The 48993-nt window shown below is 68.8% G+C and carries 51 protein-coding genes and 1 pseudogene (1 of these 52 running past the window's edge); 27 read left to right on the plus strand and 25 right to left on the minus strand.

Annotation, left to right across the window (positions count from 1 at the left end; all coding sequences use genetic code 11):
- From ST3T6A_RS0106690 to ST3T6A_RS19520, 10 genes are all read left to right on the plus strand, one after another.
- Nucleotides 1-2170, plus strand: partial view of a TonB-dependent receptor gene (locus ST3T6A_RS0106690; RefSeq protein WP_157602519.1) — the 3' portion only. 812 nt of this gene lie to the left of the window's left edge; 2170 of the gene's 2982 nt are visible here — the last part of the coding sequence; the start codon falls outside the window, past its left edge; its stop codon occupies nucleotides 2168-2170.
- A gap of 54 nt (nucleotides 2171-2224) precedes the next feature.
- Nucleotides 2225-3556, plus strand: a complete 1332-nt coding sequence (locus ST3T6A_RS0106695) for an MATE family efflux transporter (RefSeq protein ID WP_019832138.1) — start codon at nucleotides 2225-2227, stop codon at nucleotides 3554-3556.
- 86 nt (nucleotides 3557-3642) lie between these two features.
- Nucleotides 3643-5817, plus strand: coding sequence for a TonB-dependent siderophore receptor (locus ST3T6A_RS0106700; RefSeq protein WP_019832139.1), 2175 nt, complete (start codon nucleotides 3643-3645; stop codon nucleotides 5815-5817).
- Nucleotides 5814-6110, plus strand: a complete 297-nt coding sequence (locus tag ST3T6A_RS0106705; RefSeq protein WP_019832140.1) for a DUF3649 domain-containing protein — start codon at nucleotides 5814-5816, stop codon at nucleotides 6108-6110. Before ST3T6A_RS0106700 ends, ST3T6A_RS0106705 begins: the two co-directional genes overlap by 4 nt.
- A 20-nt stretch (nucleotides 6111-6130) precedes the next feature.
- Nucleotides 6131-7600: a PepSY-associated TM helix domain-containing protein gene (locus ST3T6A_RS0106710; protein ID WP_051103404.1), complete on the plus strand. Its 1470-nt coding sequence runs from the start codon at nucleotides 6131-6133 to the stop codon at nucleotides 7598-7600.
- Nucleotides 7597-7857 (plus strand): hypothetical protein, encoded by a 261-nt coding sequence (locus ST3T6A_RS0106715; protein WP_019832142.1) that lies wholly within the window; start codon nucleotides 7597-7599, stop codon nucleotides 7855-7857. Before ST3T6A_RS0106710 ends, ST3T6A_RS0106715 begins: the two co-directional genes overlap by 4 nt.
- Before the next feature lie 62 nt (nucleotides 7858-7919).
- Nucleotides 7920-8846: a LysR family transcriptional regulator gene (locus ST3T6A_RS0106720; protein ID WP_019832143.1), complete on the plus strand. Its 927-nt coding sequence runs from the start codon at nucleotides 7920-7922 to the stop codon at nucleotides 8844-8846.
- Nucleotides 8847-8957: 111 nt separating this feature from the next.
- A complete protein-coding gene (locus ST3T6A_RS0106725; protein WP_019832144.1) occupies nucleotides 8958-9566 on the plus strand; it encodes a flavodoxin family protein in 609 nt (202 codons plus the stop codon).
- Between the two features lie 61 nt (nucleotides 9567-9627).
- Entirely contained in the window at nucleotides 9628-10494 is an 867-nt protein-coding gene (locus tag ST3T6A_RS0106730; RefSeq protein ID WP_019832145.1) for an aldolase/citrate lyase family protein, read from the plus strand.
- 155 nt (nucleotides 10495-10649) lie between these two features.
- On the plus strand, nucleotides 10650-10928 hold the full coding sequence (locus tag ST3T6A_RS19520; RefSeq protein ID WP_019832146.1) for a PspC domain-containing protein: 279 nt from the start codon (nucleotides 10650-10652) through the stop codon (nucleotides 10926-10928).
- 3 nt (nucleotides 10929-10931) lie between these two features.
- Here the strand turns inward: ST3T6A_RS19520 and ST3T6A_RS21845 are convergent, their stop codons facing one another.
- The 10 genes and pseudogenes from ST3T6A_RS21845 to ST3T6A_RS0106780 form a co-directional block, all read right to left on the minus strand.
- The gene (locus ST3T6A_RS21845) at nucleotides 10932-11411 is read right to left on the minus strand and encodes a glutathione peroxidase (RefSeq protein WP_026359494.1); all 480 of its coding nucleotides are present in this window, start codon (nucleotides 11409-11411) and stop codon (nucleotides 10932-10934) included.
- A 93-nt stretch (nucleotides 11412-11504) separates the two neighbouring features.
- Nucleotides 11505-11837: pseudogene (locus ST3T6A_RS21850) on the minus strand (DUF427 domain-containing protein); the annotation flags it as partial.
- Nucleotides 11838-11901: 64 nt separating this feature from the next.
- Nucleotides 11902-12330 (minus strand): CHRD domain-containing protein, encoded by a 429-nt coding sequence (locus ST3T6A_RS0106745; RefSeq protein WP_019832148.1) that lies wholly within the window; start codon nucleotides 12328-12330, stop codon nucleotides 11902-11904.
- 80 nt (nucleotides 12331-12410) lie between these two features.
- Nucleotides 12411-12761, minus strand: coding sequence for a hypothetical protein (locus ST3T6A_RS0106750; RefSeq protein ID WP_157602526.1), 351 nt, complete (start codon nucleotides 12759-12761; stop codon nucleotides 12411-12413).
- Nucleotides 12758-15412, minus strand: a complete 2655-nt coding sequence (locus ST3T6A_RS0106755; RefSeq protein WP_019832150.1) for a TcfC E-set like domain-containing protein — start codon at nucleotides 15410-15412, stop codon at nucleotides 12758-12760. The genes ST3T6A_RS0106750 and ST3T6A_RS0106755 overlap by 4 nt, the downstream gene beginning before the upstream one ends.
- Nucleotides 15413-15426: 14 nt before the next feature.
- A complete protein-coding gene (locus ST3T6A_RS0106760; RefSeq protein WP_019832151.1) occupies nucleotides 15427-15900 on the minus strand; it encodes a hypothetical protein in 474 nt (157 codons plus the stop codon).
- A 90-nt stretch (nucleotides 15901-15990) separates the two neighbouring features.
- Nucleotides 15991-16560 (minus strand): hypothetical protein, encoded by a 570-nt coding sequence (locus tag ST3T6A_RS0106765; protein WP_019832152.1) that lies wholly within the window; start codon nucleotides 16558-16560, stop codon nucleotides 15991-15993.
- 178 nt (nucleotides 16561-16738) lie between these two features.
- Nucleotides 16739-17497 carry a hypothetical protein gene (locus ST3T6A_RS0106770; RefSeq protein WP_157602529.1) on the minus strand — a complete coding sequence of 253 codons (759 nt, stop codon included), beginning with the start codon at nucleotides 17495-17497 and terminating at the stop codon, nucleotides 16739-16741.
- Between the two features lie 316 nt (nucleotides 17498-17813).
- Nucleotides 17814-18242, minus strand: a complete 429-nt coding sequence (locus tag ST3T6A_RS0106775) for a hypothetical protein (RefSeq protein WP_019832154.1) — start codon at nucleotides 18240-18242, stop codon at nucleotides 17814-17816.
- Nucleotides 18243-18353: 111 nt separating this feature from the next.
- Entirely contained in the window at nucleotides 18354-18854 is a 501-nt protein-coding gene (locus ST3T6A_RS0106780) for a cupin domain-containing protein (RefSeq protein ID WP_235785747.1), read from the minus strand.
- Between ST3T6A_RS0106780 and ST3T6A_RS21430 the strand changes: the two genes are divergently transcribed.
- Nucleotides 18853-18996 carry a hypothetical protein gene (locus ST3T6A_RS21430; RefSeq protein ID WP_019832156.1) on the plus strand — a complete coding sequence of 48 codons (144 nt, stop codon included), beginning with the start codon at nucleotides 18853-18855 and terminating at the stop codon, nucleotides 18994-18996. The genes ST3T6A_RS0106780 and ST3T6A_RS21430 overlap by 2 nt on opposite strands.
- On the opposite strand, the gene ST3T6A_RS0106790 is transcribed toward ST3T6A_RS21430, so the two are convergent.
- Together ST3T6A_RS0106790 and ygfZ are read right to left on the minus strand one after the other, a co-directional pair.
- On the minus strand, nucleotides 18993-19286 hold the full coding sequence (locus ST3T6A_RS0106790) for a hypothetical protein (RefSeq protein ID WP_019832157.1): 294 nt from the start codon (nucleotides 19284-19286) through the stop codon (nucleotides 18993-18995). The two genes, ST3T6A_RS21430 and ST3T6A_RS0106790, sit on opposite strands and share 4 nt — an antisense overlap.
- On the minus strand, nucleotides 19283-20050 hold the full coding sequence (gene ygfZ, locus ST3T6A_RS0106795; RefSeq protein ID WP_019832158.1) for a CAF17-like 4Fe-4S cluster assembly/insertion protein YgfZ: 768 nt from the start codon (nucleotides 20048-20050) through the stop codon (nucleotides 19283-19285). The genes ST3T6A_RS0106790 and ygfZ overlap by 4 nt, the downstream gene beginning before the upstream one ends.
- Nucleotides 20051-20133: 83 nt before the next feature.
- Between ygfZ and ST3T6A_RS0106800 the strand changes: the two genes are divergently transcribed.
- Nucleotides 20134-21465: a dihydroorotase gene (locus ST3T6A_RS0106800; protein WP_019832159.1), complete on the plus strand. Its 1332-nt coding sequence runs from the start codon at nucleotides 20134-20136 to the stop codon at nucleotides 21463-21465.
- Between the two features lie 44 nt (nucleotides 21466-21509).
- Entirely contained in the window at nucleotides 21510-22082 is a 573-nt protein-coding gene (locus ST3T6A_RS0106805; protein WP_019832160.1) for a suppressor of fused domain protein, read from the plus strand.
- Nucleotides 22083-22086: 4 nt separating this feature from the next.
- Here ST3T6A_RS0106805 and ST3T6A_RS0106810 read toward each other — a convergent pair whose 3' ends face one another.
- The gene (locus ST3T6A_RS0106810) at nucleotides 22087-23868 is read right to left on the minus strand and encodes an ABC transporter transmembrane domain-containing protein (RefSeq protein WP_019832161.1); all 1782 of its coding nucleotides are present in this window, start codon (nucleotides 23866-23868) and stop codon (nucleotides 22087-22089) included.
- 194 nt (nucleotides 23869-24062) lie between these two features.
- On the opposite strand from ST3T6A_RS0106810, the gene ST3T6A_RS0106815 reads away from it, so the two are divergent.
- The 3 genes from ST3T6A_RS0106815 to dgcA are packed head-to-tail and all read left to right on the plus strand — an operon-like array spanning nucleotide 24063 to nucleotide 27857.
- Nucleotides 24063-25283 (plus strand): polyhydroxyalkanoate depolymerase, encoded by a 1221-nt coding sequence (locus ST3T6A_RS0106815; protein WP_019832162.1) that lies wholly within the window; start codon nucleotides 24063-24065, stop codon nucleotides 25281-25283.
- Nucleotides 25273-26847: a hypothetical protein gene (locus ST3T6A_RS19525; RefSeq protein ID WP_019832163.1), complete on the plus strand. Its 1575-nt coding sequence runs from the start codon at nucleotides 25273-25275 to the stop codon at nucleotides 26845-26847. Before ST3T6A_RS0106815 ends, ST3T6A_RS19525 begins: the two co-directional genes overlap by 11 nt.
- Before the next feature lie 14 nt (nucleotides 26848-26861).
- On the plus strand, nucleotides 26862-27857 hold the full coding sequence (dgcA, locus tag ST3T6A_RS0106825) for an N-acetyl-D-Glu racemase DgcA (protein WP_019832164.1): 996 nt from the start codon (nucleotides 26862-26864) through the stop codon (nucleotides 27855-27857).
- Nucleotides 27858-28154: 297 nt separating this feature from the next.
- Here dgcA and ST3T6A_RS20785 read toward each other — a convergent pair whose 3' ends face one another.
- The 7 genes from ST3T6A_RS20785 to ST3T6A_RS21780 form a co-directional block, all read right to left on the minus strand.
- On the minus strand, nucleotides 28155-28736 hold the full coding sequence (locus ST3T6A_RS20785) for a hypothetical protein (RefSeq protein WP_157602532.1): 582 nt from the start codon (nucleotides 28734-28736) through the stop codon (nucleotides 28155-28157).
- Between the two features lie 77 nt (nucleotides 28737-28813).
- Entirely contained in the window at nucleotides 28814-29221 is a 408-nt protein-coding gene (locus ST3T6A_RS0106840; RefSeq protein WP_019832167.1) for a hypothetical protein, read from the minus strand.
- 102 nt (nucleotides 29222-29323) lie between these two features.
- A complete protein-coding gene (locus ST3T6A_RS0106845; RefSeq protein ID WP_019832168.1) occupies nucleotides 29324-29608 on the minus strand; it encodes an HNH endonuclease in 285 nt (94 codons plus the stop codon).
- Nucleotides 29605-30798, minus strand: a complete 1194-nt coding sequence (locus ST3T6A_RS19535; protein ID WP_019832169.1) for a mechanosensitive ion channel family protein — start codon at nucleotides 30796-30798, stop codon at nucleotides 29605-29607. Before ST3T6A_RS19535 ends, ST3T6A_RS0106845 begins: the two co-directional genes overlap by 4 nt.
- Before the next feature lie 81 nt (nucleotides 30799-30879).
- Nucleotides 30880-31971, minus strand: a complete 1092-nt coding sequence (locus ST3T6A_RS0106855; protein ID WP_019832170.1) for an acyltransferase family protein — start codon at nucleotides 31969-31971, stop codon at nucleotides 30880-30882.
- The gene (locus ST3T6A_RS0106860; RefSeq protein WP_019832171.1) at nucleotides 31968-33314 is read right to left on the minus strand and encodes a putative O-glycosylation ligase, exosortase A system-associated; all 1347 of its coding nucleotides are present in this window, start codon (nucleotides 33312-33314) and stop codon (nucleotides 31968-31970) included. The genes ST3T6A_RS0106855 and ST3T6A_RS0106860 overlap by 4 nt, the downstream gene beginning before the upstream one ends.
- The gene (locus tag ST3T6A_RS21780; RefSeq protein WP_019832172.1) at nucleotides 33307-33447 is read right to left on the minus strand and encodes a hypothetical protein; all 141 of its coding nucleotides are present in this window, start codon (nucleotides 33445-33447) and stop codon (nucleotides 33307-33309) included. The genes ST3T6A_RS0106860 and ST3T6A_RS21780 overlap by 8 nt, the downstream gene beginning before the upstream one ends.
- A gap of 205 nt (nucleotides 33448-33652) precedes the next feature.
- On the opposite strand from ST3T6A_RS21780, the gene ST3T6A_RS0106870 reads away from it, so the two are divergent.
- Nucleotides 33653-34897: a TIGR04063 family PEP-CTERM/XrtA system glycosyltransferase gene (locus tag ST3T6A_RS0106870; RefSeq protein WP_037537966.1), complete on the plus strand. Its 1245-nt coding sequence runs from the start codon at nucleotides 33653-33655 to the stop codon at nucleotides 34895-34897.
- 16 nt (nucleotides 34898-34913) lie between these two features.
- Nucleotides 34914-35741, plus strand: coding sequence for a hypothetical protein (locus ST3T6A_RS0106875; RefSeq protein WP_019832174.1), 828 nt, complete (start codon nucleotides 34914-34916; stop codon nucleotides 35739-35741).
- On the opposite strand, the gene ST3T6A_RS19540 is transcribed toward ST3T6A_RS0106875, so the two are convergent.
- On the minus strand, nucleotides 35716-36057 hold the full coding sequence (locus ST3T6A_RS19540) for a hypothetical protein (protein WP_235785748.1): 342 nt from the start codon (nucleotides 36055-36057) through the stop codon (nucleotides 35716-35718). The two genes, ST3T6A_RS0106875 and ST3T6A_RS19540, sit on opposite strands and share 26 nt — an antisense overlap.
- Nucleotides 36054-36239 (minus strand): hypothetical protein, encoded by a 186-nt coding sequence (locus tag ST3T6A_RS0106885; RefSeq protein WP_019832176.1) that lies wholly within the window; start codon nucleotides 36237-36239, stop codon nucleotides 36054-36056. Before ST3T6A_RS0106885 ends, ST3T6A_RS19540 begins: the two co-directional genes overlap by 4 nt.
- Before the next feature lie 101 nt (nucleotides 36240-36340).
- Here ST3T6A_RS0106885 and ST3T6A_RS0106890 point away from each other — a divergent pair, with 101 nt between their 5' ends.
- Nucleotides 36341-36979, plus strand: coding sequence for a S24 family peptidase (locus tag ST3T6A_RS0106890; RefSeq protein WP_019832177.1), 639 nt, complete (start codon nucleotides 36341-36343; stop codon nucleotides 36977-36979).
- Here the strand turns inward: ST3T6A_RS0106890 and ST3T6A_RS21785 are convergent.
- Complete coding sequence (locus ST3T6A_RS21785; RefSeq protein WP_019832178.1) at nucleotides 36976-37149, minus strand: hypothetical protein; 174 nt, start codon at nucleotides 37147-37149, stop codon at nucleotides 36976-36978. The two genes, ST3T6A_RS0106890 and ST3T6A_RS21785, sit on opposite strands and share 4 nt — an antisense overlap.
- Nucleotides 37150-37281: 132 nt before the next feature.
- On the opposite strand from ST3T6A_RS21785, the gene ST3T6A_RS0106900 reads away from it, so the two are divergent.
- From ST3T6A_RS0106900 to ST3T6A_RS21790, 4 genes are all read left to right on the plus strand, one after another.
- Entirely contained in the window at nucleotides 37282-37512 is a 231-nt protein-coding gene (locus ST3T6A_RS0106900; RefSeq protein ID WP_019832179.1) for a hypothetical protein, read from the plus strand.
- Nucleotides 37513-37626: 114 nt separating this feature from the next.
- Entirely contained in the window at nucleotides 37627-39711 is a 2085-nt protein-coding gene (locus tag ST3T6A_RS0106905) for an autotransporter assembly complex protein TamA (RefSeq protein WP_019832180.1), read from the plus strand.
- The gene (locus ST3T6A_RS0106910) at nucleotides 39711-43910 is read left to right on the plus strand and encodes a translocation/assembly module TamB domain-containing protein (RefSeq protein WP_019832181.1); all 4200 of its coding nucleotides are present in this window, start codon (nucleotides 39711-39713) and stop codon (nucleotides 43908-43910) included. Before ST3T6A_RS0106905 ends, ST3T6A_RS0106910 begins: the two co-directional genes overlap by 1 nt.
- Before the next feature lie 120 nt (nucleotides 43911-44030).
- Entirely contained in the window at nucleotides 44031-44195 is a 165-nt protein-coding gene (locus ST3T6A_RS21790; RefSeq protein ID WP_019832182.1) for a hypothetical protein, read from the plus strand.
- 126 nt (nucleotides 44196-44321) lie between these two features.
- On the opposite strand, the gene glnA is transcribed toward ST3T6A_RS21790, so the two are convergent.
- Both glnA and ST3T6A_RS0106925 read right to left on the minus strand, forming a co-directional pair.
- On the minus strand, nucleotides 44322-45734 hold the full coding sequence (gene glnA / locus ST3T6A_RS0106920) for a type I glutamate--ammonia ligase (protein WP_019832183.1): 1413 nt from the start codon (nucleotides 45732-45734) through the stop codon (nucleotides 44322-44324).
- A 56-nt stretch (nucleotides 45735-45790) separates the two neighbouring features.
- Nucleotides 45791-46129, minus strand: a complete 339-nt coding sequence (locus tag ST3T6A_RS0106925; protein WP_019832184.1) for a P-II family nitrogen regulator — start codon at nucleotides 46127-46129, stop codon at nucleotides 45791-45793.
- 199 nt (nucleotides 46130-46328) lie between these two features.
- On the opposite strand from ST3T6A_RS0106925, the gene ST3T6A_RS19545 reads away from it, so the two are divergent.
- From ST3T6A_RS19545 to ST3T6A_RS19555, 4 genes are read left to right on the plus strand one after another with little or no spacing between them, the layout of a single operon-like run.
- Entirely contained in the window at nucleotides 46329-47117 is a 789-nt protein-coding gene (locus ST3T6A_RS19545) for a phosphocholine cytidylyltransferase family protein (protein ID WP_019832185.1), read from the plus strand.
- A complete protein-coding gene (locus tag ST3T6A_RS0106935) occupies nucleotides 47114-47350 on the plus strand; it encodes a hypothetical protein (protein WP_019832186.1) in 237 nt (78 codons plus the stop codon). Before ST3T6A_RS19545 ends, ST3T6A_RS0106935 begins: the two co-directional genes overlap by 4 nt.
- Nucleotides 47272-48246, plus strand: a complete 975-nt coding sequence (locus ST3T6A_RS19550; RefSeq protein WP_157602535.1) for a hypothetical protein — start codon at nucleotides 47272-47274, stop codon at nucleotides 48244-48246. Before ST3T6A_RS0106935 ends, ST3T6A_RS19550 begins: the two co-directional genes overlap by 79 nt.
- The gene (locus ST3T6A_RS19555) at nucleotides 48243-48962 is read left to right on the plus strand and encodes an endonuclease V (RefSeq protein ID WP_019832188.1); all 720 of its coding nucleotides are present in this window, start codon (nucleotides 48243-48245) and stop codon (nucleotides 48960-48962) included. The genes ST3T6A_RS19550 and ST3T6A_RS19555 overlap by 4 nt, the downstream gene beginning before the upstream one ends.
- The last annotated feature ends 31 nt before the right edge of the window (nucleotides 48963-48993 follow it).

Here is a 48993-nt window from a genome sequence, read left to right on the forward strand (position 1 = left end):
GCTCACCACCGCCAAGCCCTTCGACTATGCGGGCGCCAAGTTCGTCGTCTCCGCCAAGGGCCAGACCAACACCAACACCAGCGGCGTGACCCCGCGCGTGGTGGCGCTCGCGTCCGATCGCTGGGGCGATTTCGGCGCGCTCGTCTCGGTCGCCTATTCGGAGATCAAGAGCAACGAATATGGCTATCGCAACTGGGGCTGGGGCCAGGTGAAGTACAACCCGGCCAACATCGGACCGGGCATCGACGCCGACACCGCCTCCAAGCTGGAATCGGGCACCATCTTCGCCCCGCAGGCGGAATCGCCCTCGACCTGGTGGACCGACCGCAAGCGCCTGGGCGTCACCAGCGCGCTGCAATATCATGGCGACAGCCTGAAGGTGGACCTCGACCTGCTCTACGGGCGGATGCAGGACCATCGCGACGACTGGGCGATCGCCGCCGCTGGCACCAACGCGCTGACCGGCAGCCCGGTTGGCGGGACGCAGGTGATCCAGTCCGCCACGATCGTCGGCAACACGCTGGAGCAGGCGAGCTACACCGGCATCGACCAGCGCTCCGAGCACCATATCGTCAAGAACCACACCGATTTCTATCAGGGCGCGCTGACCAGCAGCTGGCAGGCGACCGACCGGCTGAAGTTCAGCGCGCTGGGCGGCTATGAGCAGTCCGACTTCCGCCAGCCGGTGTTCGACAAGGTGTTCCTGGAATCGCAGAACCACGCGTTCAGCTTCGACAACCAGCCGACCATTCCGACCAACACCTACGGCTTCGACGTCGCCGATCCGTCGCAGTGGCAGCTCATGCGTCTCGACACGCAGGAGAACGCCATCACCAACAAATATGCCAACGGCAAGCTGGCCGCGAACTACAAGGTGAGCGATACCTCGAACTTCGAGGTCGGCGGCGAGTACAAGCACTTCACCAACAGCGGCTATCAGTACAACAACAAGGTCTTCCACAACGTCCCGACCGATACGACCATCCCGGATTCGCTGAAGCAGGTGATCGATAAGGACTCGCTGCTTCCCTATATCGGTGGCGACATCGACGGCATCTATTCGCTGATCGGCGATCCGCGGGATCTCAACGCCACCTATCTTCAGGCGGGTTCGGACTATCGCGTCGACGAGAAGACCTGGAGCGGCTACGCCCAATATGATCTCGACACCTGGCTGTTCGGCATGGAAGTCCGCGCCAATGCCGGCGTGCGCTATTTCGATACCGCGCTGGTGTCGTCGGGCCATCTGACCGCGCCGGTGAACGGCGTCACCACGCTGGTGCCGGTGTCGATCACCACGCACAGCCATGGCTGGCTGCCCGCCGCCAACGTGGCGGTGAACATCCAGAAGAACCTGATCGGCCGCCTCAGCGTCAGCCGCAACGTGAACCGTCCGGCGCTGGGCGATCTCGCGGCGGCGGGCTCGATCACCACGCGCCCGAACGGCGGCTCGGTGAGCTTCGGCAACCCCTTCCTCAAGCCCTATAAGGCGACCTCGGTGGAAGGCTCGCTCGAATATTACATGGGCACCAAGGGCTTCGCGTCGCTGGGCTTCTTCTACAAGCACATGGACAGCTTCACGACGCCGACGACGACGCAGCTTCCCTACAGCGAGACCGGCCTGCCGCTGTCGCTGCTCATTCCGGGCGAGGATGCCAACACGATCTTCGACGTCAGCCGCCCGATCAACGGGCCGGGCGCGGACATCAAGGGTGTCGAGGCTTCGTTCCAGCATGACTTCGACTTCCTGCCGGGTGCGCTCAAGCATCTCGGCATCAACGTGAACGGCACCTATTTCGACGGTCACCAGTCCGCGATCATCAGCGGCGCCACGGTGCGCATCCCGCTGTTCAACCTGTCCAAGTGGGCGGCCAACGCCACCCTCTATTACGACACGGACCGCTGGGGCGCCCGCATCTCGACGGCCTATCGCAGCCATTACCTGACCAGCGGCGGCGGCGGCGGCAATGTCGGCGACGGCATCCGCGCGACCAACAACGTCGACGCGCAGGCGCACTTCAACATCAACCCGCGCTTGAAGCTGGTGGTCGAGGGCATCAACCTCACCAATCAGGCGATCGAGCAGTTCACCGACCTGAAGGCCGACCGCACCGAGGTCTACACGACCAGCGGCCGCACCTTCACCTTCGGCGTCACCGCCGAATTCTGACCGGCCGGACGGGCCGCCTTCCGGCAGGGCGGTCCGTCAGGCTATGGCGCGGCGATGGAACCGCTCTCCCGCCGCGCCATCTTCGCCCAGGCATGGCCGATCATCCTCGGCCAGGCGCTGGTGCCCCTCGTCGGCATCGTCGACGCGACCGTGATCGGCCGCACCGGCGATGCCGGCGCACTGGCGGGCGTGGCGCTGGGCGTCACCGTCATCAACCTCGTCTTCTGGACCTTCGGCTTCCTGCGCATGGGCGTTACGGGGCTGACCGCGCAGGCCAGGGGCGCCGGCGACAGGCGCGAGGTGCCCGCCACGCTGCTGCGCGGGCTGGTGCTGGGCGTGGCGATCGGGGCGCTGCTGCTGGCCTGCTCCGGGCTGATCGTGCCTTTCGCGCTCGACGTGATGAGCGTGCCGCCGCAGGCCGAGGGCGCGGCCCATGCCTTCACAACCGCGCGCTTCTTCGGGGCGCCGGGTGCGCTCGGCTTCTATGTCATCAACGGATGGCTGCTCGGCATGGGGCGGACGCGGCTGGCGCTCGGCTGCCAGCTCCTGATGAACGGGCTCAACATCGCGCTGGACCTGTTGTTCGTGAGTGGCTTCCATATGGGCGCGCTGGGTGTCGGCATCGGCACCGCTCTCGCGGAGTGGAGTGCGCTCGGTGTCGGGCTGGTCGCGGTGCATCGCGTGCTGGGCGCGGGCTGGTGGCGGATGCTGAGCGGGGAGGGGCTGTTCGCCTTCGCGTCGATGCGGCGGCTGATCGCAGTCAATCTCGACATCATGATCCGCACGCTGGCGCTGCTGATCCTCTTCACATGGTTCGCGCGGGCAGGGGCGCGGCTGGGCGCTGTGCCGCTCGCCGCCAACCATGTGCTGATGCAGTTCGTCAGCGTCAGCGCCTTCGTGCTCGACGGCTTCGCCTTTACCGCTGAGGCGCGGGTCGGCGCGGCGGTGGGGGCGGGCTCGCGGGCAGCGTTCCTGCGCGCGGTGCGGCTGACGGGGGAGTTTTCGCTGGCGGGCGGACTCCTCTTCACGCTGCTGATCGCATTCGGTGGGAACGTGCTGATCGACCTCGTCACCCGCGATCCGGCGGTGCGCGTGCAGGCAATGGCCATGCTGCCCTGGTGCGCGCTGATCCCGCTGCTCGGCGCGCCGAGCTGGCTGCTCGACGGCATCTTCATCGGCGCGACGCGTGGCCGGGTGCTGCGCAACGCGGCGGTGGCGGTGACCGCCGCTTATCTCGCCACCGATGCGGCGCTGAGGGGCTTCGGCGATGTGGGCGTCTGGGCCGCCCTGCTCGCCAGCTATGTCTATCGCGCATTGTCGCTCGGACTATGCCTGCCGGGCCTCTTCCGGCGGGTGGAGCGGGCGGAGCCATCTTTTGTCCTATGATTGCCGATCACGCTATTGCGAATAACTATCATTAATGTATAGCGCGCCCCGACGATCACACACAGGTGTCTAGGGGTACTCGATTCATGTTCATGTCCGTCCGCCGGTCCGGCCTGCTTGCCGGCATCGCCGCCTCCGCCTTGCTGGCCGGGGCCGCGCACGCTGCCGAGGGTGGATCGAATGCCGAGGAGATCGTGGTCACCGGCGATCGCCCGCTGACGGAAGCCCTGTCGGGCACCAAGAGCAACACGCCCCTCATCGAAACCCCGCAGTCGATCAGCGTGATCGACGCCTCCGAGATCGCCGGTCTCGGCCTCCAGAACCTCAACCAGGCGCTGCGCTTCGTTTCGGGCGTGACCCCGGAGACGCGCGGTTCCTCGGCGGAGGTCTACGATCAGTTCAAGCTGCGCGGCTTCGACGCGCCGGTCTATCTCGACGGCCTCAAGCAGTTCGGCAGCCCGAGCGGCTATGTCGCCCCGCAGGTCGATGTGTCGCGGCTGGAGCGGATCGAAGTGGTGAAGGGCCCGGCCTCCGCGCTTTACGGCGCGTCGAGCCCCGGCGGCTTCGTCGCGGAGGAGAGCAAGCTGCCGATCGCGCGCGATTTCTACGGCGCGGCGTCCGCCACCTACGGCAATGACGATCTCTACCGCATCGACGCCGATGTTGGCGGCCGGCTCGGCCAGAAGGTGCTGTGGCGCCTCTATGGCAGCGCCAACGGCGCGCACGACCAGCAGACCTACGGCAAGCGCCGCCGCCAGACGGTGTCGGGCGCGGTCACGGTGGGCGATGGCACGCCGACCACGCTGACGGTGCTGGCGGCCTATTCGCACGATCCGTCCAACGGCGATTACGGCGTGTTCCCGGCGCTGGGCACGCTGGTCGACAATCCGAACGGGCGCATCTCCACCCGCTTCTACGGCGGCGAGCCGGGCGACTATTTCAGCCGCAAGCAGGCGGGCATCACCTATATCCTGCGCCATGATTTCAGCGGCGGCTGGACGTTCCGCTCCTCGGGCCGCTACCAATATGTGAAGAGCGACCTCGGCATCGTCTACACCAGCGGCGCGCCCGTCGATGTGACCGATCCGGCGCCGACGCTCTATTCCCGCGCCTCCTATGCGACGCACGAGCAGCTCAACAACTGGACCTATGACAACCAGCTCAGCGGCCGGTTCGACACCGGCCCACTCCACCACTCGCTGCTGATCGGCGTGGACCGGCAGGTGGCGCATTCGGCCGAGCTGTACGCCTTCGGCACCGCGACGCCGATCGACGTGTTCAATCCGGTCTATGGCACGATGCCGACGCCGGCCAATCCCTATGAGGTGCCGGGCTATGGCCCGCCCTTCGACACGGGCCTGGCGGAAGCGCAATTCACCGATGTCCACCAGCGCCAGCAGGGCGTCTATGCGCAGGATCAGATCGCGGTGGGCGACCTGCGCGTGACGCTGAGCGGCCGGCAGGACTGGACGCGCCAGACCGACGGCACCCAGGTGCAGCACAACAAGAAGTTCACCTGGCGCGCGGCCGCCCTCTATAAGATGCGGTGGGGCATCGCGCCCTATGTCAGCTACTCGACCTCGTTCGAGCCGCAGGCGAGCGTGCTGTCCGACGGGACGCTGGCCAAGCCCTCGCTCGGCAAGCAGATCGAGGCCGGCGCCAAATATCAGGTGCCGGGCACCGACATCCTGCTCACCGGCGCGTGGTTCGACATCCACCAGACCAACGTGGCCGTGCCGGACAACAGCTTCAGCTACCATCAGGCCGGGCGCGTGCGCTCGCGCGGCGTGGAGCTGGAGGCGAGCGGGTCGCTGCCCTACGGCTTCAACGCGAAGATCGCCTTCAGCCGACAGAGCGTGAAGGTGCTGGACGATGTCGTGCCCGAGCATATCGGCCAGCCGCTCGACTCGACCGGGCGCGGCGGCATCTCCGCCAATCTGGAATGGGCGCCCAAGTCCGGCCCGGCCGAGGGCTTCGCGGTCGGCGGTGCGGTGCGCCATGTCGACAGCGTCTATGCGGACTATTACACCTTCACGGATGGCACCACGCGCCCGCTCCGCACCCCGTCCTACACGGTGTTCGACGCGCTGATGCGGCTTGATCTGTCCAAGGTCAGCCCGCGCCTGAAGGGCCTGGAACTGGGCCTGAACGCCACCAACATCTTCGACAAGAAGTATCTCACGAGCTGCCTCGCCCAATATTCGTGGTGCTGGTACGGCCAGCGCCGCACGGTGCAGGGCACGATCGGCTACCGCTGGTGACGAAGGCGCGCGCCCTGCCGGTGCGCACCCGCCTCGGCGTCGCGGCGCGGGTCGCGGCGGCGCTGGCGGGGGGGTATGCGGTGGCGGCACTCGTCGCCATCGCGCTCGGCGTGGCGCTGCCGGTCGCGCGCGAGGAGGCGGGGACGGCCGGAGCGCTGGCGGGGATGCTGGCGCTGCCGGTGGCGGCCATGGGCTGCTTCTGGGCACGCAGTGCTCTTCGGGCGTGGGCGGGCATCCTGATCGCGGCGGCGCTCTTCGGCGGGATCGCGCTGCTGGCGGGGTGGCGGCCGTGAAGCCGGGCTTCCGCCCTTCGATGACGTGGCTGCACGACTGGTCCGGCCTCGTGATCGGCTGGCTGCTGCTCGCCATCGCGCTGGCCGGGACGCTCGCCGTCTTCCGCCCCGAGATCGGGAGCTGGACGCGGCCTGAGGTGGCGCGCGTCGCCGTCGATCCGGTCGAGTCCACGCAGGCGGCGATCGGCTGGCTTTCCGTCCATGCCGCGAAGTCGCCGGCCTGGTATCTCCAGCCCGCCAACGATCGCGCCTCCACCACACAGGCGCTCTGGCTGGACGGCGGCGACTATGTGACGCGCGCGCTCGATCCGCGCACCGGCAGCCCGGCGGGCATCCGCGACACGCTGGGCGGCGAGTTCTTCTACCGCTTCCATTTCGAGTTGCAGCTTCCCTATCCGTGGGGGCGCATCCTGTCGGCCTCGGCGGCGATGCTGATGGTGCTGGCGATCATCACGGGGATCGTGGCCCACCGGCGCTTCTTCGCGGATTTCTTCACCTTCCGGCCGGGCAAGGGGCAGCGGAGCTGGCTCGACGCGCACAACCTGCTCGGTGTCGCGGCCTTGCCCTTCCATCTGCTGATCTCGTTCACTGGCGCGCTGACGCTGGCCAACCTGCTGATGCCGTGGGGCGCGATCGCGGGCTATCGGGGCGACGAAGCGGCGCTGCGACACGATCTCTATCCGGCCGAGGTGACGCGCGCGATGACGGGCCGGCCCACGCCGCTGGTGCCGATCGGGCCGCTGCTGCGGCAGGCGGAACGGCGCATCGGCGGGCCCATCGGCCTCATCTCGGTGCTCAATCCGGGCGACGCGTCGGCGGTGATCAGCCTCACCAGCGCCGATGACGACCGCCTCCAGATCGCCCACCATGTCATCAGCTTCGACGGGACGACCGGCCGCATCCTCGCCGAGCATGTCGAGCGGCGGCCGGTGCTGAGCGTGTTCAACGCCTTCTACGGCCTGCACACCGCGCGCTTCGCGGGCGCCTTGTCGCGCTGGCTCTATTTCATCTCGGGCTGGATGCTGACCGGGCTGATCGCCACCGGCCTGATCCTGTGGACTGCCAAGCGGCGCGAGCGGCGGCGAGGCTGGGGCTTCGTGCTGGTCGAGCGGCTCAATGTTGGCTTCGTGGGCGGCACCCCGGCGGCATTCGCGGCCTTCTTCCTCGCCAACCGGCTCCTGCCGGTCGCGATGGTGGGGCGGCAGATGGCGGAGGTCCATGCCGTGTTCTGGACATGGGGGGCGGTGCTGCTGTTCGGCGCGATCCGCCGGCCGGAGCGGGCGTGGAGCGAACTGCTGGGCCTTTCGGCCGCGGCCTGCGCGGCGATCCCGCTGGTCGACATCCTGTGCGGGACGGCGCGGGCCGACGGGCCGGGCCTCGGCGTCGGGCTGACCGCGCTGCTGCTGGCGGCGGGGCTGGGGATGGCCGCGCGTCGGGGTTGGCGCCCGAAGGTCCGCGCCGCGCGGCGTGAGCGGGCGACGGTGGCATGACCGGCGGGCTGCTGCTCATGCTGGCGGCGATCCTGCTGCTGGCGGTGGCGAGCCGCCGCGTGGCCGAGCGCTTCCGCCTCTCCGCGCGGCGGCGGCGGCGGGCGAAAGCGGCGGGTGCGGCGCTGCTGGCGCTCTCCTTCGCGGCGGTGATGATGGCGGGGGGCGGGTTGCTCGCCTTCATCGGCTGGGTGCTGGCCTTCGGGCTGCTGTCGCCCCTCGTCACGCTCGCTTTCACGGCGCACGCCACGCGGCGCTGATTGCCGTCCAGCGAGGCAATTCCTATGAAGCGGGGGTCATTCCTCCGCTCAACGGAACGCTGATGGATCGCATCGACGCGATGAAGGTCTTTGTCGCCACCCTCGACGAGGGGAGCCTCGCGGGCGCTGGACGCAGGCTTGGCAAGTCTCCGGCGGCGGTGAGCCGGGCGATCGCCTTCCTCGAAAACCATGTCGGCGCCGAGTTGCTCCACCGCACCACCCGCTCGCTCAAGCTCAGCGAGGCGGGGCAGCGCTACGCCGTCGCCTGCCGCCGGGTGCTGACCGATCTGGAGGAGGCGGATATCATCGCGGCGGGCGAGCGCTCCGCCCCGCGCGGGCTGCTCACCATCACCGCGCCGGTGGCGGCGGGCGAGACGGTGCTGCGCCCGATCGTCGACGCCTTCATGGACGAATATCCGGCGGTGAACGTCCGCCTCTATTTCCTCGATCGCCCCGCGAACCTGATCGACGAGGGCATCGATCTCGCGTTGCGCATCCAGAATCTGGTGGATTCCACGCTGGTGGCGATCCGAGTGGGGGAGGTGCGCCGCGTGGTGGCGGCGGCGCCGCGCTATCTGGAGCAGCATCCGCTGATCGAGGAGCCCGCCGACCTCGCCAAGCACCAGATCGTCGCCATGACGCATTTCGGGCTGGAGAGCTGGAGCTTCCCGCCGCTGCCGGGCTCGTCGGTGCCGCGCACGGTGCAGTTTGCGCCGCGCATCATCATCAACAGCATCCGGGGCGCGGTGGCGAGCGCGGTGGAGGGGCGCGGCGTGACGCGCATGTTCTCCTATCACATCGCCGATGAGCTGAGGGAGGGGAAGCTCCGCATCCTGCTCGCCGATGCCGAGGCGCCGGCGCTGCCCGTCCACCTGATCGCGCCGCACGGGCGGCTTCAGGTGCCCAAGGTCCGCGCCTTCGCCGATTTCGCGGTGCCCCGGCTCAAGGCGCATTTCGCGCGGCTGACAGCGGATGCGGCGGCGCGCTAGTCTGTCGGCTTTTATGATCGTTCGATAAAGTAGAACATATTGATCCATATCTTATCGTCGACGTAGGACGGTCGTGGGGTTAGAGGAGCGCCAAATGAGCAGGAGCTTCCCATGACCGTGCAAATCAACGTCGCCGTCGTATTCCACTCGGGCTATGGCCACACCGCGCGTCAGGCCGAGGCCGTGCATCGCGGCGCGGCGGGCGTCGAGGGTGTCACCGCGCATCTGATCCCCGTCGAGAGCGGCGATGCGCCGTGGGATCTGCTGGAAGAGGCGGACGCCATCATCTTCGGCACGCCGACCTACATGGGCGCCCAGTCCGCCCAGTTCAAAGCCTTCCAGGACGCCACCTCGAACGCGGTGTTCGCCAAGGGCGGCAAGTGGCGCGACAAGATCGCGGCCGGCTTCACCAACTCGGCTTCCCGCTCGGGCGACAAGAGCGCGGTTCTGAACAGCCTCGCCATCTTCGCCGCGCAGCACGGGATGCACTGGGTCAGCCTCGGCCTGCCGCCGGGCAACAATTCGTCGGCCGGCTCGGAAGAGGATCTGAACCGCCTCGGCTTCTTCATGGGCGCCGCCTCGCAGTCCAACGCCGATCAGGGGGCGGACGTGACCCCGCCCAACTCCGACCTGCGCACCGCCGAGCATCTCGGCCGCCGCGTCGCTACCGTCGCGCTCCAGTTCGCGCGGGGCCGTGTCCGCGAACTGGTCGACGCCTGATCGACCTTGCCGCGGCCGCCCGATAGAAGGGGCGGCCGCGAAGCATGAGGAAGACAGGAGATTGAGCGTGACCATCCGCCCCCGGCGCAGCGCGCTCTATCTGCCGGCCTCCAACCTGCGCGCGCTGGAGAAGGCGCGGACGCTGCCCTGCGATGTGGTGATCCTCGATCTGGAGGACGCCGTCGCCCCCGACACCAAGGAGCTGGCGCGCGCGCAGGCGGTCGAGGCGGTGCGGGCGGGTGGTTTCGGCCGGCGCGAGCTGGTGGTGCGTGTCAACGGGCTGGAGACGCCGTGGGGCGCCGATGATCTGCGCGCGCTGGCCGGCGTCGCGCCCGACGCGGTGCTGGTGCCCAAGGTTTCCGATGGCGGGGACATTGCGGGCTATCAGGCCCTCCTCGCCGACACGCCCGGTTCCGTGCGGCTGTGGGCGATGATCGAGACGACGCGCAGCCTCTTCCGCCTCGACGAGATCGCGCGGATGTCCGCCGACACGCGCCTGTCCGCCTTCGTGCTCGGCACCAACGATCTCGCCAAGGAGATGGGCGCGACGCTGACGACCGCGCGGCTGCCCTTCGTCGGCGCGCTCGGCCTCGCGGTGGCGGCGGCGCGGGCCTATGGGCTCGCCATCCTCGACGGCGTGTTCAACGAGCTGGAGGACGAGGCCGGCCTCGTCGAGCAATGCCGTCAGGGCGTCGAGTTCGGCTTCGACGGCAAGACGCTGATCCACCCCCGTCAGATCGAGCCGTGCAACGCCGCCTTCTCGCCGTCTGGCGAGGCGGTCCGCTGGGCGGAGACGATTCTCGCCGCGTTCGATCTGCCGGAGAATGCCGGCAAGGGCGCGATCCGCGTCGAGGGCCGGATGGTCGAGCGGCTGCATCTGGTCGCCGCCCGCCGGACGCTGGCGATCCGCGACGCCATCGCGGAATAGGGGTTTCCGCCACCTGTTGGCGCATTTCGCCGATGCACCGGGGCGTCGATCATCGCGAACGCCCCGGAATCCGGGCTTCGGGCGGTTTGGCACGGCCCCTGCAATGTTCTGTGCAAAGGGGAGCAGCCCGCTCCTCCACCGCATGGAGCCGACCGATGACCCACGACGAGACCGTCGCCGCCCGCAAGCAGGCCAGCCTGATCGGCGTTTGCAAGGCCGTCGGCGAGGGGCTGGGCTTCAACCCGGATTTCCTGCGCGTCGGGCTGGCGATCTCGCTGATCGTGAAGCCGGAATATACGCTGATCGTCTACGGCATCCTCGCCGTCACCGTACTGGCGAGCCGCCTGCTGGTCCGCGAGCCGCGCCGCGCCAAGGTCGTCCGCCAGCCGGAGCAGGCCGAGGTCGCCGCCGAACCGATGCGCGCCGCCGCCTGAGGCCTAGAGCAGCGCCTCGATCGCGGGGCGCAGCGTCTCCGGCCTGGCGTTGGGGGCGAAGCGGCGGATGACCTTGCCGCTGCGGTCGACGAGGAACTTGGTGAAGTTCCACTTGATCCGCTCGGTGCCGAACAGGCCACGCGCCTCGTGTTTCAGATAGCGATAGAGCGGGTGGGCGCCGTCGCCATTGACCTCGATCTTGGCGAACATCGGGAAGTCGACGTCGTAGGTGAGCTTGCAGAAGTTCGCGATCTCGGCGGCGTCGCCCGGCTCCTGCGCGCCGAACTGGTTGCAGGGAAAGCCCAGCACCGCGAGGCCCTTGGCGGCATAATCCTTATGCAGCGCCTCCAGCCCCTCATATTGCGGGGTGAAGCCGCATTTGCTGGCGGTGTTCACGATCAGCATCACCTGCCCGCGATAGTCGCCGAGCGAGCGGGGCTCGCCGGTGATGCCGTTCGCCGTGAAATCATAGATGCTGGTCATCGCCGCCCCCGAAACTGAAGGCTTCATCCATGTCGGGAGCGGCGGTGGCGGTAAACGCTCCTCGATCGAGTCCACCCGGCTGGGATAGAAGGCGAGATGGTCCTTGATGACCGCGACGGCGTCGTGCGGCGCCTCATAGGTCCAGATCGCGTCGACCGAACGATCCCCGCCGGCAGGGATGCTGAAATAGGAGGCCTCGCCCTTGTAGGGGCAATAGCTCGTCGTTGCCGAGCGTCCGAGCGCCGCCATGTCGACATCCGCGCGCGGAATATAATGCACCGGCGGATAGCTCGCCTCGCGCAAAGTGAGGGCATGGGTGCTGTCGGCGATGGTCCTGCCGGCGAGCGTCACGACGATGCGCGCGGCGGCGGGCTCGACGGTGATGGGGTGATCGGGGCCGGGTATCCTGACGGGCTTGCTGGACATGGGGCATCTCCGGTGAGGTTCGGGACCGAGATAGGGTGCGATCCCGAACCTGCCAGAGGAGGCCTCAGGGCTTGGCGAGCTGGCCGCGGATCTCGCCGCCGGGGTTCGCCTTGGTGTGGACGTTGAAATACCATTTGCCGGCCTGGAGATCGGCCATCTGCTCGGGCGTCAGCACCTCCTTGCCCTTGATCGGGCTGGCGAGGCTCTTGATCGCGATCACCGGGGGCGCGTTGACGCCCGCCGCGGCCGGGCCATGGAAATGGGCGGCGGATGCGGGGCCGGTCAGGCCCGAATAGGTGATGGTGTAGGTGAAGGCCCGCGTCGCGGTGTTCAGCTCGGCCTTGACGACGCCCTTGCCGCCGGTGGTGTTGGCCGGCACTTCCGACTTGCCGTCGAGCTGGGCGCTGTAGTGCACCGTCTCGGCCAACGCGGGCGCCGCGCCCGTCAGGCAGATCGCGCTGACGGCGGCGAGGGTCGCAAATCCAACTTTCATGTCGAATCCCCTGTTGCGCGCCGAAACGGCGCCGTGAGCAGAACGCGCCGGAATCGGGGCGGTTGCAAGGGGGGAAAGGTTCAGCGCGGTTCGTCCGGTAGGGTGGGGAGGCGGGCGATCTCCGCCAGCCGGTGCCAGTCCACCGGCGCACCGGCGAGGAACAGCCGCATCACATGATCGAGCCCGCCGCCGCCCGAACGCGCCAGCGCCTGCAGCGCCCGCACGGTGTTGGCGGCATGGCCGTCATAGCTGAACTCGTTGCCGCCCATGCGGCATTCGCTGAGATGGATCTCCGTCGTCCCGCTATAGCGGAGCAGGCAGCCGATAATCGTGCAGCGGACGAACTCATTGCCGTCCAGCAGGAGCGTCTGGCCGCGAAACTCCTGCCCCTCAAAGCGCATGGCGCGCTGGCCGGGGGCAGGCCCGGTCACTGGTTGCAGGCGACCGCGCCGACGCGATAGATCAGGCCGTACTGCTCCTTGCCGATCACATCGTCGATCCGCTTGTTGAGGCAGGCGCCGCCGGACGGCGTCTTCACCGTCATGGCCTCGCCGCGCGGCGCGGTGACGGTAAAATAGCCATGGTCGTCGGCGATGGCGAAGTCGGTGCCGGCCTCCACCCGTGCATTGGCGATGGGCTTGCCATGCGCGTCCACCGCCTGCCCGAACAGGCTGACGATCTCGCGCGCCTTGAACTCCAGCCGCGCGACGTTGCCCGGATAGAGCGGCACGGTGCGCGTCGCGGCGTCGATGTCGAAGGGCGGCGCGTTCTCGGGCTTGAGGCCGATCTGGTAGGAGGCGAGCGACGGCAGGCCGACCGCGATCCGCTGGCCCGCGCGCACGAACTCGCCCGGCCGGTCGTCGACCGTGACGCGATAGCCGCCCTCGGACACCACCGGATCGCCATGGCGATCGGCGGGCGGAGCGGCCGCATCCGGGGTGGAGGCGCCGGTGCCCTTGTCGCTCTTGATGTCGAGCAGCACGATCGCGTCAGACGGATTGCGCAGGCCGAGCTTCACCGATCCGCCGCCGATCACGAAGCCGGACTGGGCGTTGAGCAGCACCGACGTGTCGCCGCCGCCGTTCGCCTGATGCTGATACTGCGCGGTGGCGTCCACCTCGCCGAGCGCCGCCTCGGCGCGCGCGGTGCCGAACAGGCGGTCGCTGTCCGCATCGGTCGATCCGCCGACCTGCGCCGTCACGTCGGTCGCGCCGATCTGCTGCGTGCGCGTGAGCGTGCCGAGCGCGACCGGCGAGAAGCCGCTGCGCAGCGAGCCGTCGTCGCCATGCGCCACCTCGCCGCCCATGTTGAACGCGGCGGTCGTGCGGCGGTCCACCTGGCGGTAGAAGGAGAAGCCGATGCTCACCCGGCGATCGATGTCGGACACGCTGCCCTGCATCGTCATCAGCGCCGTGCCGACCAGCGGGAGCACGATCGGGCGGGTATATTGCGCGCTGTAGGTGTAGCGGTTGGGCAGGTCCTGCGAGCGGGTGTAGCCGCCGCTCAGCGATAGCGTGCCGCCGAACAGCTTGCGCTGCGCGGAGACGAAGATCGAATCCTCGTTGCGGAAGAAAGGCCGGTATTTCTTGAGGTCGAACCCGCCGGCATCGTCGAGCAGCGTGCGGTCGGTGTGCGTGCTGCGCGCCGAGATGTTGAACGAGGTCTTCTCGAAGGTCAGCGTGCCGCTCACCAGCCCCGAATAGGTGCCGTGCGAACCCACGCCGCCAGCGATCACCGCCTGCATCTTTCCGCGGAACACCTCCAGCGAGGTTTCGGCATAGATGTCGGAATTGAACGCCAGCACCTTCTCGCCCACCGCGAAGGAGTGCCCGACCCGCGTCTGGGCGGAGGCGGTGGCCGCGAACTCGCCGGTCAGCCGGGGGAAGAAGGGATGGGACGGCGTGCTGCCGAGGCCGTCATCCTCGAAATTGTCGGAGGTGCGCTCGCCGACGCGGATGTCGAAGGCGATCTTGCCCGGCGGCGGCAGGCCGGCGAGCTTGGTGTAGTTGCGGTTCTCGTCGAGGATGACGCTGCCGCCGTCGCGCGCGACGATGTGGACGTTGTACGATCCGTTCGGAAAGGAGCGCGTGTCGATCGTGGCGAGGCCCGCGCTGTACTGGCCCGTGAAGATCAGCACATTGTCGCGATACACCTCCACCTGCGCGCGCTGCGGCAGCACGACCTGGAGCGGCGAGGCGAGATCGTTGGCGCTGTCCAGATAGGTGCCATAGAAGCTGCCGAACTCCGCGCCTGCGATGCGGTAGCTGGTGAAGGTCAGCAGGTTGAGATCCTGCAACAGGCCAGCCGCGACGCGCCGGTCCGACCAGATGCGCTGGGCGTAGAGTTCCTGCGCGCGGAAGCCCTGATCGTCGCTCAGCACCGTCTGCGCGACGAGCGCGGTGCGGCCGATGCTGGCCAGCGTGTCGAAGGTGCCGCCATAGCGCACCTGCCCGCTCTCCGCCGCCACCGACATGCGCGCGCCCTGGATCAGCGAGGGGCCGGAGACCGGCGGCCCCAGCACGCGCGCGGTCGGCACGATCAGGTGGAAATAGTCGCGGGCGAGGAAGAGCGAGACGGAGAAATTCTCCGGCGTCACCACCACGCCCGACTGGCCGACCGGCAGCGCCCCGCAGGTCGCCGTGGCGAGGTCGCCGGGGCGGCAGCGATATTGTTCGTTGCCCGGCAGCGGCTGTGAGAGGAGCGCCTTCACCTTGTCGACGTCGACATCCCCACCGATCGCCGCCGCGACCCGCGCGGGGTCGGCGAACTGGAAGCTGCCATTGTCGTAGGTGGCGCTGAATGAACCGATATGGCGGCCCTGGAAGCTCAGGTCGAAGAGGGTGGAGACCTTCGTGCCGATATCCTCGAAGCCGGCGGGCGCCTTGGTCTGCAATTGCAGATCCTTGGGCTGGGTGTTCATCTGCGCGCGGTCGGTCTGGCCGAGCACGGCCACCATCGGCCCACGCGCGGGGCTCGCGGCCTCGGCGGCATGGGCGGCGAGCGCGGGCAGCGCCACGCCCGCGATCAGCAGCGAGCGGCGGAGCGCGCGCGGGGAAACGGAATGCGACGGAACAGGCTTCACCGATCGGCTATCCTTCAAAGCGGATCGGCCACGAGGCGGAGCCTGTCGAAATATTCGCCGGCCGGCCCCTTCAGCAGATCGGCCTGCGTGGCGCTGAGCGAGAGCGTCGAATTGGGGCCATGGGTGCAGTCGGCAGCGCTGGGGGCGCTGCCTTCGATCATGACCAGCGCCTGATCGGACACGTCCACGTCATGCGCCGCGCCCGCGCCGTCCCGGAAGCTCAGCGTGTAGTGGATGCGGCTCTTGTGGTTGATCAGCGCGCCGCCGCTCTGGCTGGTGATCCGGAGGCGGAAGCGGCCCGTCGTGCTGACGACGCACAGATCGACCGACTGCCGGGCATCGCCACGCCCCTGCCAGACGTCGCGCTGGCTCGGGCCATAGACCCGGAGGCTGGCCATCGGCGCGTGCGCGGGCGACGGCAGCGGCGCCATCGACGGTGCGCCCAGCGGCGCGCGCGCGTCGGCCGCCTGTCCGCAAACCGCGATCATAGCGAGCCCGAAAAGAGCCGTTCGATGCATGGAAATCTGCCCCCGGAAAAGGTTGCGGCGGCCCCGCGGGGAGGCCGCCGCGCCCAGGACTTAGTTCACCGCGACGGTGATCTTCAGCGTGCCCTTGTAGGTGCCCGCGACAGCCGCGAAGATGTCCTTGTTGTCGACGCCGACATGGACCAGCGCGTCCTTGCCGCCCGAGCAGTTCAGGTCGGTCGGACGGGCCTTGCCACCCGAGGTGGTCTTGTAGCCGGTCACGACATTGCCGGGCCAGGTGTAGTTCTTGAACGAGTTGCTGACGTCGTCGGAGACCCACACGTTGTAGTCGAGCGTGCTCGGGCCGGTGAGGCGGAACGGGTGGTCCTTGCCGGCATCGCCGTCGACCTTCATCGTGTAGCCGCCGTCGGCGCCCACGTTCGAATAGACGCAGAACTGGCTCTCGGCGTCCTGGCGGCTGAAATACTTGTTCTGCAGCGCGGCTGGCGTGACGTTGAGCGTCATGTCGGTCAGGCCCGAGATGCGGACCATCTGCGGGATGACGGTGGTGAAGTCCACCGTGCCCTGGCTGCTCGACGTGTCGAGATTGCCGTCGGTGGCGGCGAACGCCGGCGCGGCGGCCAGCGCGGAAACCGCGACGAGCGCGCGGAGAAGCTTAGACATGTATTAACCTCCCAGTCGGTAGGATTTCGGAAACAGGCTTTTCGAAGGGCATGTTCGACGAAGGGTCGATGCTGTGGCGGCATCGGCCTTTCGCATTTAAGCGGACGCTACACGGTTACTGGCGCGTCCCCGGCCCGCCCGACAGGGGAGGGCCTCGATGCGGGGGCCGCGCGGGAAATCAGGGGAAAGTGACGGTCTTCGGATCGATCGACGCGAAGGAGCGCGCCTTGGCGTGAAGGCTGTCGGCCGCCGTCTGGGTCTTGAGATCCCAGCTTGCGCCCGGATAGATGCGGTGGGAGCCGACGCCCTCGCAGGCGGGCTTGCCGTCGACCGGCTTGGCGTCGGGGGCCGCCTTGTCGTCGGCGCCCGGCGGGCAGAGCTGCCCGTCGAACAGCAGGATGTTGGTGTTGCCGTCGTTGCGGATGACGAGGCTGTCCGTTCCCCGCGTCGTCACGAGCTGCGCCTTGGCGTTGCGGGGACGGGCGGTGACGAGCACGTCGTAGGCGGCGAGGATCTTGATCGCCACCGCATGATTGTCGCCCGCCGCCGGCGTATCGATGTCGCCGACTTCGGGGGAGATCTTCACGCGATAGATGCGGTCGCTCTTCAGATCGGCGTTGAGCGAGACGATGCGGATCGAGCGGATCGCGCCCGGATCGAGGATCAGGCGATTGGGGGTGACGAGCAGGCCGAGCTTCTCGGGATCGGCTTGCTCGACGCGCTGCTCCTTGTCGGTGCCGGGATTGACGATCTCGGAGGGCGTGACCGTGATATAGTAACGGTCCTTGCTCTCGTTACGGACGATGACGTCCGCGCGGGGCGTGGACCGCGGCTCGAAATCCACCCAGAGGCGGTCGACCGCGAGCTGCGCGCGGGCCGGCATCGCCATCCCCGCCAGCAACAGCACCGCGCATGTGAACCATGAACGAGACGCCATACATCCCCCAAAAGCGTTACCCCTTAACGCTGAGGCGGTAGGTAGATGACGCCCTTGGGGAGTCAAAGCAGTCCCCGTGTCGGCTGTGCCATATCTGGACATGGGGGTGAGGCCGCCTCCGGCCGATTCCGGAGCAATCGGCGCGAGTCGGGGGAAATTCGGCGAGGGTTTTCAGAAAGATGTCAGCCGCTCGCCGGGGCGGTCGGGAGGCGGGCGCAACGCCGGTCGGAGCGGTGAGCCAACGCGGCTCCCGCCCTCCGATGTGGACGAAGATACTTGACAGGAATGGTAAACGCCGCCTCGCGCAGGGCGGGCGTCAGATGCCCCGGATCATCACCTGCAACGGATCGTGCCGGGCGACGCCGTCGCTCGACAGCGTGTAATTCTGGCGGGTGAGGCCCCTGTTCTCGCTCTGGAGCGCGGGTTGGAGATGGAAGCCCGCGCTCGCCGGCAGGCTGACGTCGAAGACGTTGCCGTTGGCGCGGAACACGTCGAGGCTGGAATTGCCTCCCAGCGCCACCTGATCGGGGATGCGCACCATCAGCCCGGCCGCGCCCGGTTGGAGCGTCCAGAGGCCGACCGCGCCTTCCTCGGTGGCGGCGATCCCGGCCTGGATCGGCGGGATGATGACCGTCACCGTGGCGGTGCCCGAGGACGCGAAGCCCAGTTCGCCGTCGGCGGCGAACGCGGGGGCGGAGAATGTCGCCAGGCCGAGCATGGCGCAGATCAGGGTCGCAGATTTCACCAGCCGTACCTCCTCAGATGAGGGCGGAATAAGGCGCAGCCTCCAAGACTTGATTGTCGTGGCTGGTTAAAAAAGCGTTTACTTCGATTCTCCGTTCAACATTCCTGCGGCTTACCTCGTCGGAGCGGGCAGCTTGATGCCGAGCAGGACGAGCCGCTTGCCGGTGATGCCGAACCAGTGCGGCGTGCCCGCCGGGATCAGCACGACATCGCCCGGCGCGAGCGCGCGCGTGGTGCCGCCTTCGATCCGGCTGCCTTCGGTGAGGCCCGGCTTGGTGACGCTCGCGTCGACCAGCGTGCCGCCGGATACCAGCGTCCCCGCGCCCGCGATGACGATCGTATATTCGCCGTCGGTGGGGTGGACCGCCGGCTTGCCGGGCTTCTTCCAGATCTCCAGCCCGGCGGCCGTGTCGCCATCATGGACAAGCGGCGCCCAGGAGAAGCCCTGCCCGGGCTTCATCGCCTTGTCCATCGCGGCGACCTGCGCCTGCACCTCGGCGGAGGTGGCGAAGCTGGTGGGGTCGGCGGCCGACGCAGGGGAAGCCGCCAGCGCGCCCGTCGCCATCATCAGGCCGGCGAGGGCCACGCGCGCTCCGGCTCGAACAAATGTCATGATCGCATCTCTCCCACTAGGGCGGCAAAAGGTGCCGGCGTCGGTGCGCCGGGCCAGGGGGGACAATCTGGCAGGCCTCCCGGCAGGCGACAACTGCCGCGCCAGCATCGCCGCCGCCTTCGCGCAGATGGAGCTGGCCTAGTCGCGTTCGGTCGGGTCGTCCGGGTGCGAGGTGTCGAAGCGCGCCTCGCCGATGGCTTGCGGGTTGGCGCGGATGAAGCGGGCGAGCGCGAGGCCGCCCCCGATCGTCAGCGCCAGCACGAGACCGAGCAGCACCCAGTCGATCGCCTCCATGTGGAAGCCATAGCTCTGCGCGAGCAGCAGCACCGCGCCCGCCGCGACGATGGCGAAGATGCCGGTGACGAAGATCACGCCCACGCCGCCCAGCGCGGCCGAGCGGCTCGGCGGGCGGCTGTGGATGGGATCGCTCATGCGGTCTCTTCCTCGGCGATGGCGGCCTCCAGCCAGTCGGGGCGGAGCGGGCGGGCCTCAATCGCCCCGAGCTTCACCGGCCCGCCGGTGCGGAGCTGCTCGACGCGCACCTGCGCCACCGCGAGACCCAGCGCCGGATAATAAGCCCGTGCCGCCTCGCCCGGATCGGCATCGACCTCCACCACGATCAGCCGGCGGTTGACCTTCTGCCGCCAGTTCATCCGCGCGGTGTTCTCCTGCCCCACATAGCAGCCCTTGGTGAAGGAGACGCCGTGCAGCTCGATGGCGTTCGCCTCCAGCCACAGCGTCTTGTCGGCGCCCAGCTCGGCCACGCCTTCGGGCACGCCGAGGAGCAGGCGGTGGGTCAGCCATGCGCCTTCCGCCGGCTCGCCCTCGGGTGCACCCAGCCAGCGCCGGCCGAGCGCGGGAAGGCGGGGATCGCCCGTTCCCTCCGCCGACCAGTGGACGCCCACCGTCTCGTCCCGCGCGATCGTGATCGGGCGGCGAAGGCGATAGAGGGTGAGCCGCCTGGCCAGCGCATCCGCCTGATCCGCCTCGCAGTCGATCAGCACATCCTCGCCGTCGGGCCAGAGGATGAAATCCCACTGCGCCTTGCCCTGCGCGGTCAGCAGCGCGGCCCAGACCGGCCGTCCCTCGGCGAGCACGCGCGTGTCGTTGGTGACGAGGCCTTGCAGGAAGTCGCGCACCTCCGGACCGGAGAGGCGGAGGACAGCGCGCGAGGCGAGAAGGGTGGCGGTGCTCATGCTCCCAAGGTAGGAGGGCGCGACGCACAAGCAAACCCATATGCAGTGTCGCGAAGAATGCCTCCCCGAACGGAGTTTGGCCCATGCCCGCCACCTATGACCTGATCCTCAAGAACGGCACCGTCTGGACGCCCTCCGGCCCGGTCGAGACGTCGGTGGGCGTGCGGGACGGGAAGATCGTCGAGATCGGTGCCCAGGGCGACGCGGGCGAGACGATCGACTGCACCGGGCTCACGGTGATGCCGGGGGTGATCGACAGCCAGGTCCATTTCCGCGAGCCGGGTCTCGATCACAAGGAGGATCTCGAGTCGGGCAGCCGCGCCGCGGTGCTGGGCGGCGTGACGGCCGTGTTCGAGATGCCCAACACCAAGCCGAACACCGACTCGGCCGATGCGCTCAACGACAAGCTGAAGCGCGCGAGGGACCGCATGTGGTGCGATCACGCCTTCTATGTCGGCGCGACGGCGGCCAATGCCGCAGAGCTGGGCGAGCTGGAGATGCTGCCCGGCGCGGCGGGCATCAAGGTGTTCATGGGAGCCTCCACCGGCGACCTGCTCGTCTCGGACGACAAGGAACTGGCGCGCGTGCTGGCGCATGGCCGCCGCCGTGTCGCGATCCACGCCGAGGACGAGACGCGGATGCAGGAGCGCGCCCATCTGCGCGTGGCGGGCGATCCTTCCTCGCATCCGGTGTGGCGCGACGACGAGAGCGCGATGCTCGCCACTCGCCGTATCGTGAAGCTGGCGCGCGAGGCGGGGCGGCGCATCCACGTCCTCCATGTCACCACGCCCGCCGAGCTGGAGTTTCTGGGCCAGAACAAGGACATCGCCACCTGCGAGGTGACGCCCCAACATCTCACGCTGGCGGGCGAGGAAGCCTATCCGACGCTCGGCACCTATGCCCAGATGAACCCGCCGATCCGTTCGGGCGCGCACCGGGATGGCTTGTGGCATTGGGTCAATCAGGGCGTTCCGGACGTGCTTGGCTCGGACCATGCGCCGCATACGAAGGACGAGAAGGCGCAGGCCTATCCCGCCTCGCCCTCGGGTATGCCCGGCGTGCAGACGCTGCTGCCGCTGATGCTTGACCATGTGGCGAAGGGGAGGCTCACCATGCAGCGGCTGATCGACCTCACCGCATCCGGCCCGCAGCGCATCTTCAACCTCGTCAACAAGGGCCGCATCGCGCCCGGCTACGACGCGGACTTCACCATCGTCGACCTCAAGAAGCAGTGGACGGTCGAGGACGAATGGCTCGCCTCGCGCTGCGGCTGGTCGCCCTTCACGGGGATGACGCTCACCGGCCAGCCGGTCGGCACGATCGTGCGCGGCCACCGCGTGATGTGGGAGGCGACCCTCGCCAACGAGGCGCATGGCCGCCCGGTGCGCTTTCAGGAGACCTACCGCCCGGCCTGAACCCCCGCTACGCTCCCCGGCGGGAGTGTTGGGGGAGCGTAACGATGGCAGTGACGGAAGCGGCCCGCGCGGCGGCGCAGGAACTGGCGGACAGCTTCGGTGCCGCGCCGGTGATCCACGCCTATCGAGAGGAGGCGGGCGATCTCGGCATCGATGTCGCCACCTTCGCCGATTGCCCCGCGCCGGGCTTCCACTCCGCCGGCACGACGACGCTTTCCGCGCACGATCTTGGCTATGACGAGATGGGTCTGCGTCTGGAGATCGTCGGCGCCTATCCGAGCGCGGCGGAGGATTTTCCGAGCATGTTGGCGTCGTGCGCGGTGTCCGCGGTGCGGCAGGGCTGGCGGCTCAGGCGGGGTGCGATCCATCCCGGCGTGATGCGGCTCTACAACCTCTCCGCCGCGCTGGAGCATGTCTTCTTCACCCGCCCCCATCTGTGGGGCGAAGGCCCGCGCGACATCGAGACGGAGGAGCGCACCACCGGCTGGCTGATGGCGATCCCCATCACCGAGGCCGAGCGCATCTTCGCCGAAACGGAGGGTGCGGTCGCGCTCGAGGACCTGCTCGCGGAGAAGAAGGCGAACGTGCTGGACCTCGCTCGCCCCTCGGTAGTGTGAGCCCTCAGCCCGCCGTCTCGAACTGGAGCTTGGCGAGCCGCGCGTAGAGGCCGGAGCCCGCGAACAGCTCGTCGTGCGTGCCCTGCTCGACGATGCGGCCATTCTCCATGACGACGATCCGGTCCGCCTTGCGCACGGTGGCGAGGCGGTGGGCGATCACCATGGTGGTGCGGCCCGCCATCAGCCGTTCGAGCGCGTCCTGCACCAGCCGCTCGCTCTCGGCGTCGAGCGCGGAGGTGGCCTCGTCGAGCAACAGCAGCGGCGCGTCGCGCAGCAGCGCGCGGGCGATGGCGAGGCGCTGGCGCTGGCCGCCGGACAGGCGCGCGCCGCCCTCGCCGAGGAAGGTGTCCAGCCCCTGCGGAAGGCTCTTCAGGAAATCGGCGGCATTGGCGGCCTCGGCGGCGGTCCAGAGATCCTCGTCGTCCGCGTCCCAGCGGCCATAGCGCAGATTGTCGCGCGCGGACGCTGCGAAGATCACCATCTCCTGCGGCACCATGGCGATGCGGGTGCGAATCTCGGCCGGATCCGCCTCGGGCAGCGGCACGCCGTCGAGCAGCACGCGGCCGCCCTGCGGATCGTAGAAGCGCTGGGCGAGCTGGATCAGCGTCGACTTGCCCGCGCCCGACGGGCCGACCACGGCGACCGTCTCGCCGGCGGGGATGTCGAGCGTGAAATTCTCAAGCGCCGCCATTTCGGGGCGCGTCGGGTAGCGGAAGGTGACATTCTCGAACTGGAGTCGCCCGGCCGCCTCCGCCGGCAGCGCGCGGGGATGGGCCGGCGCGCGGATCTCGGGCCGCTCGGCGAGCAGCTCGCCCAGCCGGCTCGCCGCGCCCGCGCCGCGCAGCAGATCGCCATAGACCTCGGCGAGCGCCCCGAACGCGCCTGCGACGAGGCCGCCGGTCAGCACGAAGGCCGCGATCGCGCCGCCGGACATGCGGCCCGCGGCCACGTCCAGCGCGCCTTCCCACAGCACGAGCGTGATCGCGCCGAAGACGAGGCCGATCACCAGCGCGGTCATCGCGGCGCGGAAGGCGATGCGGCGCTTGGCGGTGGAGAAGACGCTCTCGACCGCCTGGCGGAAGCGGCCCGCTTCGCGCGCCTCCTGCCCGAAGGCCTGCACGATCTTCATCGCGCCCAGCACCTCGGTGGCGATCGCGCCGACCGCCGCGATCCGGTCCTGCGAGGAGCGCGAGAAGCCCCGCACCCGCCGCCCGAGCAGGATCAGCGGCAAGAGCACCAGCGGAATGCCGAGCAGCATCATCCCCGCGAGCTTGGGCGCGAGGATGAAGAGATAGGTGACCCCGCCGATCATCGTGAAGATATTGCGCAGCGCCACGGAGACGGTGGTGCCCACCACCTGCTCGATCAGCGTGGTGTCGGAGGTGAGTCGCGAGGCGATCTCGGAGGGGCGGTTCTCCTCGAAGAATCGCGGCGCCAGCGTGAGCAGATTGGCCTGCACCTCGGTGCGGATGTCCGCCACCACGCGCTCGCCCAGCCACGACACGAACCAGAAGCGGCAGGCGGTGGCGATCGCCAGCACCAGCACGATCATCAGCAGATAATGGAAGGATGTCGCCAGCCCGTGCGGGTCGACGCCCGCCGAGAAGCCGCGATCGATGATCCGCTTGAACCCGTAAGGTATCCCGAGCGTCGCCGCCGAGGAGACGCACAGCGCCGCGAAGGCGGCGAGGATGTGACCCGGATAGCGAAGGGCGTGCGCCCAGACGAGCCGGAGGTTGCCAAGACGCCGCTCGCGAGGGGCGCTTTCGGGGGCGGATCGAGCCATGGCGGCTCGACTAGCATTCTGACCAGTTCGGCTCAATGCGCGGTTGCGGAAGGAAATGAGGATCGTTCGGTAGGACTGTAGAAACCTCCTTCCTGCATTCCTATTTTGCAACAGCGTTGGGGATAGTTTCGGGTAGAAGGGCAGAACTTTGTGACCGGTTCCATGCGGCATGTTCGCCGCAACGGGAGATAGAATTGCTGTACGACGCCTATGAATTGCAGCGTTCCTGGCTTTCCGGCGCGAGCCTGATGGCGAATCTGAGCGCGGAATGGCTGCAAAATCCTGCTAACCCCCTGTCGCACACCGGTTTCGGCCCGATGATCGCTTCCGGGCTCGACGTCTTCGCGCACGCCTCGCAGCCGCGCGGGAAGCCCGATTTCGGCTTCACGACCACCCTGGTTGACGGGAAAGAGGTAGCGGTCACAGAGGAGATCGTCCTCCGCAAGCCGTTCGGCCAGCTCAAGCGCTTCGTGCGCGCCGGCGTGAAGGGCGGCCCCAAGCTGCTGATCGTGGCGCCGATGTCGGGTCACTTCGCCACGCTGCTGCGCGGCACGGTGGAGCGGATGCTGCCCCGTCACGACGTCTACATCACCGACTGGCGCGACGCGAAGCTCGTCTCGCTCGACGAGGGGCATTTCGACCTCGACGATTATATTGATTATCTTGTTGAATTTCTGGAGTTCATCGGCCCGAACACGCATGTGCTGGCGGTGTGCCAGCCCTCGGTGCCGGCCTATGCCGCCGCCTGCCTGATGAACGCCGACGGCAATCCGGCGGCGCCCGCGACGCTGACGATGATGGGCGGCCCGATCGACACCCGCAAGGCGCCGACCGCGGTGAACACCGTCGCCACCCAGCGCCCGCTTGCCTGGTTCGAGCAGAACGTGATCGCCACCGTGCCCTTCTACTATCCGGGCGCGGGGCGGAAGGTGTATCCGGGCTTCCTCCAGCTCGCCGGCTTCATGGCGATGAACCTCGGCAACCATCTGATGAGCCATTACCGGATGTTCCAGCATCTGGTCGAAGGCGACGACGAGACGGCCGATTCCACCAAGGCCTTCTACGAGGAATATCGCTCGGTCTGCGACATGACTGAGGAGTTCTACATCCAGACGATCGAGGACGTGTTCCAGAAGCACAAGCTGCCCAAGGGCCAGCTCAAGCATCGCGGGCGCACGGTCGATCCGGGCGCGATCACCCACACCGCGCTGCTGGCGATCGAGGGTGAGCGCGACGACATCTCCGGCATCGGCCAGACCAAGGCGGCGCTGACCATCGCCAAGAATCTCCCGGAAACCGAGAAGCGTTACCTGATGGCCAAGAAAGTGGGTCATTACGGCATCTTCAACGGCCGCCGCTGGCGCGAGGAGATCGCGCCGGTGCTCGAGGAGTGGATCGCGGGGCATGAGCGCTGAGACAGGCCGCTTCCGCCTCCTGACCCTCGGCGTCGCGCTCGGCGCGCTGCTGGCGGGGCCAGGCGGCGCGGCCGTCCCTCGCAATCCGGTGGCCTCTCCGCACATGCGGTCGGACGACGGGGCGATCGTCGCCCGCGCGCTCGAGCGTGCGCGGGCGCATGACTGCCATGGCGTGCTGGCGCTGCTCGATCCCATGGTGGCGAAGGAGGAGGGCAAGGGAACGCCCACGCGCTTCTCCGCCCAGCTCCTGCGGCTGCCCTGCCTTGCCGAGGCCGGCCGCCAGCGCGACGTTGCGCCGGCGCTGGCGGAGTTGCGCGCGCAGGCGCCGGACAATCCTCTGGTGCAGGGCTTCCAGGTGTTCGTCGATGCGGATGCCGGCCATTATGCCGAGGCCGCCGATGGTCTCGCCGCCATCGCCGACGCCCGCTCGCGCGCGCTCTCGATGATGCCGGGCGAGCTGTGGCGTGCGCTCGCCCAGAAGCTGACCATGGTGGGCGACTATCAGCGGCGCGACCGTGTTTCGCTGGCCCTCGCGCTCGCGGACTGGGAGCCGAGCGACGAGCCGGCGCTGCCCGAGGCGCTGGCGGCGGACGGGATTGGCACGCTGCTCGACCGCGACGCCGTCGACGATGCGCGCCAGTTGCTCGGCCGCGTCCATCGGCCCAATTATCTCTGGGAGATGGCGATCCAGCGTCGCTATGCCTCGCTGTGGCCCGATGTGGAGACCCGCATGGGGCCGGCCGGCGGTGCCGCCATCGACCGCTTCGCCCGCTCCGCGCTCGACACCTATGCCGGCGCCCCGCAGGACCAGCAGGCGACGCTGGACGCGGCGCGTGCCTTCCTCTTCCTGCGCCGTTACGAGGATGTCGGGGTGACCGCCGGGCCGACGAAGATCGCGCCCGGCATGACCGAGCAGCAGGTCGGCATTGTCCTCACCGACGCCGAGGCGATGGCCGCCGACGGGCATCGCGATCAGGCGCTGGCGCGGCTCCGCCCCTTCGCCGCCGCCGACCTCGCCACCACGCCCGAGGCCGCGAGCGCGCTCATCACGCTGGCCGAGATGCTGCACGAGGACGGCCGCTACGATGAGGAACTGGCGATCGCCCGCACCGGCACGCAGCACAACGCCCATTATTTCTCGGCCTATGGCCTGAACTGGCTGCGCCGCAACGAAGTGTGCGCGCTCGCCGGGCTCCAGCGCTCCGCCGAGGAGAAGGTCGCCGCCGACGCGCTCAAGGCCTCGGCCGCCGACAATCAGGCGGCGGCGGTGGAAGGCCTGCTCTGCGCCGGGCGCGACGAGGAGGCGGCCGCGATCGCCGTCGCCACGCTCGCCACGCACGAGGGCGCCGACCGCCTCGCCGATCAGTTCCAGCCGGAAGGGGCGCTGCTCCCGCATCCGGCTTCGCGGTTGCGCGCCTTGTGGGCGCGGCTGCTCCAGCGGACAGACGTGAAGGCGTCGTTCGATCGCGCGGCGCGCATCCTGCCCAAGACCTACTGGCCTGCCACGGCCCCGCGCGCGCTGCCCGCGCCCACCGGGGTCCAGAGCGCAGCCGCCACGACCTGAAGGAGAAAGACGGCATGGCCGACCATTGCACGCGGCTCGCCGCGCGCATCGAGCGCTGGCCGGTGGCCGGCGCATTCGTGATTGCGCGCGGCGCCAAGACCGAGGTGGACGTGGTCGTCGCCACGCTGGCCGAGGGCGAGTGGCGCGGGCGCGGCGAGGCGACCGCCATCTATTATCATGGCGAAAGCGCCGAGAGTGTGCGGGATCAGATCCTGAGCGTCGTCGACCCGATCTGCCAGGGCGCGACACGGGCGGACCTGCTCTCGCTGTTGCCGCGGGGCGCTGCCCGCAACGCGGTGGACGCGGCTCTGTGGGATCTCGACTCGCGCCGCTGCGGGTTGCCGGTGTGGCGCCTCGCCGGGCTGGAGGAGCCCAGGCCCGTCACCACCGCCTTCACCATCTCGCTCGGCGAGCCCGAGAAGATGGAGGCCGATGCCCGCGCCGCGGCCGGCCGCTATCCGCTGCTCAAGCTCAAGCTGGCTGGCGAGGGCGATATCGAGCGCGTCGCCGCCGTGCGGCGGGGGGCGCCCTCGGCGCGGCTGGTGGTCGACGCCAACGAGGCCTGGACCGGCCGCGACGTGGCGGCCGAGGCGGCGGCGCTCGTCCCCTTCGGCGTCGAGCTGATCGAGCAGCCGGTCAAGGCGGGCGAGGATCATCTGCTCGACAACGTCCTCTCGCCCATTCCCTTGTGCGCCGACGAGTCCTGCCAGGACCGCAGCGATCTCGCGCGCTGCGTCGGCCGCTATCAGGCGGTGAACATCAAGCTCGACAAGGCGGGCGGCCTCACCGAGGCGCTGCTCCTGTCCCGCGAGGCGCGGGCGGCGGGGCTGAAGCTGATGGTCGGCTGCATGTTGTCGACGTCGCTCGGCGTGGCGCCCGCCTTCCTCGCGGCGCAGGGAGCGGAGTGGGTGGACCTCGACGGCCCGCTGCTGCTGGCCCGCGACCGGCCGGACGGCTTCACCTTCGACAAGGGCAAGATGCTGAACGCGGGGGCGGGTTTATGGGGCTGAGGCGATCTCCGATGGACGCCTGAGACGGCTCGGCCTAGCCTGCCTTCGAGCTGTCGGGGAGGAGGTCGGGTGTTTGCGATCCGGGTGCATCTGGCCGTCGCGGTTGCTATCGCATTGACGGGCTTCGGAGTGGGGCAGATCGCGCCGGGCTTGGGCGTCGCCTTCGTGGCGCTGGCTTCGACGTTATGGGTGGCTTATTCCGCGCGGCGTCAACGGAGACTCCGCCGAGGCGGCTGAATGGGGCGGACTTCGGAGGACGGTGGATTTAGGTGGTTAGCAGACATTGTTCTGCGGGCGTCACAGCAGGCCGAGTGTTTGTTCCAGCGGGCCAAGAAGGGCGTGCTCGGCAGCCGCAATCCCAGCATGGAAGTCGGTTCCGGTATCAACGAACGGGATGCCGACGCATGCGCATTCATCGCGCAGCTTGCGGCTCAGCAGCCGGCTCACTTCGAGATATCGGTGAACGTTATCGCTCCCGGTACGATGAAGCCAATCGGTCGGCGGCCCGATATGATGCGCCACGTCCAGCGCCTTCTGCTCGATACTCGCTTCAGGATAGCCAAGGAAGCAGGCCCTCACTGGCTCATCAGTCTCTTGTATGAACCGCGCCACTATTCGGGGCCGAAGGTTCACTCCCTCCACCAGATAATCTCGCCCATCGAAAATGGCATGGTCGAGGATGGGCTCGATGATCGGCCACATCTGGTCTGCGGTCACAAGGTCGTCGGCGGCGGGCAGCACCTCCAGCGAGGGCGCGCCTAGATGAAGGCCCATCTTCAAGGCATCCAACGTGAACCAGGGGATGCCGTGCCGAGAGCGCATGCGCTCCGCCAGCATCGATTTGCCGCTCCGGCTACAACCTCCGACGACGTAGAGCATGACGACATTTAGCCACATAGCTGCACCGTCCGCTATCAGGTGCTCACCTCGCTGCGCGGTATGACCAACTTGGGATGTTAACAGTCCTCGGCAATGTATCGCCGATAGGAAAGCCACCACGCCCGTCCCGTGAGGGCGCCGCCGAAAATGCCCAGGAGAGAAAAGGCGCCCAGTTTCCCGCCGATCAGATAACCGACGATCAGGGGAATAGCGGCCCCTCCCGCAGCGCCTGCGCACATGTAGGCGGGGAGATTTTCCCGGCCGATTGCTCGCAATAGGTAAGTCGTCGCAAGACCTAAGGTGAGCGCGGACGACAACACGGTCCCGAATGAAACTGCCAGAATGCAAAAGAGGATAGTGGTCACAGTTCGGAAGTCCGAAGCGCTCATCGGTTGGCCGATCGTCAAGATCGCGAGAAAAACGATAGGCACGACGGCGGCGGCAAGCGCTCCCGTCACGACAGATTGTGCGAACCCCTTGAGCATCTTCGAGGGATGCCAAGAACCCGGCCAAGGCGCAACGACCGCGGCTGCGATGCGATGGCGGCTGGCATTCGGTCTTCTATGGGGTGCTGCTTCCACCACCCATCACCGCGCCCCATAAGTAGGCGCATGGAAATCCGCCGGCTTGTTCGCGATCCACGCGAGGAAGCGCGCCATCTCCGGCACCGCCCTCAGCGCCTCCAGCGTCCCGTAACGCCGCGCCAGTTCCTTGTTGCTCGCCACCCGGTGGATCGCGCGGTGGCAGATCGGGTGGAGCGGCACCGTCTCGCGGCCGCCCTCGCTTTTCGGCACGACATGGTGCCACTCGATCCGCGCGCCCAGCGGACGATCGCAGAGCGCGCAGCGTTCCGGCGCGGCCGCTCCGATCAAGGTGCCTCCTCGGTGTCGCTTGCGGCGGGCTCCTTCACGCGTGGCGCGGGCGGGCGACGGGGCTCCTCGGGCGCCGCGGGGATGTCCTGCGGCTTGCCGTTGGGATCGGCGAAGGCGATCCCCGCCTCGCGGAAACGCCGGAGGATGGCGAGGTTCACCTCGCTCCGCTTCGCGATCACCTCATTGTAATTGGCGGACATCACGTCGAATTGCAGCTCATACTGCAAGCCTTCCTTGTCCATCGCCATCAACCCGACGCGGACGAGCTGGCAGGCCTCGGTCGCGTCCACCACGTCGCGCATCAGGTCGATCGCGAGGCGGGCGTCGGCATCGCTGGTGCGATAGGCGAGCGCGATCTTCTCGATCATCCGGCGGCGGTTGAGCTGGGCGAGGTTGTAGACCTCCTTGGCCAGCAGGTCGGCGTTGCTCACCACCACCAGCTCGCCCGTCGTGGCGCGGATGTGCGTGGTCTTGAGGCCGATGCGCTCGATCGTGCCGGAGATGTTGTTCCACTTGATCGAGTCGCCCTTGCGGAAGGGCCGGTCGAAGATGATCGACAGCGCCGCGAACAGATCCTTGAAGATGCCCTGCGCCGCGAGACCGATGGCGATGCCGCCGACGCCGAGGCCGGCCACCAGCCCCGTCACGTTGACGCCGAGATTGCCCAGCACCAGCACCAGCGCGATCGAGAAGAGCGTGAAGCTCACCAGGAAGCGGATGATGCCGAGCGCGGAGGCGAGCGAGCCATGATCCTGATCGGTCATCCCCGCGCGATGCTCGACGAAGCCGAGCGCCAGCTCGCGCACCCAGAGCGCCGCCTGGAAGGTGAGGCCGACCGTGAAGAGGAAGGCGATGGTCTTGTCGAGCAGCGGCGGCGCATCGGCATAGCCGTCGACCAGTCGGGCGGCGACGATCACGAGGAACCAGAAGCTCGTCCGCGCCGCGACCCGCCCGATGATGGTGCGCCAGCCGATCAGCGCGTCATGCTCGCGGCACAGGCGCTGGGCGAGCTGCTTCACGCCGAGCAGCACCGCCACGATCAGCGCGGCGGCCGCGACCGCGATCAGGATGCGCAGCGAATTGGCGGCAAGCCACGCCAGCGTCTCGTTGGCAAGCAGCCGTCCTTGCCCGACCAGATCGGCGGGCGGTGTGAACACATGGGTCGGCAGGCTGGTCTGGGTGTTGGCCATGAAACTCCTCTCCACCGTGACCGGGCCAACGCGATCGAAGGGCCTGTCGTTCCGGTGACGGCGAAGCGGGAAGGGTGGGGATCAGCCCGGCTGGACGGGCGCGAGCATCGCCTCGTCGCGCCGGGCGCGGCTCGCCCAGCGGCGGAGGATCGCGCGCTGCGCCGGCCGCTCGACCAGCGTGTAGAGCGCCACCGACGCCACCAGCACCAGCGCGAGATAGGTCGCCGCCTGCGCGGGCGGTACGTTGCCCGCGTCGCGCACAAAAGCGAGCTTGAAGGCGAAGAACAGCAGGAAGTGCGACAGGTAGGTCGCGTAGCTGATCTCGCCGAGGAAGTGGATCGCGCGGCCCGTCAGCAGGTTGCGCGGCCGTTCCGCCCCGATCGCGAGCGCGAGGAGGAGGCTGGCGAAGGCGAAGGGCACCGCCAGCGTCTCCGCCACGCCTGCCCACCAGCCGAGGAGTGCGGTGGCGCCGGCGATCCAGCAGCTTGCCTCGACCAGCGCATCCCGCCGCCAGCGCCGCCACAGCGCGGAGAGCACCGCCCCGCAGGAGAACTCCGTGAGGCAGCGCACCGGCCCGAAGCGGCTGATGTCGAAACCCAGCGTCACCGCCCCGGCATGGGCGAGCAACAGGTGCAGCGCCAGCAGCGGCAGCATGGCGGCGACCATCAGCACCGCCGTCGGCTGGCGCCGCGCGGGGAGCAGCAGCGCGGCCAGCGGGGTGAGCAGATAGGCGGCCCACTCGCAACTGATCGACCAGGCGGGGTCGTTCCACATCAGCGCGTCGGTGAAGCCCCAGTCCTGCATCATCGCGAGGTGGATCGGCAGCACCGCGAACGGGAAGCGCGGCGCGGGCCTGCCGGTCGCGAGCAACAGCACCGCCATCGCGGCGGCGAAGGCCAGCATGACAGCATGGAGCGGCCACACCCGCGCGATCCGGCGGACGAGGAAATCCACGCCCGCGCCGCGCTTGCCCAGCCGCTCGCCATAGTTGAGCCAGATCACGAAGCCCGAGAGCAGGAAGAAGAAATCCACCGCCAGATAGCCCTTGGCGAGCACGGCGACGACGCCCGGCTCCAGCCAGCCCCGGCAGGCGAGGCGGAGATGGTAGAGCACCACCGCCCAGGCGAAGAGCCCGCGCACCGAGGTGAGCGGGTTGAGTTCAGGCCGCCTCATGCCGCCACTGCCGCCGCGCCCGGCATGGGTTGCGGCCGGTTCTTCGGCCGGGTGCGGCGGACATAGGAATCGAGCCCGATCTCGGCGGCGAGCAGCATGTAGATGAAGGGCTGGAAGGCGATCGCGATGAACAGCGCGCCGACCAGATAGATGACGTGCCCGTGCTGGAGCGCGGTGGCGAGCGGCGCGATCCATGCCTCATTCGGGTCGGTCGCCTTGCGGAAGCGGCGGCGCAGCATCTCCATGCGCAGCAGCCCCGCGATCTGGAGCATCGCCCACAGGCCGAGGCCGAAGAAGCCTTGCTCGCCCAGCATTTCGAAATAGGCCGAGTGATAGGCACGCGCCTTGTCATACTCGACCGCGTTGGGCGCGCCCGCGCCGCCCACGCCCGGCCCCTTCAGCCGGATCGTGAGATGGTTCTGGAGATAGGCGTTGAAACCGCCGCCGCCCGGATGATCCTGCACATAGCTCCACGTCCACGCCCAAACGGCGAGGCGGGTGGAGGCGGATTCGTCGGCCTGATAGCCCTGGATGGTCTGCATCCGCTGGGTGTAGCTCGCCGGCAGCAGCGGGATCGCGACGACGACGGCCAGCGCCATCCCCGCCATGTAGAGCATCCGCTTCTGGGAATCGCGCAGGATCATGATCGCGACGAGGCCGATGCAGATGAGCCCGGTGCGCGTCGAGGTGCCGATCGGGATCAGCAGGCAGGCGAAGACCAAAGCGGCGGTGAACAGCTTCACCCGCCAGTCCGCCGGGAAGATCGTGCCATATTTGGCGAGGAACAGGATGGTGGGGATGATGGCGATGGCCACCGTCGAGATGGTCGAGCCCTCATAGAGGCCCGAATTGTCGTCGAGGCCGAGGTTCAGCACGCCATAGCCGCCGCCCGAGAAGATCGTCTTGATCCCGCCGACGATGATGATTGAGGCGGCCGACAGCACCATGAACAGCAGCAGCGCCTCGATGCGCAGCCGCGTCCGCAGCGTGAAGGGCAGGAAGATCGCGAAGATCAGCGCCTTCCACACCCAGTCCCACTTGCCGAGCGCGGCGGCCGGGAAGTCGGCGGTCAGGGTGGTGTAGGCGCACCATGCCAGCAGCACGATCAGGATGATCTGGCGGACGGAGACGCGCGTGTCCTTCTTGTCGTCCATCACCAGCCAGCCGCCGACCGCCAGCACGAAGAAGATCAGCGACACCGGCACCGCGTTCAGCAGATAATAGGAAAGCCGCTGCGGCGAGACGATGTCGACATAGGCATAGCCCAGCACGAACAGGAAAGGCCGCCGGAAGCCCAGCGCGATCAGCCCGGCGAGGAAGGCGACGAAGAAGAGATCATGCATCGGGCCGGCGCCCCCAGGCGGCGCGGGGCGTCTCGACGGCGTCGTCCCGGTCGAGATCGGCGCGGCGCACCAGCCGCCACGCGGCGAGCGCCATCAGCACATGCGTCAGCCCGAGCGAGAAGAGATCGATCATCGCGTCACCGTCCCCTTCCGCCTCTGTCGCGCAACCATGTCGCTGTCCATGATCGGCTCCATCCGCCTTGCTTTGGGACAGTCGGAGGGCCGGAGAGGCAAACAGGCTAATGCCCGGCGGTTGACGCTGCGTTAAGCGTCCGGTGCCAAGGAGGGGATACCCCCGGGCTGCGGGAGACTCCCGGTTGCGGGACAAGGGGCATCCGATGCGTATCCTCCACATTCTCGATCACTCCTTGCCGCTGCACAGCGGCTACACCTTCCGCACCCGCGCCATCCTGAAGTCGTGCGAGGCGCTGGGGCTGGAGGTGGCGGGCGTCACCGGCGCGCGCCATGTCGCCGAGGCGGCGATCGAGGAGGGGACGTGGGAGACGCATGACGGCCTCCGCTTCTATCGCGGCGGCGGCATCACGCCGGGCCGCCCGGTGGTCACCGAAATCCGCGAGGTCCGCGCCTTCGCTGACGCCATCGAGCAGGCGGCGGAGGAGTATAAGCCCGACGTCCTCCACGCCCATTCCCCCGTGCTGACCGCGCTGGCGGCGCGGCGCGCGGCGAAGCGGCTGAAGCTGCCCCTGCTCTACGAGATCCGCGCCTTCTGGGAGGATGCGGCGGTGGGCAACGGCACCGGCCGCGAGGGCTCGGCCCGCTACCGCGCCACCCGCGCGCTGGAGACATGGGCGGTGAACCGTGCCGACGCGGTGGCGGTGATCTGCGAGGGCCTGCGCGGCGACCTGATCGCGCGCGGCGTTCCGGCCGGGAAGATCCTCGTCTCGCCCAACGGCGTGGACCTCGGCCTGTTCGGCGATCCGCCCCCGCCGGACGCGACCCTGCGCGCCCGGTTCGGGCTCGACGGCGCGGAAGTGGTGGGCTTCATCGGCTCCTTCTACGATTATGAGGGCATCGACGACCTGATCGCCGCCATGCCGGCGCTGGTATCGGCCCGCCCGCAGGCGCATCTGCTGCTCGTCGGCGGCGGCCCGCGTGCCGAGGCGCTGAAGGCGCAGGCGGCGGCGTCTCCCGTGGCCGAGCGCATCCATTTCGTCGGCCGCGTGCCGCATCACGAGGTCGAGCGCTATTACAGCCTCGTCGATATCCTCTGCTATCCGCGCAAGAAGATGCGGCTGACCGATCTCGTCACGCCGCTGAAGCCGCTGGAGGCCATGGCCCAGCGCCGCCTCGTCGCGGCATCCGACATCGGCGGCCATCGCGAGCTGATCCGCGACGGCGAGACGGGCACGCTCTTCGCCCCCGACGATCCCGCCGCGATTGCCTCTGCGCTGGCCGATCTGTTCGCCGACCGCGCGCAGTGGGAGGCGCGCAAGGATGCCGGGCGCCGTTTCGTTGAAATCGAGCGGGACTGGGCGCAGAATGCGCGGCGTTATCTTCCCGTTTACCAAAGATTGACAGAGATAAAGAGGCCGTCCCATGTCATGGTGGCGGCGGGACTTTAGGGGGCTGCACGGGTTCATGGCGAAGAAGATTCTCCGCGCGATCGACCGCTGGCGCTTCGAGGCGCCGTTGGCCGCCCTGCTGGGCGTGGCCGCCGGCTTTGCGGTCGCTGCCATGCCGGCCTCGGTTTTCGCGCAGATGCCCGTCGTCGGCGCCTATGGCCTGATGGGGCAGGGCGTGATCGCGGCCCTTGCCGCCGTGCTGGCGGGCGTCGTCGGCTATGCGCTGATGCGCGCGCCCGCCAAGCCGGGCATCGATGCCGCCACCCTCGCCGAGGCCCGGCAGGAGGAGACGCCCGAAGAGCGCCTGCACCGCGTCCGCCGCGCCGATCGCCATCCCGACGCCCCGCCGCGCGCGCCGATCCGCGCCAGTCGCGATCTGGGCGAGCCGCTGATGGAAGTCGGCCTCTTCTTCCAAGAGCCGACCGGGCAGACCGAGACGGACATGATCCTCGACGGCGAGTTCGTCGAGCTGACGGCCGAACTGCCGGCGCCGCACCCGGCCGAGCCGGATGCCGGCGAGATGGAGACGCTCGACGCGGTCGAGGACATGGCCGAGGCGGCGCCGGTCGAGGAGATCGCGCCCGTCGAGGAGGAGCGGGAGGAGGTAGTGCCCGTTATGGCCGCCGCTCCGGTGCCGCCCGTCGCGCCGGCCCCGATCCTGCGCGCCGTCGCGCCGCGCGAGCGCCAGAGCCTCGATGCGATGATCGACCGTCTCTCCGCCGGCCTCGATCGCCGTGCTGCGCTCCGCGGGATGGACGGCCCCGTCGGCGAGGCCCCGCGCGACATGCGCCCGGCGCTGCGCGAGGCGCTGGAGGAACTCAACCGGCTCGCCAGCCGGGCCTGACCGGCTCGGCCTCGGGTTCCTCGATCGTCAGCGCCTCGATCCCGAGCACCGCAGTCCCATCCTCGGTTCGCGCGATCGCCTGAAGATCGGCGACGAAGCCGCCGCGCATCGCCAGCTCGCATTCCTCCAGCCCGGCCGCCAGCCGTTCCGCGCGGGGTGCGCCATCTGCTCCCTCCAGCGCCAGCGCTAGCCGGTGCCGCGCGCCGACGAACAGCGCGCTCGCCCAGTCCCGGCTTTCGGCCGAGAGCATCCGGCACGGCCCGACATGCGGCGCCAAAGCCCTGAGCAACGCCGCCTGGGACTGATCCGTGGTCATTGCGCGTGCCCCTCATGGCGATCGAGCCAGGCATGGACGCGCGCCTCGGTGGAGGAGCGCACCTCGCGGCCGTTGCGCAGGTCCGCCACGAATCGCGGATCGCCCACCACCTCGCGCCCGAAGCGCGTCGGCGGGGTGCCCGTGCGCCGCAGATGGCGCTGGATTCGCGTGAGGAGATGCATGGAAACCGGCCTCCTGTGGGACTCGATGAGCGACTGAATGGACATGATTTGTTCTTCTTTTCCTACTTGTCTAGGATTTTTCCTATCGTTATCCTGAGCGCATGGACGGAGACGATCCCCGTGCCGTGCTGGAGCGGCTGATCCACGAACGGGGGGAGGATTGCGCCTCGCTCTCGCGGCTGATCGGGCGCAATCCGTCCTATGTGCAGCAGTTCATCAAGCGCGGTTCGCCGCGTCGTCTGGCGGAGGAGGACCGGCGGAGGCTGGCCCGCTATTTCGGCGTGCCCGAGACATGGCTGGGCGCGAGCGTGGCGGCGCCCAGGCCGGCCGTGACGCTGGTGACGGTTCCCGTGTTCGACACGGCAGCCTCGGCGGGTCCGGGCGCGGTGGGGGAGGACCGGCTGTCGGCGGCGGGCATCGGCTTCTCGGAGGCGTGGCTCCGGCAACTGCGGCCGCGCGGCGGGCGCGACGGGCTATCGCTGATCCGGGTGACGGGCGAGTCCATGCTCCCCACCCTGAACGACGGCGACGAGATCCTCGTCGACGAGCGCGATGCGGGCGAGCGGCTGCGCGACGGGGTCTATGTGCTGCGCGTCGACGGGGCGCTGATGGTCAAGCGGCTGATGCGCGACGGGGACGGCTTCGCGGTGAGGAGCGACAATCCCGAGGCCGGCCCGGTGGACCTTGCCGGCGAGGTGGAGGTGATCGGCCGCGTGCTGTGGACGGGGCGGCGGCTCTAGCGCCGGTTGCGGTCCGCGAGCCACAAGGCGAGCGCGGCGGCGATGCCCACGCCCGTGCCGACGAGGACGCCGATGGTCGGCTGCCCCTTGATGGAGCCGATCAGCGCGCCGGCGAGGATGAAGAACGCAAGGAGGATGCCGCCAGCCTGCGGCGCGGGACGATCTGCCATGCGCCCGTCCTGCCACGAACCGGAGGGACGCGCCAGCGGCGGCCATGGTGGTGCCGGCGTTTACCGTCTCCCTAGGCCGCCGGTTAACGGGCGCATGCGCAGAGCGGGCGCTTCCGGCCCGGCCGGAATCGCATGAGCGGAGATCGCGTGCAGGACCGAAAATTCTTCGTGGCGGACCGGGAAGCCTATGACGGCGCGGCGGCGCTGCTCGATACCTTCGGCGAGGGCGCGCTGGCCGAGGCCGCCGCGCGGGCCGAGCGTTGCCGGGGTCTCGGCAACCATATCCATTACACGCGCTGGTGCCGGGTGGGGCGCGCCATCCTGCAACTGGGCGATCCCGATCCGGGCGGCGCCGTGCATTGAGCGTTGCCGCCGGGCGACGGTTCGGCCCGGATCGGCGCCCTCGGGGCCGGAAATCGTATAAGTGGCGGACAAGAGCGGTTTGCCTCCGTCGCAAACCGCTCTAGGGTCCGCCGCATGTCGCCCGCCGCCTCGCGGCGCCGCGCCCGGAGCGCCTGCGCCGCGATTGTTCTTGTCGCTTGTCCCGTCGCGGCCCACGGGCAGGACGCGCCGACGACGGCTGGCGCGCCTCAGGCGCTGCCGGACAATACGCTCGATCCCCATTCCCCGATGGCGGCGATGCCCGATCTCGGCGTCGACTGGCCGGATCTCGCCAAGCCGGACGCGCCGCTCGGCATGTTGCCCCCGGACGAGACCTCGCCCGGCGCGCCGACGCTGTTCCTGCCGCCGCCGACGCTGCCTGACGCGGCGGCCAAGCCAGCCTCCAAGCCGGCGACCTCCAAGACCACCGAGACGACCGGTGACCGCCGCTACGTGCTCAGCATTGAAGGGCTGGGGGATGTCGCGGCCGAGGGGCTGGTCGAGCGCTTCGACGCGCTTTCCTCGCTGCATCAGGGCGAGGGGGCGGTCGCCAACGTCGCCCAGATCGACCGCCGTGCCCGCGAGGATGCCGATCTGCTGCGCGAGCTGCTGCGCGCCTATGGCTATTACGACGCCGAGGTGGATGCCCGCGTCGGCGGCACCGCCGGGCCGACGCTCTCCGGCCAGCCTCGTCTCGCGGTCACGCTCTCGGTGACGGCGGGGCCGTCCTATCGCTTCCGGAGCGTCGCCCTGCCCGGCCTCGCGGCGGCGGGGCGGGACGAGGTGGCGCTCGCCCATGCCTTCGGGGTGAAGACGGGCGATCCGGTCAACGCGGACAAGGTGACGGGCGGCATCGAGGCGCTCAAGCTGGCGCTCGGCCAGCATGGCTATGCCTTCGCGACGGTCGCCGAGCCGGACATCACCGTCGATCACGACACCCACGAGGCGACGCTGTCCCTCGCGGTCGAGCCGGGCAAGGTGATGCGCTTCGGCGCCTATCGTCTTTCAGGCAAGCGTGTGTTCGGGATGCGCCACCTCATGCGCATTTCCCGCATGAAGCCGGGCGACCGCTACGACGCCACCCGCCTCGACGACCTGCGCCGCGCATTGATCCAGACCGGCCTCGTCTCGGTCGTGCAGCTCACCCCGGTGCGCACTGCCGACCCGGAGGTGGTGGACGTCGACGCCCGCCTCGAACCGGCCCCGCCGCGGACCATCGCCGGCACGCTCGGCTATGGCACCGGCGAAGGCGCGAGCATCGAGATCAGCTGGCAGCATCGCAACCTGCTGCCGCCGGAGGGCGCCGTCACCTTCCGCGGCCTGCTCGGCACGCAGGAGCAGCTGCTCTCCGCCCAGCTCCGCCGCGGCAATTTCCGCGATCGCGATCAGGTGCTGACGGGTCAGGTCGCCATCGACCATCAGAACCGTCCGGCCTATGACGCCAAGACGCTGACGCTGGCGGCGGGGATGGAGCGGCAGACCAACATCATCTGGCAGAAGAAATGGACCTGGTCCTATGGCGGCGAACTGATCGGATCGGACGAGCGCGACGTGATCGCCGCCACCGGACAGCCGCGCCGGCGCACCTATTTCATCACCGCCGCCCCCTTGAGCCTTGCCTATGATGGCACCGACGACCTGCTGAACCCCTCGACCGGCTGGCGGCTTTCCGCCCATGTCTCGCCGGAAGTGTCGTTGCAGGGTTCGCCCTTCACCTATGTGCGCATCCAGCTCGACGGATCGGCCTATCAGCCGGTGGGCGACCATCTGGTGTTCGCCGGCCGCCTGCGCTTCGGCTCGATCCAGGGGGCGAGCGCCGACCGCATCGCCCCGACGCGGCGTTTCTATTCGGGCGGCGGCGGATCGGTGCGCGGCTTCGGCTATCAGAAGATCGGCCCGCGCGACATCGACAACGATCCCGTCGGCGGCGCCAGCCTCGCCGAGTTCGGGCTGGAGGCGCGCATCCGCTTCGGCAATTTCGGTCTCGTGCCCTTCTTCGACGGGGGCAATCTCTACGAGCAGTCGCTGCCGCGCTTCACCGGCTTCCGCTACGGCACGGGCCTCGGCTTCCGCTATTACACCAGCTTCGGGCCGGTGCGCGTCGATGTCGGCACGCCGATCAACCCGCTGCCCGGCGACAGCCGCGTGGCGGTCTATGTCTCGCTGGGGCAGGCCTTCTGATGACGGAGGAGGTCGCCATCCCCGAGGCCGCTCCCAAGGCCGCCGAGGCGATGAAGCCGCGCCGCCGGCTGCACTGGTCGCTGCGCGGGCTGGGGGCGATCGTCGGGTTGCTGCTGCTGATCCTCGCGGGCGTGGGCTTCGGCGTGGACACCGACGCCGGCCACCGCTTCATCGTCGACCGTGTCGCGGAGCTTCGCCCGTCGAGCGGCCTGCGCATCCATATCGGCCGGATCGAGGGATCGATCTGGCGCCATGCCCGCATCCGCGACCTGCGCCTGTACGACCCCAAGGGCCTGTTCCTCGAGGCGCCCACCATCGATCTCGACTGGCGTCCCGGCCGCTGGGTTGCGCACCGGCTGCATGTCGATCGGCTGCATTCCGATCTGGTGATCGTCCACCGCCTGCCGAAGCTCCGGCCCGGACCTCCGGGGCAGCCGATCATCCCCGGCTATCGCATTCATCTGGGCGATCTCGACCTCCGTCTCAGGCTGGAGCCCGGCGTCGCGGGGAAGGAACGGCGGCTGGTCCGCATCGTCGGTAAGGCGGACACTGGGCGCGGCCGCGCGGTGATCGGCGTGCGCGCGCTGTCGAGCGCGGGGGACCGGTTGGTCCTGGCGCTCGACACCGAGCCCGACCGCAACCTGTTCGACGTCGATGCACGGCTGACCGCGCCGGCAGACGGCGTCGTGCCCGGCCTGTTCGGCGCGCGGCGTCCGGTGACGCTGGTGGTCGGCGGCGAGGGGCGCTGGACGGGCTGGCAGGGCCAGGCCCGCCTCGACATTTCGGGCCAGCGCATCGTCGATCTCGCGCTGCGGCAGGCGAAGGGGCATTATGCGCTCTCCGGCCGGATCACGCCGGGGTCGATCACCCACGGCAAGCTCCAGCGGCTGACCAGCCCCTCCATCCTCGTGGCGGGCGGCGCGCGCTATAAGGACCGGCGGCTGGAGGGGACGATCCGGCTCGCCTCGCCGGCGCTGAATCTTGTGTCCAGGGGCACGATCGATCTCGCCCATGGCAGCTTCGACCCGCTGAAGACCGACCTCATGCTGCTGCGCCCGCCCGCGCTCTTCCCCAACATGACCGGGCGCGAGATCCGCCTCCATGTCGAGCTGAAGGGCGCCTTCCGCACCGCTGCCTATCGCTACGAGGCGCGTTCGCCGCACTTCGCCTTCGACAACACCGGCTTCGAGGATTCCCATGCCGAGGGCGCGGGCAAGCTCGGCGGCGGGGCCCTGACGCTGCCGATCCGCTTCACCGCGCGACGCGTGACGGGCATCGGCGACGTGGCGGGCGGCATCCTTGCCAACATGTCGGTGCAGGGCGTGCTCAAGGTCACGACCAAGGCGCTGACCGGCGAGGGGCTGGCGCTCCGTTCGGACAAGCTCAACGGCAAGCTCGCCCTGTTCGTCGATCTCGATACCGGGCGCTATGCGGTCGATCTGTCGGGCGGGCTGCAACGCTATCTGATCCCCGGCCTCGGCATCGTCGACGTGCTGACCGAGCTGAAGGCGCTCCCCGGCGAGGGCGGCCACGGCACCATCGTGTCGGGGCGCGGGCGGGCGTGGGTGCGCCGCTTCGACAATAATTTCCTGCGGACGCTGGCGGGCGGCCTGCCCGAGCTGGACACCCAGCTCACCCGCACGCCGGACGGGGTGATCCACTTCTCCGGCCTCAGGCTCACCGCGCCCGCCGTCACCATCACCGGCAACGGGCAGCGCCTGCGCGACGGCACCTTCCAGATGACGGGGCAGGGGACACAGGCGGCCTACGGCCCCTTCAAGCTCGCGCTCGACGGGCAGATCGACCATCCCAAGATCAACCTGCTGCTCGATCATCCGGTAGATTCGCTGGGGCTCTCCGCCGTGAAGCTCGACCTCGACCCGATCGAGGGCGGCTTCACCATGAAGGCCTCGGGCGGATCGACGCTGGGGCCGTTCACCGGCAATGGCGCGATCCTGACGCCGCCCGGCGCGCCGACGGTGATCCGTGTCGATGCGCTCGACGTGACGGGCACCCATGCGACGGGCCAGCTCCGTTCCGATCCGGGCGGCTTCACGGGGCAGCTCGCCGTTGCGGGCGGCGGCCTCGCCGGCATGGTGGACTTCGCGCCCGCGCAGATGCTCCAGCGCATCGGCGTCCACCTCAAGGCGGAGAATGCGAGCCTCGCGGGCGACATCGGCGCGACCGTGCGGCGCGGGCAGGTGGATGCGGACCTGCTGCTCGATCCCGCCGGCACGCATGTCGACGCGACCGTGGCGGCGCAGGGCCTGCGGCGGAGCGCGCTGTCCCTCGCACGGCTCACGGCGCATGTCCTGATGGCGGGCGGCAAGGGTGACGTGCACGCCACCATCGCCGGCTCGCGCGGCCGCGCCTTCGCCTTCCAGACCGACACCGCCATCACGCCCGACAGCTATACGGTGCGCGGGCAGGGGCAGGTCGACGGCCGCCCGGTCAGCCTCGTCACGCCCGCCGTGCTGCACCACCAGCAGGGCATCTGGGTGCTGAACCCGACCAGCCTTACCTTCGCGGGCGGCCATGCCACCGTCGCCGGACGCTTCGGCGCGGCGACCACCGCCTTCGAGGCGAGTCTCGATGCCATGCCGCTGGCGGTGCTCGACATGTTCAAGCCGGGCCTCGGCCTCAGCGGCGAGGCGACGGGGCGGCTGAGCTATGCGCTCCCCGCCGCGGGTGCGTTGCCGACCGGCAAGGCGGACCTGCGCATCCGGGGGCTGAGCCGCGCGGGGCTCGTGCTGTCGTCCAAACCGGTCGATGTCGGGCTAGCGGCGGTGCTGACCGGCACCGGGGCAGGGATGCGGGCGGTGGCGGTGAGCGGCGGCCAGGTGATCGGGCGCGCGCAGGCCCGGCTCGCCCCGATCGGCGCGGGGGCTTCGCTCGGCGACCGGCTGCTGGCCGCGCCGCTCTTCGCCCAGCTTCGCTACAACGGGCCGGTGGACACGCTCTGGCGCCTGTCCGGCATCGAGACGATCGACCTCTCCGGCCCGGTCGCGATCGGCGCGGACATCAACGGCACGCTCCATGATCCCGTGATCCGCGGTTCGCTCGACACGCAGGCCGCGCGGATCGAGAGCGCCACCACCGGTACCGTCATCGAGGGGATCAAGGCGCATGGCCGCTTCGACGGCTCGCGCCTGCTGATCGACCAGTTCGCCGGCTCGACCAAGGACAATGGCCATCTGACCGGCCACGCCAATTTCGACTTCGCCGGCGCCCATGGCCTTGGCATGGACATCGCGCTCAACGCCCAGCACGCCGTGCTCCTCGCCCGCGACGATATCGGCGCGACGGTGACGGGGCCGCTCACCATCAAGTCGGACGGGCATGGCGGCACCATCGCGGGCAATGTGAAGCTCGATCGGTCGAGCTACCGCTTCGGTCGCGCGGCGGCGGCGACGGTGCCGCACCTTGCCGTCCACGAGCTGAACCGCTCGGTGGAGGAGGACGAGGAGGAGCCCCGCGCACCCTGGGCGCTCGACCTCACCACCGACGCACGCAACCAGCTCTTCGTGCGCGGCCTTGGGCTCGACAGCGAATGGCGCGCCAGACTGGCGATCAAGGGCACGGTCGACAATCCGGCGATCACCGGCCGCGCCGACCTCGTGCGCGGCAATTACGAGTTCGCTGGCCGACGCTTCGATCTCGATCGCGGCATCATCCGCTTCACCGGCACCCAGCCGGTCGATCCCGCGCTCGACATCGTGGCGAACGCCAGCATCCAGGGGGTAAGCGCCTCGATCCACGTTTCCGGCACGGGGACGAAGCCCGACATCGCCTTCACCAGCGTGCCCGCGCTGCCCGAGGATGAGCTGCTCTCGCGCCTGCTGTTCGGCACCTCGATCGCGAACCTGTCGGCACCAGAGGCGCTCCAGCTCGCGAGCGCCGTGGGGGCGCTGCGCAACGGCGGCGGCAAGGGCAGCCTCGATCCGATCAACGCCATCCGCCGCGTGGCCGGCCTCGACCGGCTGCGCATCGAGCCGGCGGACGTCACCACCGGCCAGAAGACCTCGATCGCGGCAGGCAAATATATCGGCAAGCGCACCTATGTGGAGCTAGTGACCGACGGCCAGGGCTATTCCGCCACCCGCGTCGAGTTCCAGGTGACGCGCTGGCTGTCTCTGCTCTCGACGATCTCGACGATCGGCCGACAGAGCGCGAACGTCCGCATCTCCAAGGACTATTGAGGCGAAGGATTCACCGGACAGGTTTGCCGGCGAAGCAAAATATCAGATGAACGGCGAAGCCATCACCGGTTCATCTGCTGTCCGCGAAAAGGGACATCCAACGTCAAGGAGGACCCAGTCATGCAGATTCTAAAGCTCAGCGCCCTTTCGCTCGCCGCCATCGCGATGACCGCCGTGGCCGTCTCGCCGGCCGCCGCTCGGCCCTATGGGCACCGTCCGCACAAGGTCTGCAAGATCGAGCGCCATCACGGCCATCGCGTGCAGGTCTGCCACATCGTCCGCTGAGCGGGGGTGCCTCCCGCCTGATCGGGGGAACCATATGGGTGCCGGCGAGTGTCGTCTCGCCGGCCCAAAAGGAAAACGCCCGAAGGTTTCCCTCCGAGCGTTTTTTTGATCCGATCCGGTGAAGGATCAGCCCGAATAATACATGTCGTACTCGACCGGCGACGGCGTCATTTCCCAGCGCGCGACGTCGGCCCACTTGATCTCGGCATAGGCGTCGATCTGGTCCTTCGAGAACACGCCGCCCTTGAGCAGGAAGTCGTGGTCGGCGGCCAGCGCGTCGAGCGCCTCGCGGAGCGACGCGCAGACGGTCGGAACCTGCGACAGCTCTTCCGGCGGAAGGTCGTAGAGATTCTTGTCCATCGCCTCGCCCGGATGGATCTTGTTCTCGATGCCGTCGAGGCCGGCCATCAGCAGCGCCGCATAGCAGAGATACGGATTGGCGAGCGCGTCCGGGAAGCGGAACTCGACGCGCTTGGCCTTGGCGCCCGTGCCGTAGGGGATGCGGCACGAGGCCGAGCGGTTGCGCGACGAATAGGCCAGCAGCACCGGCGCTTCGTAACCCGGCACCAGACGCTTGTAGCTGTTGGTCGACGGGTTGGTGAAGGCGTTGAGCGCCTTGGCGTGCTTGATGACGCCGCCGATGAAATAGAGGCACATGTCCGACAGGCCGGCATAGCCGTCGCCGGCGAAGAGCGGCTTGCCGCCGTCCCAGATCGACATGTGGGTGTGCATGCCCGAGCCGTTATCCTCCTTGATCGGCTTGGGCATGAAGGTCGCGGTCTTGCCGTAGGCATGGGCGACCTGATGAACCACATACTTGTAGATCTGCATGCGATCGGCGGTGGTGACGAGCGTGCCGAAGGTCAGGCCCAGCTCATGCTGCGCGGCCGCCACCTCATGGTGGTGCTTGTCGCAGGGAAGGCCCATTTCGAGCATGGTCGAGACCATCTCGCCGCGGATATCGACGGCGCTGTCGACCGGCGCGACCGGGAAATAGCCGCCCTTGGCGCGCGGACGGTGAGCGAGGTTGCCGCCCTCATATTCGCGGCTGGTGTTGCCCGGCAGCTCGATGTCGTCGATCTTGTAGTAGCTCGCCGAATAGCTGTTCTCGAACCGCACGTCGTCGAACATGAAGAATTCGGCTTCCGGCCCGACATAGACGGTGTCGCCGATGCCGGTCGACTTGAGGAAGGCCTCGGCGCGCTTGGCGGTCGAGCGCGGGTCGCGGGCGTAAAGCTCGCCGGTCGAGGGCTCGACGATATCGCAGACGAGGATCAGCATCGGCGTCGCCGAGAAGGGATCGATCCACACCGCGTCCAGATCCGGCTTCAGGATCATGTCCGACTCGTTGATGGCCTTCCAGCCCTCGATCGAGGAGCCGTCGAACATGAAGCCGTCGGTCAGCTCATCCTCGCCGACGACGCCGGCCACCATCGACAGGTGCTGCCACTTGCCCTTGGGATCGGTGAAACGGAGGTCGACCCACTCGATCTCCTTTTCCTTGATGAGGTTGAGAACGTCTGAGGCGGTGTTCGCCATGGGGGGATGCCCTTTTCCGCTGAGAGAGGATGATAAGGTACGGGGAGAGTTCAGCCTTAGATCGCGTCCGAGCCGCGTTCGCCGGTGCGGATGCGAACGGCGGTGTCGACCGGGATGACGAAGATCTTGCCGTCGCCGATGCGGCCCGTCTGCGCGGCGTTGGCGATCGCCTCCACCACGCGCTCGGCCAGCGCATCGTCCACCACCACCTCGAGCTTCACCTTGGGCAGGAAATCGACGACATATTCGGCGCCGCGATACAGCTCGGTATGGCCCTTCTGCCGGCCGAAACCCTTGGCTTCGGTGACCGTGATGCCGGACACGCCCACCTCGTGGAGCGCCTCCTTCACCTCGTCCAGCTTGAACGGTTTGATGATGGCTTCGATCTTCTTCATCAGTCGCGCCCCTCCAGAACGCAGCGTCCTCGCGTTTTCAATAAGCGTGCCAGACGAGGGACCGCAAGCGGGCCGGGGCTCGCGCGTGCAGCAAAGCCGGGGGTCTGCCCAACGCATGTGCAAAAATCTGTTCGGCTGCCCGTTATTTGGGCAGAACTTTGCCGTCACATCGCCGTAATCTTCCGGCAATGGAGACGCCATGAGCGAATCCGCACCCCACGCCATCCTGCTCTGCGCTGGCCTCGGCTCGCGGCTGCTGCCGCTGACGGCCGACCGTCCGAAGTGCCTGATCGAGGTGGGCGGCAAGACCATCCTGGAACATCAGGTGGAGGCGCTGCGCGAGGCGGGGGTGAGCGGCATCACCATCGTCGGCGGTTATCGATTCGATCGGCTCCAGGCCTTCGTCGAGGAGCGCTGGGCGGAGGACGAACGGCCGGAACTGGTGCTCAATCCCTTTTACGCCATCTCCAGCTCGATCGGCAGCGTGTGGGCCGCGCGGCACCGGCTGTCGGCGCCCTTCTGCCTGCTGAACGGCGATACCGTCTATGATCCGGCGCTGGTGAAGGATGGCCTGTCGCGCCTGAAGCCCGGCCTCAATCTGTTCGTCGAACCGGTGGCGGTGCCCGAAATCGACGACATGCTCGTCCGCCTCGACGGCGACCGCATCGTCGCGGTGGGCAAGACGCTGCCGGAGGCCCTTGCGCGCCATCGCTCGCTGGGCTTCATTGTCGGCAACGCGCCCGACGGCGCGGGCTATGGCGAGGCGCTCGACAAGGTGATCCGCGAAGTGGAAGGCGTGCAGAATTTCCACCACGCCATCGTCGACCGGCTGGCGCACGAGGGCGAGGTGCACGCGGTGCCCTTCTCCGGTGGCGTCTGGACCGAGATCGACCGGCCCGAGGACATCGCCCGTTGGCGCGGTGAGGTAGCCGAGGCGCCGAAGAAGCGCGCGAAGATCCGGGCGATCGGCGGCGGCCGTCGCGGATGAGGGCACGACGGGGGCGCGTCGCGTTCCTCTTCCTGGGCGAGACGCTGCTGATCCCGCACCTCTACCCGATCGCGGAGGCGCTCGCGGAGATGGCGCCGGGGCTTCCCATCGATATCTGGGTGTCCACCTCGGTCCATGAGGGGCTGATCGCCGGGTGGCTGGCGGAGGCCGGGCTGGGCGAGCCGCAAATCCGGTTGCGACGCGCGCCGGGCTTCCGCAGCCCCCCCACCTGACCAAGGGCGAGAACCCGCCGCTTCCTCCCAAGCTGCCGACGCTGGCGCGGCTGCTGCCGTATCTGCTGGGCTGCTCGGTGGTGGTCTGCGCCGAGCAGACGAGCCTGTGGATTCCGACGGCGTTTCCCTTCCTGCGCCAGCGCTTCATCATCACCGCGCACGGCGCCGGATCGATCAACGACCGCATCGACCGCCGCCGCAGCCATGCCTGGCTCCATCTCCTGCCGAGCCAGTTGGAGGCGGACGAGATGGTGAAGGGCGGCCGGGTCGGATCGCGCGTCGCGGTCACCGGCTATGTGAAGGCGTCCTTCCGCGGACGGACCGACCGGAGCGCGCTGTTCGCCACGGATCGCCCGATCATCCTCTACACGCCGCACTGGCAGCAATATCGCTCCTCGTGGTGGGCGTGGGGGCGCGAGATCGTCGGGATGCTGGCCGCGCAGGACCGGTACAACGTCATCATCGCGCCGCATCAGCGGCTGGTGGAGAAGGACCCGGCGATCCGTGAGGTGCTGGCCTCGGTCGCGCATCTGCCGCACGTTCACACCGATCTCGACAGCTTCGCGATGGTGGACGGCAGCTACACCGCCGCCGCCGATATCTATCTGGGCGACACGTCGAGCCAGGTGGTCGAATATCTGATGCGCCCGCGCCCGTGCGTCTTCCTCAACGCGCAGGGGATCGACTGGCGCGCGACCGACGATCATGGCTTCTGGGAATGCGGCGAGGTGATCGCCTCGCTCGCCGACGTCCCCGCCGCGATCGACCGGGCGGCCGAAGCCCATCCGCGTTTCGTCCAGACCCAGCACGACTTCGCCGAACAGGCGCTGGGAGATGTCGGGCACGAGGCGCCGCGGCGCGCCGCGCGCAGGGTCATGGAGGCGGCGGGCCTGTGAGGGCCGACTGGCTCAATCCCCCGAGCCTGAAGGACGCCACCCGCGCCCAGCGCGAGATCGCCGAAGCCTGCGAGACCGGGGACCGCATCGGCGACGTCCGCCTGCTGGCCGGCACCGATACCTCGGCGAAATGGCGTGACCAGCGCGGGCCTATCCACGCCGCGATCGCGCCCGTCCGCTGGCCGTCGCGCGAGGTGCTGCCCGCCTCGACCGTGACGCAGATTCCGCCCTTTCCCTATGTGCCGGGCTATCTCGGTTTCCGGGAGGCGCCGGCTTTGGTCGCAGCGTGGGAGAGGATGGCGGAGAAGCCGGACCTGCTCTTCGTCGACGGCCATGGCCGCGCGCATCCGCGCCGCTGCGGCATCGCGACGCATCTCGGCGTGCTGCTGGATGTGCCGACGGTGGGTGTGGCGAAGTCGATCCTGTGCGGGCGCGTGGAAGGCGAGCTGGGTGAGGTGCCGGGCTCCATGGCGCCGCTGGTCGATCGGGGAGAGGTGGTGGCGATGGCTGTCCGCACGCGGGCGCGCTCGTTGCCGGTCTATGTCGGCACCGGGCACCGCGTGTCGATCGAGACGGCGGTGCGCTGGGTGCTAGATCTCTCCGAAGGGCGCCGTCTGCCGCTCACCACGCGGCTCGCCCACGATGCCGCCAACGCCGCGCGCCGCGCCTTCCAGTCCTCCCCGCGCGAAGCGGGGGGAGGGGGACCGCCCGCGTAAGCGGGTGGTGGAGGGGCAGGGCCCGCGCGAA

Source organism: Sphingomonas sp. PR090111-T3T-6A (genome assembly GCF_000383095.1).
In the GTDB taxonomy this organism is placed as follows: domain Bacteria; phylum Pseudomonadota; class Alphaproteobacteria; order Sphingomonadales; family Sphingomonadaceae; genus Solisphingomonas.

Bases quoted from the DNA above. Each gene is read 5' to 3' on its own strand.
- ST3T6A_RS0106800 (WP_019832159.1), top strand. From the start codon at position 20,134: ATGCCCGCCACCTATGACCTGATCCTCAAGAACGGCACCGTCTGGACG.
- ST3T6A_RS0106875 (WP_019832174.1), top strand. From the start codon at position 34,914: ATGGCGAAGAAGATTCTCCGCGCGATCGACCGCTGGCGCTTCGAGGCG.
- ST3T6A_RS0106885 (WP_019832176.1), bottom strand. From the start codon at position 36,239: ATGCATCTCCTCACGCGAATCCAGCGCCATCTGCGGCGCACGGGCACC.
- ST3T6A_RS0106840 (WP_019832167.1), bottom strand. From the start codon at position 29,221: ATGCTCAAGGGGTTCGCACAATCTGTCGTGACGGGAGCGCTTGCCGCC.
- ST3T6A_RS21785 (WP_019832178.1), bottom strand. From the start codon at position 37,149: ATGGCAGATCGTCCCGCGCCGCAGGCTGGCGGCATCCTCCTTGCGTTC.
- ST3T6A_RS21780 (WP_019832172.1), bottom strand. From the start codon at position 33,447: ATGATCGATCTCTTCTCGCTCGGGCTGACGCATGTGCTGATGGCGCTC.
- ST3T6A_RS0106890 (WP_019832177.1), top strand. From the start codon at position 36,341: ATGGACGGAGACGATCCCCGTGCCGTGCTGGAGCGGCTGATCCACGAA.
- ST3T6A_RS0106810 (WP_019832161.1), bottom strand. From the start codon at position 23,868: ATGGCTCGATCCGCCCCCGAAAGCGCCCCTCGCGAGCGGCGTCTTGGC.
- dgcA (WP_019832164.1), top strand. From the start codon at position 26,862: ATGGCCGACCATTGCACGCGGCTCGCCGCGCGCATCGAGCGCTGGCCG.
- ST3T6A_RS0106790 (WP_019832157.1), bottom strand. From the start codon at position 19,286: ATGAGCGATCCCATCCACAGCCGCCCGCCGAGCCGCTCGGCCGCGCTG.
- ST3T6A_RS19520 (WP_019832146.1), top strand. From the start codon at position 10,650: ATGACCCACGACGAGACCGTCGCCGCCCGCAAGCAGGCCAGCCTGATC.
- ST3T6A_RS0106770 (WP_157602529.1), bottom strand. From the start codon at position 17,497: ATGGCGTCTCGTTCATGGTTCACATGCGCGGTGCTGTTGCTGGCGGGG.
- ST3T6A_RS0106855 (WP_019832170.1), bottom strand. From the start codon at position 31,971: ATGAGGCGGCCTGAACTCAACCCGCTCACCTCGGTGCGCGGGCTCTTC.
- ST3T6A_RS0106765 (WP_019832152.1), bottom strand. From the start codon at position 16,560: ATGTCTAAGCTTCTCCGCGCGCTCGTCGCGGTTTCCGCGCTGGCCGCC.
- glnA (WP_019832183.1), bottom strand. From the start codon at position 45,734: ATGGCGAACACCGCCTCAGACGTTCTCAACCTCATCAAGGAAAAGGAG.
- ST3T6A_RS0106925 (WP_019832184.1), bottom strand. From the start codon at position 46,129: ATGAAGAAGATCGAAGCCATCATCAAACCGTTCAAGCTGGACGAGGTG.
- ST3T6A_RS0106900 (WP_019832179.1), top strand. From the start codon at position 37,282: ATGAGCGGAGATCGCGTGCAGGACCGAAAATTCTTCGTGGCGGACCGG.
- ST3T6A_RS0106715 (WP_019832142.1), top strand. From the start codon at position 7,597: ATGACCGGCGGGCTGCTGCTCATGCTGGCGGCGATCCTGCTGCTGGCG.
- ygfZ (WP_019832158.1), bottom strand. From the start codon at position 20,050: ATGAGCACCGCCACCCTTCTCGCCTCGCGCGCTGTCCTCCGCCTCTCC.
- ST3T6A_RS21790 (WP_019832182.1), top strand. From the start codon at position 44,031: ATGCAGATTCTAAAGCTCAGCGCCCTTTCGCTCGCCGCCATCGCGATG.
- ST3T6A_RS0106745 (WP_019832148.1), bottom strand. From the start codon at position 12,330: ATGAAAGTTGGATTTGCGACCCTCGCCGCCGTCAGCGCGATCTGCCTG.
- ST3T6A_RS0106870 (WP_037537966.1), top strand. From the start codon at position 33,653: ATGCGTATCCTCCACATTCTCGATCACTCCTTGCCGCTGCACAGCGGC.
- ST3T6A_RS0106860 (WP_019832171.1), bottom strand. From the start codon at position 33,314: ATGCATGATCTCTTCTTCGTCGCCTTCCTCGCCGGGCTGATCGCGCTG.
- ST3T6A_RS0106910 (WP_019832181.1), top strand. From the start codon at position 39,711: ATGACGGAGGAGGTCGCCATCCCCGAGGCCGCTCCCAAGGCCGCCGAG.
- ST3T6A_RS19545 (WP_019832185.1), top strand. From the start codon at position 46,329: ATGAGCGAATCCGCACCCCACGCCATCCTGCTCTGCGCTGGCCTCGGC.
- ST3T6A_RS0106700 (WP_019832139.1), top strand. From the start codon at position 3,643: ATGTTCATGTCCGTCCGCCGGTCCGGCCTGCTTGCCGGCATCGCCGCC.
- ST3T6A_RS19540 (WP_235785748.1), bottom strand. From the start codon at position 36,057: ATGACCACGGATCAGTCCCAGGCGGCGTTGCTCAGGGCTTTGGCGCCG.
- ST3T6A_RS21845 (WP_026359494.1), bottom strand. From the start codon at position 11,411: ATGACCAGCATCTATGATTTCACGGCGAACGGCATCACCGGCGAGCCC.
- ST3T6A_RS0106905 (WP_019832180.1), top strand. From the start codon at position 37,627: ATGTCGCCCGCCGCCTCGCGGCGCCGCGCCCGGAGCGCCTGCGCCGCG.
- ST3T6A_RS21430 (WP_019832156.1), top strand. From the start codon at position 18,853: ATGATCGCATCTCTCCCACTAGGGCGGCAAAAGGTGCCGGCGTCGGTG.
- ST3T6A_RS0106780 (WP_235785747.1), bottom strand. From the start codon at position 18,854: ATGACATTTGTTCGAGCCGGAGCGCGCGTGGCCCTCGCCGGCCTGATG.
- ST3T6A_RS0106760 (WP_019832151.1), bottom strand. From the start codon at position 15,900: ATGATCGCGGTTTGCGGACAGGCGGCCGACGCGCGCGCGCCGCTGGGC.
- ST3T6A_RS0106695 (WP_019832138.1), top strand. From the start codon at position 2,225: ATGGAACCGCTCTCCCGCCGCGCCATCTTCGCCCAGGCATGGCCGATC.
- ST3T6A_RS0106710 (WP_051103404.1), top strand. From the start codon at position 6,131: ATGACGTGGCTGCACGACTGGTCCGGCCTCGTGATCGGCTGGCTGCTG.
- ST3T6A_RS19535 (WP_019832169.1), bottom strand. From the start codon at position 30,798: ATGGCCAACACCCAGACCAGCCTGCCGACCCATGTGTTCACACCGCCC.
- ST3T6A_RS0106935 (WP_019832186.1), top strand. From the start codon at position 47,114: ATGAGGGCACGACGGGGGCGCGTCGCGTTCCTCTTCCTGGGCGAGACG.
- ST3T6A_RS0106720 (WP_019832143.1), top strand. From the start codon at position 7,920: ATGGATCGCATCGACGCGATGAAGGTCTTTGTCGCCACCCTCGACGAG.
- ST3T6A_RS20785 (WP_157602532.1), bottom strand. From the start codon at position 28,736: ATGCTCTACGTCGTCGGAGGTTGTAGCCGGAGCGGCAAATCGATGCTG.
- ST3T6A_RS19525 (WP_019832163.1), top strand. From the start codon at position 25,273: ATGAGCGCTGAGACAGGCCGCTTCCGCCTCCTGACCCTCGGCGTCGCG.
- ST3T6A_RS0106805 (WP_019832160.1), top strand. From the start codon at position 21,510: ATGGCAGTGACGGAAGCGGCCCGCGCGGCGGCGCAGGAACTGGCGGAC.
- ST3T6A_RS0106725 (WP_019832144.1), top strand. From the start codon at position 8,958: ATGACCGTGCAAATCAACGTCGCCGTCGTATTCCACTCGGGCTATGGC.